Annotated in this window: 50 protein-coding genes and 1 pseudogene (2 of these 51 only partly in view); 28 read left to right on the top strand and 23 right to left on the bottom strand. The window is 72.0% G+C overall.

Translation table 11 applies throughout. The annotated features are described in order from the left end of the window. Positions 1–672 carry the 5' portion of an SURF1 family protein gene (locus ACZ4MF_RS06220; protein ID WP_467490672.1) on the bottom strand. It extends 126 nt beyond the left edge of the window, so the window shows 672 of its 798 coding nt (coding positions 1–672); it begins with the start codon at positions 670–672; its stop codon lies off the left edge, out of view. A gap of 221 nt (positions 673–893) precedes the next feature. Between ACZ4MF_RS06220 and ACZ4MF_RS06225 the strand changes: the two genes are divergently transcribed. Further along, complete coding sequence (locus ACZ4MF_RS06225) at positions 894–2,711, top strand: S9 family peptidase (protein WP_467490270.1); 1,818 nt, start codon at positions 894–896, stop codon at positions 2,709–2,711. Positions 2,712–2,723: 12 nt separating this feature from the next. Here ACZ4MF_RS06225 and ACZ4MF_RS06230 read toward each other — a convergent pair whose 3' ends face one another. Beyond that, positions 2,724–4,592, bottom strand: a complete 1,869-nt coding sequence (locus ACZ4MF_RS06230) for an NAD-binding protein (protein WP_467490674.1) — start codon at positions 4,590–4,592, stop codon at positions 2,724–2,726. A gap of 180 nt (positions 4,593–4,772) precedes the next feature. Between ACZ4MF_RS06230 and ACZ4MF_RS06235 the strand changes: the two genes are divergently transcribed. After that, positions 4,773–5,792 carry a permease gene (locus ACZ4MF_RS06235; RefSeq protein ID WP_467490272.1) on the top strand — a complete coding sequence of 340 codons (1,020 nt, stop codon included), beginning with the start codon at positions 4,773–4,775 and terminating at the stop codon, positions 5,790–5,792. Beyond that, positions 5,789–6,529 (top strand): TIGR03943 family putative permease subunit, encoded by a 741-nt coding sequence (locus ACZ4MF_RS06240; protein ID WP_467490274.1) that lies wholly within the window; start codon positions 5,789–5,791, stop codon positions 6,527–6,529. Before ACZ4MF_RS06235 ends, ACZ4MF_RS06240 begins: the two co-directional genes overlap by 4 nt. A 25-nt stretch (positions 6,530–6,554) precedes the next feature. On the opposite strand, the gene ACZ4MF_RS06245 is transcribed toward ACZ4MF_RS06240, so the two are convergent. The 4 genes from ACZ4MF_RS06245 to ACZ4MF_RS06260 form a co-directional block, all read right to left on the bottom strand. Continuing rightward, positions 6,555–8,597, bottom strand: a complete 2,043-nt coding sequence (locus tag ACZ4MF_RS06245) for an NAD(+) synthase (protein WP_467490676.1) — start codon at positions 8,595–8,597, stop codon at positions 6,555–6,557. A 76-nt stretch (positions 8,598–8,673) separates the two neighbouring features. Further along, complete coding sequence (locus tag ACZ4MF_RS06250; protein WP_467490276.1) at positions 8,674–9,192, bottom strand: hypothetical protein; 519 nt, start codon at positions 9,190–9,192, stop codon at positions 8,674–8,676. A gap of 86 nt (positions 9,193–9,278) precedes the next feature. Next, a complete protein-coding gene (locus ACZ4MF_RS06255) occupies positions 9,279–10,070 on the bottom strand; it encodes a GNAT family N-acetyltransferase (RefSeq protein WP_467490278.1) in 792 nt (263 codons plus the stop codon). A gap of 51 nt (positions 10,071–10,121) precedes the next feature. After that, positions 10,122–10,931: an SDR family NAD(P)-dependent oxidoreductase gene (locus ACZ4MF_RS06260; RefSeq protein WP_467490280.1), complete on the bottom strand. Its 810-nt coding sequence runs from the start codon at positions 10,929–10,931 to the stop codon at positions 10,122–10,124. Positions 10,932–10,943: 12 nt separating this feature from the next. On the opposite strand from ACZ4MF_RS06260, the gene ACZ4MF_RS06265 reads away from it, so the two are divergent. Then, complete coding sequence (locus ACZ4MF_RS06265; RefSeq protein ID WP_467490282.1) at positions 10,944–11,303, top strand: hypothetical protein; 360 nt, start codon at positions 10,944–10,946, stop codon at positions 11,301–11,303. 59 nt (positions 11,304–11,362) lie between these two features. On the opposite strand, the gene kdpB (ACZ4MF_RS06270) is transcribed toward ACZ4MF_RS06265, so the two are convergent. Beyond that, positions 11,363–13,516, bottom strand: a complete 2,154-nt coding sequence (kdpB, locus tag ACZ4MF_RS06270) for a potassium-transporting ATPase subunit KdpB (protein WP_467490678.1) — start codon at positions 13,514–13,516, stop codon at positions 11,363–11,365. Between the two features lie 257 nt (positions 13,517–13,773). Between kdpB (ACZ4MF_RS06270) and ACZ4MF_RS06275 the strand changes: the two genes are divergently transcribed. Beyond that, complete coding sequence (locus tag ACZ4MF_RS06275; protein ID WP_467490284.1) at positions 13,774–15,360, top strand: hypothetical protein; 1,587 nt, start codon at positions 13,774–13,776, stop codon at positions 15,358–15,360. Here ACZ4MF_RS06275 and ACZ4MF_RS06280 read toward each other — a convergent pair. Further along, on the bottom strand, positions 15,357–16,934 hold the full coding sequence (locus tag ACZ4MF_RS06280) for a Na+/H+ antiporter (RefSeq protein WP_467490286.1): 1,578 nt from the start codon (positions 16,932–16,934) through the stop codon (positions 15,357–15,359). The genes ACZ4MF_RS06275 and ACZ4MF_RS06280 overlap by 4 nt on opposite strands. Before the next feature lie 248 nt (positions 16,935–17,182). Here ACZ4MF_RS06280 and ACZ4MF_RS06285 point away from each other — a divergent pair, with 248 nt between their 5' ends. Beyond that, on the top strand, positions 17,183–19,684 hold the full coding sequence (locus ACZ4MF_RS06285) for an ATP-binding protein (protein ID WP_467490288.1): 2,502 nt from the start codon (positions 17,183–17,185) through the stop codon (positions 19,682–19,684). Positions 19,685–19,714: 30 nt separating this feature from the next. Here ACZ4MF_RS06285 and ACZ4MF_RS06290 read toward each other — a convergent pair whose 3' ends face one another. Further along, on the bottom strand, positions 19,715–20,485 hold the full coding sequence (locus ACZ4MF_RS06290) for an XRE family transcriptional regulator (protein ID WP_467490290.1): 771 nt from the start codon (positions 20,483–20,485) through the stop codon (positions 19,715–19,717). Positions 20,486–20,745: 260 nt separating this feature from the next. Here ACZ4MF_RS06290 and ACZ4MF_RS06295 point away from each other — a divergent pair, with 260 nt between their 5' ends. From ACZ4MF_RS06295 to ACZ4MF_RS06305, 3 genes are read left to right on the top strand one after another with little or no spacing between them, the layout of a single operon-like run. Beyond that, the gene (locus ACZ4MF_RS06295; RefSeq protein ID WP_467490292.1) at positions 20,746–20,940 is read left to right on the top strand and encodes a hypothetical protein; all 195 of its coding nucleotides are present in this window, start codon (positions 20,746–20,748) and stop codon (positions 20,938–20,940) included. Next, the gene (locus ACZ4MF_RS06300; RefSeq protein WP_467490294.1) at positions 20,940–21,497 is read left to right on the top strand and encodes a hypothetical protein; all 558 of its coding nucleotides are present in this window, start codon (positions 20,940–20,942) and stop codon (positions 21,495–21,497) included. The genes ACZ4MF_RS06295 and ACZ4MF_RS06300 overlap by 1 nt, the downstream gene beginning before the upstream one ends. Next, positions 21,494–22,672, top strand: coding sequence for a methyltransferase domain-containing protein (locus ACZ4MF_RS06305; RefSeq protein WP_467490296.1), 1,179 nt, complete (start codon positions 21,494–21,496; stop codon positions 22,670–22,672). Before ACZ4MF_RS06300 ends, ACZ4MF_RS06305 begins: the two co-directional genes overlap by 4 nt. 111 nt (positions 22,673–22,783) lie before the next feature. Here the strand turns inward: ACZ4MF_RS06305 and ACZ4MF_RS06310 are convergent, their stop codons facing one another. From ACZ4MF_RS06310 to ACZ4MF_RS06320, 3 genes are all read right to left on the bottom strand, one after another. Next, entirely contained in the window at positions 22,784–23,263 is a 480-nt protein-coding gene (locus ACZ4MF_RS06310) for a hypothetical protein (protein ID WP_467490298.1), read from the bottom strand. Positions 23,264–23,367: 104 nt separating this feature from the next. Then, positions 23,368–23,568 (bottom strand): hypothetical protein, encoded by a 201-nt coding sequence (locus ACZ4MF_RS06315; protein WP_467490300.1) that lies wholly within the window; start codon positions 23,566–23,568, stop codon positions 23,368–23,370. A gap of 32 nt (positions 23,569–23,600) precedes the next feature. Next, complete coding sequence (locus ACZ4MF_RS06320) at positions 23,601–24,113, bottom strand: hypothetical protein (RefSeq protein WP_467490302.1); 513 nt, start codon at positions 24,111–24,113, stop codon at positions 23,601–23,603. Between the two features lie 197 nt (positions 24,114–24,310). Between ACZ4MF_RS06320 and ACZ4MF_RS06325 the strand changes: the two genes are divergently transcribed. The 7 genes from ACZ4MF_RS06325 to ACZ4MF_RS06355 all read left to right on the top strand — a co-directional run bounded on the left by ACZ4MF_RS06325 (position 24,311) and on the right by ACZ4MF_RS06355 (position 34,339). Beyond that, the gene (locus ACZ4MF_RS06325) at positions 24,311–26,152 is read left to right on the top strand and encodes an APC family permease (RefSeq protein ID WP_467490304.1); all 1,842 of its coding nucleotides are present in this window, start codon (positions 24,311–24,313) and stop codon (positions 26,150–26,152) included. Positions 26,153–26,392: 240 nt separating this feature from the next. Further along, positions 26,393–26,482 carry a K(+)-transporting ATPase subunit F gene (kdpF, locus tag ACZ4MF_RS06330; protein ID WP_016434100.1) on the top strand — a complete coding sequence of 30 codons (90 nt, stop codon included), beginning with the start codon at positions 26,393–26,395 and terminating at the stop codon, positions 26,480–26,482. Between the two features lie 8 nt (positions 26,483–26,490). Further along, positions 26,491–28,155 carry a potassium-transporting ATPase subunit KdpA gene (gene kdpA / locus ACZ4MF_RS06335; protein WP_467490306.1) on the top strand — a complete coding sequence of 555 codons (1,665 nt, stop codon included), beginning with the start codon at positions 26,491–26,493 and terminating at the stop codon, positions 28,153–28,155. Between the two features lie 29 nt (positions 28,156–28,184). Continuing rightward, complete coding sequence (gene kdpB / locus ACZ4MF_RS06340) at positions 28,185–30,290, top strand: potassium-transporting ATPase subunit KdpB (protein WP_467490680.1); 2,106 nt, start codon at positions 28,185–28,187, stop codon at positions 30,288–30,290. Positions 30,291–30,295: 5 nt separating this feature from the next. Next, complete coding sequence (locus ACZ4MF_RS06345; RefSeq protein ID WP_467490307.1) at positions 30,296–31,003, top strand: potassium-transporting ATPase subunit C; 708 nt, start codon at positions 30,296–30,298, stop codon at positions 31,001–31,003. Positions 31,004–31,091: 88 nt separating this feature from the next. After that, on the top strand, positions 31,092–31,775 hold the full coding sequence (locus tag ACZ4MF_RS06350) for a response regulator transcription factor (RefSeq protein ID WP_356029734.1): 684 nt from the start codon (positions 31,092–31,094) through the stop codon (positions 31,773–31,775). A gap of 14 nt (positions 31,776–31,789) precedes the next feature. Further along, the gene (locus tag ACZ4MF_RS06355; protein WP_467490309.1) at positions 31,790–34,339 is read left to right on the top strand and encodes a DUF4118 domain-containing protein; all 2,550 of its coding nucleotides are present in this window, start codon (positions 31,790–31,792) and stop codon (positions 34,337–34,339) included. Between the two features lie 18 nt (positions 34,340–34,357). Here the strand turns inward: ACZ4MF_RS06355 and ACZ4MF_RS06360 are convergent, their stop codons facing one another. Next, positions 34,358–34,897 (bottom strand): universal stress protein, encoded by a 540-nt coding sequence (locus ACZ4MF_RS06360; protein ID WP_467490311.1) that lies wholly within the window; start codon positions 34,895–34,897, stop codon positions 34,358–34,360. Between the two features lie 283 nt (positions 34,898–35,180). Between ACZ4MF_RS06360 and ACZ4MF_RS06365 the strand changes: the two genes are divergently transcribed. From ACZ4MF_RS06365 to ACZ4MF_RS06385, 5 genes are all read left to right on the top strand, one after another. Further along, positions 35,181–35,507, top strand: a complete 327-nt coding sequence (locus tag ACZ4MF_RS06365) for an SAV_915 family protein (RefSeq protein ID WP_467490313.1) — start codon at positions 35,181–35,183, stop codon at positions 35,505–35,507. Between the two features lie 14 nt (positions 35,508–35,521). Next, positions 35,522–36,850: a diaminopimelate decarboxylase gene (gene lysA / locus ACZ4MF_RS06370; protein ID WP_467490315.1), complete on the top strand. Its 1,329-nt coding sequence runs from the start codon at positions 35,522–35,524 to the stop codon at positions 36,848–36,850. Positions 36,851–36,959: 109 nt separating this feature from the next. Then, a complete protein-coding gene (locus tag ACZ4MF_RS06375; RefSeq protein ID WP_467490317.1) occupies positions 36,960–37,322 on the top strand; it encodes an ArsR/SmtB family transcription factor in 363 nt (120 codons plus the stop codon). Continuing rightward, positions 37,315–39,999 carry a magnesium-translocating P-type ATPase gene (gene mgtA / locus ACZ4MF_RS06380; RefSeq protein WP_467490319.1) on the top strand — a complete coding sequence of 895 codons (2,685 nt, stop codon included), beginning with the start codon at positions 37,315–37,317 and terminating at the stop codon, positions 39,997–39,999. The genes ACZ4MF_RS06375 and mgtA overlap by 8 nt, the downstream gene beginning before the upstream one ends. 162 nt (positions 40,000–40,161) lie before the next feature. After that, positions 40,162–41,082, top strand: coding sequence for an undecaprenyl-diphosphate phosphatase (locus tag ACZ4MF_RS06385; RefSeq protein WP_467490321.1), 921 nt, complete (start codon positions 40,162–40,164; stop codon positions 41,080–41,082). 12 nt (positions 41,083–41,094) lie between these two features. Here ACZ4MF_RS06385 and ACZ4MF_RS06390 read toward each other — a convergent pair whose 3' ends face one another. Together ACZ4MF_RS06390 and ACZ4MF_RS06395 are read right to left on the bottom strand one after the other, a co-directional pair. After that, positions 41,095–41,247, bottom strand: a complete 153-nt coding sequence (locus ACZ4MF_RS06390; RefSeq protein WP_467490323.1) for a hypothetical protein — start codon at positions 41,245–41,247, stop codon at positions 41,095–41,097. Positions 41,248–41,329: 82 nt separating this feature from the next. Beyond that, positions 41,330–42,760: an FtsW/RodA/SpoVE family cell cycle protein gene (locus ACZ4MF_RS06395; RefSeq protein WP_467490325.1), complete on the bottom strand. Its 1,431-nt coding sequence runs from the start codon at positions 42,758–42,760 to the stop codon at positions 41,330–41,332. A gap of 122 nt (positions 42,761–42,882) precedes the next feature. On the opposite strand from ACZ4MF_RS06395, the gene ACZ4MF_RS06400 reads away from it, so the two are divergent. Then, a complete protein-coding gene (locus tag ACZ4MF_RS06400; RefSeq protein ID WP_467490327.1) occupies positions 42,883–43,857 on the top strand; it encodes a heavy metal transporter in 975 nt (324 codons plus the stop codon). A 172-nt stretch (positions 43,858–44,029) separates the two neighbouring features. On the opposite strand, the gene rodA is transcribed toward ACZ4MF_RS06400, so the two are convergent. Both rodA and ACZ4MF_RS06410 read right to left on the bottom strand, forming a co-directional pair. Then, on the bottom strand, positions 44,030–45,229 hold the full coding sequence (gene rodA / locus ACZ4MF_RS06405) for a rod shape-determining protein RodA (protein ID WP_467490329.1): 1,200 nt from the start codon (positions 45,227–45,229) through the stop codon (positions 44,030–44,032). Positions 45,230–45,340: 111 nt separating this feature from the next. Then, complete coding sequence (locus ACZ4MF_RS06410; protein WP_467490331.1) at positions 45,341–47,074, bottom strand: TIGR03767 family metallophosphoesterase; 1,734 nt, start codon at positions 47,072–47,074, stop codon at positions 45,341–45,343. An 833-nt stretch (positions 47,075–47,907) separates the two neighbouring features. On the opposite strand from ACZ4MF_RS06410, the pseudogene ACZ4MF_RS06415 reads away from it, so the two are divergent. Then, positions 47,908–48,384, top strand: a pseudogene (locus ACZ4MF_RS06415) (tyrosine-type recombinase/integrase); the annotation flags it as partial. Between the two features lie 184 nt (positions 48,385–48,568). Here ACZ4MF_RS06415 and ACZ4MF_RS06420 read toward each other — a convergent pair. Further along, complete coding sequence (locus ACZ4MF_RS06420) at positions 48,569–48,814, bottom strand: hypothetical protein (protein ID WP_467490333.1); 246 nt, start codon at positions 48,812–48,814, stop codon at positions 48,569–48,571. A 733-nt stretch (positions 48,815–49,547) separates the two neighbouring features. Between ACZ4MF_RS06420 and ACZ4MF_RS06425 the strand changes: the two genes are divergently transcribed. The 4 genes from ACZ4MF_RS06425 (at position 49,548) to ACZ4MF_RS06440 (ending at position 52,302) form a co-directional block, all read left to right on the top strand. Beyond that, positions 49,548–50,732: a hypothetical protein gene (locus ACZ4MF_RS06425; RefSeq protein WP_467490335.1), complete on the top strand. Its 1,185-nt coding sequence runs from the start codon at positions 49,548–49,550 to the stop codon at positions 50,730–50,732. Next, positions 50,732–51,127 carry a hypothetical protein gene (locus ACZ4MF_RS06430; RefSeq protein ID WP_467490337.1) on the top strand — a complete coding sequence of 132 codons (396 nt, stop codon included), beginning with the start codon at positions 50,732–50,734 and terminating at the stop codon, positions 51,125–51,127. Before ACZ4MF_RS06425 ends, ACZ4MF_RS06430 begins: the two co-directional genes overlap by 1 nt. Before the next feature lie 109 nt (positions 51,128–51,236). After that, positions 51,237–51,653, top strand: a complete 417-nt coding sequence (locus ACZ4MF_RS06435; RefSeq protein WP_467490339.1) for a hypothetical protein — start codon at positions 51,237–51,239, stop codon at positions 51,651–51,653. Then, entirely contained in the window at positions 51,637–52,302 is a 666-nt protein-coding gene (locus ACZ4MF_RS06440) for a hypothetical protein (RefSeq protein ID WP_467490341.1), read from the top strand. Before ACZ4MF_RS06435 ends, ACZ4MF_RS06440 begins: the two co-directional genes overlap by 17 nt. Before the next feature lie 305 nt (positions 52,303–52,607). On the opposite strand, the gene ACZ4MF_RS06445 is transcribed toward ACZ4MF_RS06440, so the two are convergent. Next, a complete protein-coding gene (locus ACZ4MF_RS06445) occupies positions 52,608–52,928 on the bottom strand; it encodes a hypothetical protein (protein ID WP_467490343.1) in 321 nt (106 codons plus the stop codon). A 174-nt stretch (positions 52,929–53,102) separates the two neighbouring features. On the opposite strand from ACZ4MF_RS06445, the gene ACZ4MF_RS06450 reads away from it, so the two are divergent. Beyond that, entirely contained in the window at positions 53,103–54,146 is a 1,044-nt protein-coding gene (locus ACZ4MF_RS06450; RefSeq protein WP_467490345.1) for a phosphotransferase, read from the top strand. On the opposite strand, the gene ACZ4MF_RS06455 is transcribed toward ACZ4MF_RS06450, so the two are convergent. The 4 genes in view from ACZ4MF_RS06455 to ACZ4MF_RS06470 are tightly spaced (at most 14 nt apart) and all read right to left on the bottom strand, a layout consistent with a single transcriptional unit that may run on beyond the window. After that, a complete protein-coding gene (locus ACZ4MF_RS06455) occupies positions 54,116–55,177 on the bottom strand; it encodes a glycosyltransferase (RefSeq protein ID WP_467490347.1) in 1,062 nt (353 codons plus the stop codon). The genes ACZ4MF_RS06450 and ACZ4MF_RS06455 overlap by 31 nt on opposite strands. Before the next feature lie 7 nt (positions 55,178–55,184). Continuing rightward, complete coding sequence (locus ACZ4MF_RS06460) at positions 55,185–55,799, bottom strand: hypothetical protein (protein WP_467490349.1); 615 nt, start codon at positions 55,797–55,799, stop codon at positions 55,185–55,187. Next, positions 55,796–56,674 (bottom strand): PIG-L family deacetylase, encoded by an 879-nt coding sequence (locus ACZ4MF_RS06465; protein WP_467490351.1) that lies wholly within the window; start codon positions 56,672–56,674, stop codon positions 55,796–55,798. The genes ACZ4MF_RS06460 and ACZ4MF_RS06465 overlap by 4 nt, the downstream gene beginning before the upstream one ends. A gap of 14 nt (positions 56,675–56,688) precedes the next feature. Next, positions 56,689–56,728 carry the end of a glycosyltransferase gene (locus ACZ4MF_RS06470; protein ID WP_467490353.1) on the bottom strand. 692 nt of this gene lie beyond the right edge of the window, so the window shows 40 of its 732 coding nt (coding positions 693–732); its start codon lies beyond the right edge, outside the window — the gene reads right to left on this strand; it ends in the stop codon at positions 56,689–56,691.

The following is a 56,728-nucleotide window of genomic DNA, read 5'->3' on the forward strand; positions in this document are numbered from 1 at the left end:
GAAGACGAACCACTCGCCGGTGTAGCCGAGGTTCTGGAAGGCCTTCAGGTCCAGGCCGCTGCCCGACGGGGCGGTCGCGGGGACGGGCTTCATGCCGGAGCCGGCCGTGTCGAGGGTGATCCAGGCGTCGTACAGCTTGTACGGCACCAGGTTGACCAGCGACGCCGAGCTGATCGCCGCCGTCTGGCCCGCCGGGAGTCCGCCCGCCGCGCTGACCCCGTTGTCGCCGGGCGTCTCGGAGGCCTGGAGCGCGCCGGTGACGGTGACCTCACCGGTCGGCGGGGCCGGTGCCTTCGCGGCGTCCGCCGTGCCCGGCAGCCAGCCCCGTACGACCGGCAGGGCCTTGCCGGAGTCGGTGCGCAGCAGCGTGAGGACGTAGAAGCCGTTCCTGTCGTCGAGTTGCCGGCCGGGCACCAGCAGCTGGGTGCCGTACCGGCCGTGCGCGCTGACCCGGCGGCCGGAGGTCGCCTGGTCCACGGGCAGCATCGTGTCCAGCGGCTTCGCGGTCTCCCGCTGGTCGGAGGCGGCCTGCTTGGTCGCGGCGCGGCTGTCGTGCACCCGCCCCTCGAACCGGCTCAGCTGCCACGACCCCATGAAGACGCAGAACGGGATGGCGAGCAGCACGAAGACGTTGATGCCCCACCAGCGGGGTGTCAGCAGAAAGCGGTACACGCCCTCCACGGTACGGCGCCGCCGCCGGACCCCCGCCCGCGGGGCGCCCGTCAGCGACCTGCCCGACCGGTCCGACATGGCGCGATTGTCCTCTCGTCGGTTCGACGGGACGGACACCGGCGGGCGCCGTGCGGTCGGGAGCCGAAAGTTATCCACAGGCTGCGGACACTCGCCACACAATCATCGGCGCGGCCAGGCAGTATGGGCGCATGACTGGGGCGATGAGCGAGAGCGACATGCACGACATGCACGACATGCACGATCTGCCGGACTGGGAGAAGCGCTTCCGGGCGCCGCGGGTGTCACTGCCCGACTGGGCGGAGGACGCACCGGACCGCTCCCTGTTCGTGTCGAACGCGACGGGGACGTACGAGCTGTACGCCTGGGACCGCGCGACGGGCGAGCAGCGCCAGGCGACGGACCGGCCGAACGGCACGACGGACGGCGTGCTCTCCCCGGACGGCGCCTGGATCTGGTGGTTCGACGACAAGGACGGCGACGAGTTCGGCGTCTGGCGCCGCCAGCCCTTCGCGGGCGGCGCGGCCGAGCCGGCGGTCCCCGGCCTCGCCCCCTCCTACCCGGCCGGGCTGGCCCTCGCCCGCGACGGCCGCACGGCGGTGGTCGGCCGCTCCACCGACGAGGACGGTACGACGATCCACCTCGCCCGCGCGGGCGAGGCCCCGGCCGAGATCTACCGCCACCGCGAGTCGGCGGGCGTCGGCGACCTCTCGCGCGACGGCTCCCTGATCGCCGTCGAGCACACCGAGCACGGCGACGCCATGCACGCGGCGCTGCGCGTGCTGAGCCCGGACGGCACGACGGTCGCCGAGCTGGACGACACCAAGGGCGGCACCGTGGAGCTGGGCCTCGAAGTGCTCGGCTTCGCCCCCGTCGACGGCGACACCCGGCTGCTCATCGGCCATCAGCGCCGCGGCCGCTGGGAGCCCATGGTGTGGGACGTGGCGACGGGCGAGGAGACCGACCTCGCCCTGGAGCTGCCGGGCGACGTCAGCGCCGAGTGGTACCCGGACGGCTCGGCCCTGCTCGTCGCGCACGGCTTCGAGGCCCGCAGCGAGCTGTTCCGCCTCGACCTCGCGAGCCGCGAGCTGACCCGCATCCCCACCCCGCCCGGCACGGTGTCGGGCGCCACGGCCCGCCCCGACGGCAGCGTGGAGTACCTGTGGTCGTCGGCCGAGGAGCCGCCGGCCGTGCGCTCCACGTCCGGCGGGGTCGTCCTGGACCCCCCGGGCCTGCTGTGCCCGCCGTCGGTGGCGGTGGAGGACGCCTGGGTGGAGGGCCCCGGCGGCCGCATCCACGCCCTGATCCAGAAGCCCGCGGGCGCGACCGGCCCCCTGCCCACGGTCTTCGACCTGCACGGCGGCCCGACCTGGCACGACAGCGACGCCTTCGCCGCGGGCCCGGCCGCCTGGGTCGACCAGGGGTACGCGGTGATCCGCGTCAACTACCGCGGCTCCACGGGATACGGCCGCGCCTGGACCGACGCCCTCAAGCACCGGGTCGGCCTGATCGAGCTGGAGGACGTGGCGGCGGTCCGCGACTGGGCGGTCTCCTCCGGCCTCGCCGACCCCGAGCGCCTGGTCCTCACCGGCGGCTCCTGGGGCGGCTATCTCACCCTGCTCGGCATCGGCACCCAGCCGGACGCCTGGACGGTGGGCATCGCGGTCGTGCCCGTCGCGGACTACGTCACCGCGTACCACGACGAGATGGAGGCCCTGAAGGCCATGGACCGCACCCTGCTGGGCGGCACCCCGGAGGAGGTCCCGGAGCGCTTCGAGGCGTCCTCCCCCCTGACGTACGTCGACGCGGTCAAGGCCCCGGTCTACATCTCGGCCGGAGTCAACGACCCCCGCTGCCCGATCCGCCAGATCGACAACTACGTCAAGCGCCTGGACGCCCGCGGCGCCACCCACGAGGTCTACCGCTACGACGCGGGCCACGGCTCCCTGGTCGTGGACGAGCGCATCAAGCAGGTCCGGCTGGAGATGGACTTCGCGGCGCGGCACCTGCCCAAGGCGTAACCCCCGTACGGGTCAGCGCAGTTCCGCGAGGCCCCTGCGGGTGGCGGCGACGACGACACGGTCCCCCTTCTCCAGCACATGGTCCGGGGCCGTGTCGGTGCGGCCCTCCAGGGCCAGGGCCCGCCAGGAGCCCGCCTGGAAGGCCTCGCGTACGGTGCGGCCCTCCAGCTGGGGATGGCCGGCCACGTCCACGGAGGCGAAGAGCAGGACCCTGCGGCCCACGGGGATCGCGCCCACCACCTGCCGGCCGAGCATCGCCCCGGCGAACGCGGGCGCGGCCAGGTGCGTGACGCTCCGGCTCCGGGTCAGCGCGTGCGGGTACGCGGCCCGCAGGGTGCGGTAGACGGCGGTGGCGAAGTCGTCGTCGTAGAGCCGGAGCACCACCCGCAGGTCGGGCCGTACGGTGCGCGCGTACAGCACCGCCTCCAGGTTGGTGGTGTCGGCGCTGGTCACGGCGAGGAGGGCGTACGCGCGGTGGATCTTGGCGGCCTCCAGGACGCCTTCCTGGGTGACGTCGCCGAGGACCACCGGCACCCGCAGGCGGCGCGCGGTCGCGAGGCCGCGGGCCTCCGGGTCGGACTCCACGCACACGACGGGGACGTTCAGTTCGCGCAGCCGGGTCATGACCCGGGTGCCGATCTTCCCCAGCCCGAGCAGCACCACGTGCCCGCCGAGGCCGCGCGGCGGCTTGCGCAGGGCGGAGGCGGTGCGGAAGGTGCCCAGCGCCTCCAGCACGGCCGCCAGCAGCACCGGCAGCAGCAGCAACCCGACCAGTGCGGACAGGAGTTGGAGGAGCTGCCGGCCGAGGGGCGCCTCCTTGGCGGGGTCGTCGATCGCGAGCAGATCGAGGAGGGTGTAGTAGAAGGCGCGCAGCGGCTGGATCCCGCTGACCAGCCACAGTGCGACGGCGAGTGCGACGACGCAGGCCACCATGCCCGCCAGCGACCAGCGCAGCCGGCGTGAGAACAGCGAGGCGAGCGGCGGCACGCCGCCCACCCCGCGGCCGGCCATCCCGCGTCCGCCCGCCCGGCGGCCGGCCGCGTCCGCGTCCGGGCCGCCCGCCGCCGACGCCTGCTCCAGCACCAGCGCCGTGCGCCCGCCGGCCCGGGCGACCTCCTCGTCGTCGGGCAGCAGCCGCGTCTCCTGCTCCCCGTTGCCGTCCGGGCCCTCCCCGCCGGCCCGGTCGCCCGCCGACAGCAGGGCCAGCGTGTACAGCCCGGAGCCCGCGGCCCGCCCGTCCGCGGACAGCGGGCGTTCCACGGCCCGCAGCAGCAGGCCCTCGGTCTGGACGACCTTGCTGGTGCCCGTGACCGCGGTCGCGGCGAGCGCGGGCGCGGCGGTGTCGGCGTCCGACAGGACGGTCGTGGAGGCGTCCGCGGCGCCCTCGCCGTCACCGGTCGCCAACGCGGCGGCCTGGTCGAGGAGTTCCTCGATGTGCTGGCCCAGCCGGCGGTTGTAGAGCCGCAGGACGAGGCGCAGCCGCGGGTTGAGACGACGGGCGGTCAGGGCGGCGCGGATGTTGGTCTCGTCGTCGTCGAAGACGAGGGCGAGCGCGGCGGCCCGCTCCACCCCGGCCTCGGCGAGCACGGCCTCACCGAGGCCGACGGCCTCCAGCACCCGGGGTCCGTCCTGCCCGTCCGTACCGCCGGAGCCGCTCGCGGCGGGCGGCGTCGCGGCCCCGGCGACGGCACCCGCCCGGCCCACCGTCGCGCTGACCACGCGGTCGAACAGCGCCGCCGACGCCGCCCGGGCCCGGCCGACCACCGGCGGGCGGGCGGTGCGCTCGTCCGGCGGTACGACCAGGGTGACCTGCTCGCCGTAGACCCCGCGCAACTCGGCGGCCAGCCGGTGCGCGAGCCCGTCGTCACCGCACACCATCATGTGCGCACGCGGGGCCCTCGGCCCGCCGCGCGCGGCACCCTGGCCTGCCTGATTCGGAACGCTCACCACGAGGGAAAAGAGTGCCCCAAGAAGAAGAGTGGTTCCAGCAACGGTGTGAACACCTGCGCAAGCATGCGCGTACCGAGGGGGAGGGAGCACACCAGCCGGAGGTAACCGCCCGTGGCCATCACCGAAGACGCCCCACCCGGTGCGCAGGCACGCCCCGCTGACGCGTCGTCGGATCAGGAGGGCCGCCGGCTCAGCTCTCCGCTGGTACTGGTCCTGACCCTGCTCCTCGCCGTGCTCGCCCAGTCTCCGATCCGCGGACTCCTCGGCACCCCGCTGATGCAGAGCTGGATGACGGTGTTCGTCGCGGTGACCATGCAGGCGCTGCCCTTCCTGGTGCTCGGCGTGCTGCTCTCGGCGGCGCTCGCGGCGTTCGTCCCGCCGTCCTTCTTCGCGCGCGCCCTCCCGAGCCGCCCCGCCCTCGCCGTCCCGGTGGCCGGGGTCGCGGGCGCGATCCTGCCGGGCTGCGAGTGCGCGTCGGTGCCGGTGGCGGGCGCGCTGGTGCGCCGGGGCGTCACCCCGGCCGCCGCCCTCGCCTTCCTCCTCTCCGCCCCGGCCATCAACCCGATCGTGCTGACCGCCACCGCCGTGGCCTTTCCCCGCGACCCGGAGATGGTCCTCGGCCGGTTCGCCGCGAGCCTGCTGGTGGCGTGTGTGATGGGCTGGCTGTGGCAGCGGCTGGGCCGCACCGACTGGCTGCGCCCGCCGGCCCACGGCGCGCACGAGGGCGCGACCAGGGGGGAGGCGTTCTGGAACTCGGTCCGGCACGACACCGTGCACGCCGGCGGGTTCCTGGTGCTCGGCGCGATGGCCGCCGCGACCCTGAAGGCGGTGGCTCCCGCACAGTGGCTGCGCACGGCCGCCGCCAATCCGCTGGTCGCGATCCTCGCCCTCGCCGTCCTCGCCGTGCTCCTCTCCATCTGCTCGGAGGCGGACGCGTTCGTCGCGGCCTCCCTGACCCAGTTCTCGCTGACGGCCAAGCTGGTGTTCCTGGTGGTGGGCCCGATGATCGACCTCAAGCTGTTCGCGATGCAGGCCGGCACCTTCGGCCGCGGCTTCGCCCTGCGCTTCGCCCCCGCCACCTTCGCGATGGCCGTCGCGGGTGCCGTGGTGGTCGGGACGGTGCTGCTGTGAACCGCCAGTCCCAGGCCGCCGTCATGTTCCTGCTCGGCGCCGCGCTGCTGCACGCGGGCAGCACCGGTCTGTATCTGCGCTACGTCAAGGCGGGCCTGCAGCCGCTGCTGCTGGCGTCGGGCGCGGTACTGATCGTGGGGGCGCTGGCGACCGTCTGGTACGAGCGCGTGCGGCATCGCCTGCGGCAGCAGACGAACGAGGGCCAGGCCCACGAGGGGCATGCTCACCCCGAACCCCGGGTCTCCTGGCTCCTGTTGCTGCCTCTCCTCGCGCTCATCCTCGTCGCGCCGCCCGCCCTCGGCTCGTACAGCGCGCTGCGCTCGGGGACGGCGCTGCAGAAGCCGTACGGCGTCGGGCCGTTGCCCGGCGGCAGCGGGCCCGCGCGGTTGTCCGTGGTCGACTACGCCTCCCGCGCGGCCTACGGCAACGGCCGTTCCCTGGACGGACGGACGGTCCAGGTCACCGGGTTCCTCGCCCTGGACGGTTCGGGGCAGCCGTATCTGGTGCGGATGGCCCTCAACTGCTGTGCCGCGGACGCCCAGCCGGTCAAGATCGGGCTGACCGGTCAACTGCCGCCCGTGCTGCGGCCGGACGCGTGGCTGGAGGTGACCGGTACGTACAGCCCCCGGCTGAGCCGCGACCCCGTCAACAACGGGCCGATCCCGTTCCTGAAGGTCGGCTCGGCACAGCCGGTTCCGGTACCGCACGATCCGTACGACGAGACGTGGAACAACTGAACGCCCGCCGACGCGCGCGACGCGCCTACGCCCCCGTCAGATCGAAGCGCTCCAGGTCCCGCAGCCACGCCTGGGCGTTGCCGTCCGAGGGGGCGCGCCAGTCGCCGCGTGGGGAGAGGGAGCCGCCGGCCGAGACCTTCGGGCCGTTCGGCATGGCGGAGCGTTTGAACTGGGAGAAGCCGAAGAAGCGGCGGACGAAGACCTCCAGCCAGCGGCGGATCTCGGGGAGGTCGTAGGCGCGGCGCTCGGCCTCGGGGAAGCCGGGGGGCCAGGCGCCGGCCTCCTGGTCGTGCCAGGCGTGCCAGGCCAGGAAGGCGATCTTCGAGGGGCGGAAGCCGTAGCGCAGCACGTGCCAGAGGGTGAAGTCGTGCAGCGCGTACGGGCCGATCTTCGACTCGGTGGACTGCATCTCCTCGCCGGGGACGAGTTCGGGGCTGATCTCCGTGTCGAGGATCGCGGTGAGGATCTTGCCGGTCTCGTCGTCGAACTGGCCGCTGCTGACGACCCACCGGATCAGGTGCTGGATCAGCGTCTTCGGCACGCCGGAGTTGACGTTGTAGTGGCTCATCTGGTCGCCGACGCCGTACGTGCACCAGCCGAGAGCCAGCTCGGAGAGGTCGCCGGTGCCGAGGACGATGCCGTCGCGCTGGTTGGCCAGCCGGAACAGGTAGTCCGTGCGCAGGCCCGCCTGGACGTTCTCGAAGGTGACGTCGTAGACCGGCTCGCCGGCGGCGAAGGGGTGGCCCATCTCCTTCAGCATCAGCCGCGCCGTCGGCGTGATGTCCAGCTCGGACGCCGTGACGCCGAGGGCGCGCATCAGCTTGTGGGCGTTGTCCTTGGTGTGGTCGCTGGTGGCGAATCCGGGCAGGGTGAAGGCCAGGATGTCGCTGCGCGGGCGGCCGGCGCGGTCCATCGCGCGCGCGGCGACGATCAGCGCGTGCGTGGAGTCCAGGCCGCCGGAGACGCCGATGACGACCTTGGGGCCGCCGATCGAGGCGAGGCGCTGCTGGAGCCCGGCGACCTGGATGTTGTAGGCCTCGTAGCAGTCCAGGGCGAGCCGCTCGGCGTCGGCGGGCACGAACGGGAAGCGCTCCAGGCGGCGGCGCAGGCCCAGGTCGGTGGTGGTGGGCGGGGCGAGCTCGAAGGACACCGTGCGGAAGTCGGCGGTGCGGGCGGCGTGGGTGCGGCGGTTGTCGTCGAAGGTGCCCGTCCGCTGGCGCTCCTGGCGCAGCAGGTCGAGGTCGACGTCGGCGACGGCGTACTGCTCTCCGGCCGGGAAGCGCTCGGTCTCGGCCAGCAGCACCCCGTTCTCGTAGATCAGGGTCTGGCCGTCCCAGGACAGGTCGGTGGTGGACTCGCCGAGACCGGCGGCCGCGTAGACGTAGGCGGCGTGGCAGCGCTCGGAGGCCGAGCGGCACAGCAGCTTGCGGTCCTCGGCGCGGCCGACGGTGATCGGGCTGCCGGAGAGGTTGAGCAGGACGGTCGCGCCGGCCAGTGCCGCCTCCGCGCTCGGCGGCACCGGGACCCACATGTCCTCGCAGATCTCGGTGTGCAGGACCAGTCCGGGCACGTCGTCCGCCGCGAAGAGCAGGTCCACGCCGAAGGGGAGGTCGGCACCGGACAGGCGGATCGTTCCGCCGCGCTCGTCGTCGCCCGCGGCGATCTGGCGGCGCTCGTAGAACTCGCGGTAGTTCGGCGGGTACGACTTCGGTACGACGCCGAGGATCCGGCCCCGGTGGACGAGCACCGCGCAGTTGTAGACCCGGCCTCGGTGGCGCAGCGGGGCGCCGACCACCAGCACCGGCAGCAGCTCGGCGGACCCGGCGACGACGGTGGCGAGCGCCGACTCGACCTCGTCCAGCAGGGCGTCCTGGAGCAGCAGGTCCTCGATCGCATACCCGGACAGGCACATCTCGGGGAACACGGCGACCGCGACGCCCTCCTCGTCACACCGGCGCGCGTGGCGCAGGACGGAGGCGGCGTTGGCGGGCGGGTCGGCGATGACGGTGTGGCCGGTGCAGGCGGCGACACGTGCGAAGCCGTGCTGATAGATCGACCAGAAGCTCAACGGGACCTCTCTCACGGCTCCACGACGTTCCTGCGGGGTGCTACGAGGAAAGCCTACGGGGGCCGCGCCGGGAGGGTCAGGACAGGCCCGACGCGCGCAGTACGCCCTCGGCCGCCTCGCCGTCGATGCGGTGGCCGAGCCGGTCCAGCACGTCGGCTCCCTGGCGCAGCGTGCCGCGCTCCAGGGAGCGGCGCACCCCGGTGTCGAGTTCGTGCCAGAGCAGCGGGTTGGCCGCGAGGATCCGGGGGTCCAGTTCCAGCCGGTGGCCGTGGACGTCCCGCAGGACCAGGTGGGAGGAGACGCCGTCGTACTGCCGTACGGCCGTGAGCGCGTCGGTGCGGACGACGCGCCGGCGCCAGGGGGTGCGCACCGCGAGCCAGCCGGGGCCCGCGCTCACCCGCTGCGGCAGCAGCACCACGCCCACCGCTGTCGCGAGGGCGGCCCAGAGCAGGGCGCGCGGCCCGGTCAGGGTGCCGGCGTCCCAGTCGACCAGGAAGGCGAGCGTGCCGAAGAGGAGGGCACAGCTCACCGCGAGCCGGGCACTGCCACGCCAGTGGCGGTCGCGGGCGGACCCGGCCGCTGTGCTGCGTCGCATACTGCCGACGCTAGGCACGGCCGCGCGGTCCGGCGACCGCTGCTGACGCTCCCCTGACGGGGTACGGCCCGATCCTGACGGAATCCTTACGCGCCGCCTGCCAGGGCGCTCGGCCGGGCGGGCCGTACCGGGCTGCCCACGGCGTGGTGGACGTACTCGCGGACCAACCGGAACCCGGCGTGCCACGCCAGCAGGCGGCTGGCGCGGTTGTGCAGGGAGCAGTTCCAGGCGGGGGTGTGGCCCCGGGCGACGACGTCCGCGCACAGGGCGGTGACGCAGGCCAGACCGAGGCGCAGGCGGCGGCGGTCGGGGACGGTGTACACGGCCACGTCCTCGTGGCCGGTGCCGCGGAAGTAGGTGCAGGCCACGGCGAGGATCCGGCCGGCGCGGGTCACCGCGGCCCAGGCGTGCCCCGAGGCGGCGAGGCCGAGCGGCCCGCCCCAGCTGGCCGAGAGCCAGGAGGCGTCCGGGCCGAGGGTGTCCAGGGCGCCGGTGTCGGCCGGCTCCAGGCGCCGTACGGTCACGGCGTGCGGGACGGTCGCGGGCTGCGGCCGTGCCTGGAGCGTCCAGACCATGCGCTCCCACGGGGTCAGCCGGTCGAAGGCGGCACCGAGGACGGGCAGGAACCGGTCCGGGGCCTCGATCCGGCTGCCGGCCAGCGGGGCGAGCAGTTCCGGCGTCAGCCGCCGCGGGCTGCCGCGCAGGACGACGTGCCCGGCGCAGGAGACGGCGACCGCGCGCGGCTGCACGGGCCGGTCGGCCCACCACCGGCCGACGCCGGTGGCCAGCGCGTGCTCGCCGATCGTGGCGGGACCGGGGGCACCGGAGGGGAACCAGCGCGCGAGCGCCCGTGCGTCCGGCGGCGGGATCTCGATCATCGGGGTCTCCTGAGCGCCGACGCCTCGCGGGAGTTCTCTGCGGTGCGCATTTCAGACGGTCCGGCCGACCAGCAGGTCCGCCAGCTTGTTCAGGCGCCGTACCGTGCGGTCCTCGGCGGCCGCCGGGGCCGGGTCGACGCGTTCGGCGCGGTCGTAGTAGGCGCCGTTGACGATCTCGACGGCCGGGTCGCAGAGCCGGACCACGTGCGCGGCGCCCTCGGCGGGGGTGGTGCCCTCGTGGGCGTAGAGCGGGAGCAGCGCGGTGTCGCAGACGCCCGGGTGGACGGAGACGGCGGTGACGCGCGGGTCGGCGGCGAAGACCGTGAGGGCGAGCTGCGACTGGGCGTAGGCGGCGAGGCGCGAGTAGCGGCGGGCGCGGTTCGGGTCCGCCCAGCTGATGGAGGCCGTGCGGTGCAGCGAGGAGGACACGTTCACCACCCGGCCGCCGGGGTCGCTGGTCAGCGCCGGCTCCAGCAGGCACGTGAGCAGGTAGTGGGCGAGGAAGTTGACCTGGAAGGCGATCTCGTTGCCGTCGGCGGTGACGGTGTGCCGCTCGGGAGCCGCCATGCCCGCGTTGTTGACGAGGACGTCCAGGTGCGGGTGCTCGGCGACGACCGCGCGGGCGAAAGCCTCGACCTCTTCCAGGTGGGCGAAGTCGGCGCCGTACGAACACAGTCGGGCCGGCTCGACGCCTGCCGTGGCGGCCAGCCGGTCCGCCGCCGCCCGCGCCTCGGCCGCCGTACGGCCGTGCAGCAGCACGGTGGCGCCGCGCTCGGCGAGCTGTCGTGCCGTCTCGTGGCCGATGCCGGAAGTGGCGCCCGTGATCAGGACGGTTCGGGATGAAAGGGATGCCTGGGTCATGATCCTGTCCGGATGGAGGAGAAGGAGAAGGAGAAGGAGAAGGAGAAGGAGAGGGAGAGGGAGAGGGAGAGGGAGGAGAAGGAGCGAGGGGCGCCGGAGCCGGTCACGGCGCCCCTCGGGTCACGGAAAGCGGCGTCGGCGGACGCGGCGTCGGCACGGCGGGCGTCGGCGGGACGCGCTGCCAGCGCGGCGCGGGCGCTTCCGTTCAGCGCGGCGTACGACGCGGCGGCCGAGCGAAGCGAGATGGGGGCACCCCCGGTCGAAGGCTGGGGGAGGGACTCGGCGGCCGGTCGGAAAGGGGCCAGGCGCTGTTCACGCCCTCCATGGAAGCCGCGCCGCTCGGGCCGGGCAAGCCGGAAACGCCTTCTCTGACGGGGCCCTGACGTGCGCATACGTGTCCTTGACGGGGTCAGCCGGGCGGGCGACGCGGGTCAGCCGAGGCCGGGCACCTGGGAGACGGCCAGGTCGATGACCTTGATGCCGACGAAGGGCAGGACGAGCCCGCCGAGGCCGTAGACGAGCAGGTTGCGGCGCAGCAGGTCGTGGGCGGAGGCGGGGGTGTAGCGCACGCCGCGCAGGGCCAGTGGGATCAGGGCGACGATGATCAGCGCGTTGAAGATGATCGCGGAGGTGATCGCGGAGGTCGGGCTGTGCAGGCCCATCACGTTCAGGGACCTCAGGCCCGGGTACGTGCCCGCGAACATCGCCGGGATGATGGCGAAGTACTTCGCGACGTCGTTCGTGATGGAGAAGGTCGTCAACGCGCCGCGGGTGATGAGGAGTTGCTTGCCGATCTCGACGATCTCGATGAGCTTGGTCGGGTTGGAGTCGAGGTCGACCATGTTGCCGGCCTCCTTGGCGGCCGACGTGCCGGTGTTCATGGCCACGCCGACGTCCGCCTGGGCGAGCGCGGGCGCGTCGTTGGTGCCGTCGCCGGTCATCGCGACGAGCTTGCCGCCCTCCTGCTCACGCCTGATCAGCGCGAGTTTGTCCTCGGGGGTGGCCTCGGCCAGGTAGTCGTCCACGCCCGCCTCCTGGGCGATGGCGCGGGCGGTCAGCGGGTTGTCGCCGGTGATCATCACCGTGCGGATGCCCATGCGGCGCAGCTCGGCGAAGCGTTCGCGGATGCCGTCCTTGACGACGTCCTTGAGGTGGATCAGGCCGAGCACGCGCGGTCCGTCCCAGTCGTGCACGGCCACCAGCAGGGGCGTGCCGCCGCCGGCGGCCACCGCGTCGGAGTACCGCTGGGCCTCGGGCGGCACCTGGCCGCCGTACCGGCGCACCCACTCGATGACCTGCCCGGCGGCGCCCTTGCGGACGGCGCACACCGCGCCGTTCGGCCAGCGCAGGTCGACCCCGCTCATCCGGGTCTGCGCGCTGAAGGCGACCCAGTGGGCGTTCGCCAGCGCACCCTGGTCCGGCGTGCGCAGGCCGTACCGGTTCTTGGCGAGGACGACGACGGAGCGGCCCTCCGGGGTCTCGTCGGCGAGCGACGACAGCTGGGCCGCCTCCGCGAGGTGCGCTTCCCGGACGCCGGGCATCGGGACGAAGGCGGCGGCCTCGCGGTTGCCGAGGGTGATGGTGCCGGTCTTGTCGAGCAGCAGGGTGTTCACGTCACCGGCGGCCTCGACCGCGCGGCCCGACATGGCGAGCACGTTGCGCTGCACCAGCCGGTCCATGCCCGCGATGCCGATCGCGGAGAGCAGGGCGCCGATGGTGGTCGGGATGAGGGTGACGAGGAGGGCGACCAGCACGGTCGTGGACTGGGCGGCGCCCGCGTAGGCGCCCATCGGCTGGAGCGCGACGACGACCAGCAGGAAGATGACCGTGAGCGAGGCAAGCAGGATGTTGAGGGCTATCTCGTTCGGGGTCTTCTGCCGGGCGGCGCCCTCCACCAGGGCGATCATCCGGTCCAGGAAGCTGTGCCCGGGCCGGGCGCCGACCCGGACGACGATACGGTCGGACAGCACCGTCGTACCGCCGGTGACCCCGCTGCGGTCGCCGCCGGCCTCCCGGATCACCGGCGCGGACTCCCCGGTCACCGCCGATTCGTCCACGGCCGCGACCCCGTCGATGACGTCTCCGTCGGCCGGGATCAGCTCGCCCGCCTCCACGAGTACGACGTCCAGGGGCTTGAGGTCGGTGGCGGCGACGGCCTCCGTGCGGGCGGTGGCGAGGTTCGTGCCGTAGCTCCAGTGCTCCAGCCGCAGCGCCACCGTGTCCGTGCGGGCCCGGCGCAGCGCCTGGGCCTGCGCCTTGCCGCGGCCCTCGGCGACGGCCTCGGCGAGGTTGGCGAAGACGACCGTCAGCCACAGCCAGAGGCTGATGACCCAGGTGAAGACGTCCGGGTGCAGCAGCGCAGACAGCGTGGTCAGGGCCGCGCCGACGGAGACGACGAAGAGCACCGGGTTCTTCACCAGGACCCGGGGATGCAGCTTGTGCAGGGCCTCGGGCAAGGAGCGGACGAGCTGGGCGGGTTCGAACAGCCCGCTCGGCGCCCGGCGTCGCGCCCCGCGCACCGGTCTCGCCCGGCCTGCGCGCTCGGGGTGTGCCGACGGGGTCTGCTCGGGGGCGGCGGGAAGCATGGACACCTTCGTGCCTTCTGGAGGGGGGTGACAGAGGCAGCGAATCTAACCGCGCCCGCCGCCCGATCCGCCCTGCTCAGCGGGGAATTTGCGGCACTCATACGGCTTCGCCGCCGACGCCGTCAAAGGGCCGTCAAACAGACCTGAGGATGCATCAGGGAACCGTCAACGCCGGCCAAGGGTGGCCGGATCCGGTCGCAGACTGATCGTCAACGGGGGACGGGCGACACCGTCCGTGGCGTGACGTTGGAGGGACCGTGACTCTCACGGCCGGATCAGCGCAGAGTCCTGGCACCGAAGAGGAGGCCGGGGAGAGCACTCCGCCACGGAGAGCGGCGGTCGCCCCGCGCGGGGGCAGCCCCGGACCGGGCCCGCGAGGGGGTTCGCGGACGGCCGGACCGGGTCCGGGGCTGCGCCCGCGGCGACAGACCGAGGCCGCGCGCGCCGCTCTGCGCCGCCGCTACTGGGCCTCCGTGCCGGCACGGCTGCGCCTTCTGCGCGCGGCCACGGTCCTGCTCGCGGCCGCCCTCGCCGGGCTTCTGCTGGTGGCGGGCCTGGCCCTGACGGGGACATGGGGCGCCGTGGCCGACCGCGACGCGCCCCGCACCACCAGCGCCGCCGACCTCGACCTGGCCCTGAACGACATGGACGCCCAGGCCGCCAACATCCTGCTGTCCAACGGCGACGCGGGACAGGGGCGGCTGACGACGCCGTACACGAAGGCCGTCGGCCACTACGCCGACGCCCGGCGCGAGATCGGGCACGACCTGCGCACCCTCGCCGTCGCGGCGCAGGGCAGCCGGGCCGACGAGAAGACGGTCGAGTCGCTGACGGACGGCTTCGCCGAGTACCAGGAGCTGATCGGCCGGGCTCTGGAGAACGACGGCCACCACGGCGGCAGACCGGCCGCCCTCGCCGACCACCGTCGCGCCACCGACCTGCTGCGCGGCCAACTCCTGCCCGCGGCAAGCGCTTTGGTGTCGTCGAACGACACGGCCTTCGAAGCCGAGTACACGACCGCCCGCTCTGCCCTCTTTGCGCAGTTCGCCGCCGTCCTCGCGCTCGGCGCGGCGCTGCTCGCCGTGCTCGGCGTCCTCCAGTGGTACGTGGCCCGCACCTTCCGCCGTGTCCTCAATCCCGGGCTGCTGGCGGCGACCTGCTGCACTCTGCTCACGGTGATCCTCGGCGCCCACCTGCTGTCGGCCTCCTCGTCCCACCTGCGGGTGGCCCGGCACGACGCCTTCGACTCCGTCGTCGCCCTCTCCCGCGCCCGCGCCCTCGCCTACGACGCCAACGCCGACGAGAGCCGCTACCTGCTCGACCCGCGGCGCCGCGACCGGTACGCGGACGCCTTCCTCGCCAAGTCCCAGCAGCTGTACGGCCTCACGGGCGCGACCCTGTCGACGTACGACGCACAACTGGCCACCACCTGGCAGGCGTACCGGACCGACCACCACGACCTGCGTTTCACCGGCGAGTTCCGGCGCGAGCTGGACAACATCACCTTCCCCGGCGAGCGGGCCGCGGCCGAGAGGACCGTGGAGACCTACGCCGTCTACCAGCGCGACGACCGCAGGATCCGCGCACTGCTCGCGGCCGGCGAGGAACGCGAGGCGGCCGAGTTCTGCACGGGCTGGGAACCGGGCACGTCCAACGCCCACTTCGAGGCCTGGATGGTCGCGCTGGACAAGGTCACGGGCATCAACCGCGCCCACTTCGACGCGTCGGTGGACAAGGGGCGGGCGGCGGTGAGCGGTCTGCTGCCGTGGATGGGCGTCGGTCTGTCGGCCGTGCTTGCCCTGACGGTCCTGGGCCTGCGCCCGAGGCTGGCGGAGTTCCGTTAGACGTCCGTCAGCCGAGCCTCCTCCAGGTCCAGCGCCCGCTGCAGCCGGCGCCGGGTGGTGTCACTGATGGCGTGGCCGTCGTACAGCCGCTGCAGTTCCGCCGTCTCCACGGCTATCAGGTCCCGGCGCAGCTGCCGGTAGACGAGGTCGGCCGACTCGGTCGCCGTACCCTCCGCCCCGTTGCTCTCGGCCAGCCGGTCCCGGGCGTCCTCCAGGCGGGCGGTGAGGCCGCGGCGCAGGCGGTCCAGGACGACGTCCGAGACGACCTCCAGCTCGGCCAGCTCCTCCAGGCGGGCCAGGCCGGCGTGGGCCAGGTGGGAGCGGGCGCGGGCCTCCTCACGGGCGGTGTGGGCGGGCTCCAGGGCGATGCCGGAGGCGCGCACGACCGGGGCCAGGGTGAAGCCCTGGACGACCAGGGTCACGACCACGACCGACGTGGTCAGGACCAGCACCAGCGGGCGGCCGTCGAGCGGTGTGCCGTCCTTCATGGCCACCGGGATGGACAGCGCGGCGGCCAGCGGCATCACGCCACGGGTGCCGGCCCACGTCAGCACCACCGGGATCCGCCAGTTCATGCGGCTGATCCCGCCCTTGCGCTGCACGACCGCCGACAGCGGCGCGAGCCACAGCAGCCGTACGGCGATCAGGGTGGCGGCGACCGCGAGGGCGTACAGCGGCCAGGCCCGGTCGCCGTGGGCCAGGGCCCGCACCTGGGCGGGCAGGGCCAGCCCTATCAGGCTGAACACCACGCTCTCCAGCAGGAACACGACCGTGCCGTAGACGGCGTGCAGCTGGAGCCTTATCCGGGCGTTGGTGAGGCGGTCGCCCCGGCCGCCGAGGACCACCCCGGCGACCACGCACGACGTCACGCCGGAGGTGTGCGCGACCTCGGCCAGGAGGTAGGCGGCGTACGGGGTGACCAGCGCGATCACCGTCTCCAGGACCGGGTCCTCGGTGCGCCGCCGGATCAGGGTGATCACGCCGGCGACCGCCGCGCCGATCACCGTGCCGCCGCCCGCGAGCAGGAAGAACTCGCCGCCCGCCGAGTCCCAGTGGGCGGCGGCCGAGGCGACGGCGATGCCCGCCGCCACCCGGACCAGCACCAGCGAGGTCGCGTCGTTGAAAAGGCTCTCCGCCTGTACGAGGACCTGCACCCGCGGCGGCAGCGCGAGCCGGCGGCCCAGCGCGGTGACGGCCACCGGGTCGGTGCTGGCCAGCACCGCGCCCAGCACGAACGCCATCTGCCAGGACAGGGGCGTCACGTACACGGCGACCGCGGCGACGGCCGCCGCCGAGGCGAGGACCAGCCCTATGGCGAGGATCCCGACCGGCTTCCACACCGCGCGCAGTTCCCGCCAGGGCATGTCCTCGGCGCTCGCGTACAGCAGCGGGGGCAGCACGACGAGGCCGATGATCTGGGGGCTGATCGCGATCTGCGGGGTGCCCGGCAGCAGGGCCACGGCGAGACCGGCGACCACCAGCAGCGAGGGCGCGGGGATCCGCCAGCGGCGCGCGAACGTGGCGACCAGCGTGGCGAGGACCACGAGGGCGAGAACCGTACCGACGCTGCGCATGCCGTCCCCCGGGGATGCGAGAGGGGATTGCGGAAGCCGCTCCGGCCCCCGGCCGACCAGACTTCCCGGCACACCTGGCCTCACCCTATCGGGCCAGGCCCCGTCAAGACAGTGTCAAGGTCCCAGGGGCCCTCGCCAAGGAAGCGCTAACAAGCGCGCGGGCGGGTCGGGGGAAGCGGCTTCCTTGGAGGAAGCACCTGCGAATCAGTCGAATCAGTCGGATCAGCGAGCGGAGCGCGTCGGCGGCGATGAGTGACGTACGGCCCGGACGACTGAAGGTCTACCTCGGGGCGGCCCCGGGAGTCGGCAAGACCTACCGCATGCTCGACGAGGGACGGCGCCGCGCCGCGCGCGGGGCGGACGTGGTGATCGGGTTCGCGGAGTGCCACGGGCGGCCGCAGACCGAGGCCATGCTCGACGGTCTGGAGGCCGTGCCCCGGGCGTCCTGTTCGTACCGGGGCGGGCAGTTCGAGGAGATGGACCTGGCCGCTGTGCTGGCCCGGCGGCCGCACGTGGCGATCGTGGACGAGTTCGCGCACAGCAACATCCCGGGCGCCGGCCGCAACCCCAAGCGCTGGCAGGACATCGAGACCCTGCTGGACGCGGGTGTCGATGTGGTCACCGCGCTGAACATCCAGCACCTGGAGTCCCTCAACGACGTGGTCGAGAAGATCACCGGGGTGCCGCAGCACGAGACCGTGCCGGACGAGGTGGTGCGGCGGGCCTGGCAGATCGAGCTGGTGGACATGCCGCCGGAGGGACTGCGCCGGCGGATGGCGCACGGGAACATCTACGCCCCCGAGAAGATCGACGCCGCGCTCGCCAACTACTTCCGGCCCGGCAATCTGACGGCCCTGCGGCAGCTGGCGCTGCTGTGGACGGCCGACCGGGTGGACGAGGCGTTGCAGGAGTACCGGTCGCAGCACGGCATCGGCCGGGTGTGGGAGACCCGGGAGCGGGTCGTCGTGGCCCTGACCGGCGGGCCGGAGGGCGACACGCTCGTCCGGCGGGCCGCCCGGATCGCCGACCGGTCGGCCGGCGGGGATCTGCTCGCCGTCCACGTGGCCCGCAGCGACGGGCTCGCGGCGGGCGGGGTCTCGCACGCCTCCCTGGCCCGGCAGCGCCGGCTCGTGGAGGACCTGGGCGGCAGCTACCACTCGGTCGTCGGTGACGACGTGGCCACCGCCCTGGTGGAGTTCGCGCGCGCCGAGAACGCCACCCAGCTCGTGCTCGGCACCAGCAGACGCGGCCGGCTGGCCCGTTTCCTGACCGGACCCGGCACCGGCGAGACGGTCACCGAGCTGTCCGGGGACATCGACGTCCACCGTGTCACCCACGAACGGGCCGGCCTCGGCACCCTGCTGCCGTCCCGCCGCCGTACGCTCTCGACGGCCCGGCTGATCGCGGGCCCGGTGGCCGGACTGGTGCTGCCGGTCCTGATCACGGCCCTGCTCGCCCAGCTGCGCGGCACGCTCAACCTGACCAGCGAGGCCCTGCTGTTCCTGCTCGCGGTGGTCGGGGTGGCCTGCATAGGCGGCGTGGCTTCGGCGGTGATCGCGTCGATCACGGCGTCCCTGCTGCTCAACTACTGGTTCATCCCGCCCATCGGCGCCTTCACCCTGGACGATCCCAACGCCCTGGTGGCGCTGACGGTGTTCGCGGTCGTGGCGGCCACTGTCGCCGCGGTCGTGGACCGCTCCCTGCGGCTGTCGCGCCGCTCCGCCCGGGCCACGGCCGAGGCGGAGACCATGTCGTCCCTGGCCGGCGGCATCGTGCGCGGCGAGGCGACCATCCCGGCCCTGCTGGAGCGCACCCGCGAGACCTTCGGCATGGAGTCGGCGGACCTGGTCGACGAACCCCCGGACGCGGCGCCCGGGTTGACGGCGGTGCCCGCCGGAGCCGGCGCCTGGCTCGCCCTGCACGGCCGTACCCTCTCCTCCTCCGAGCGCCGGGTGCTGGCCGCGTTCGCCGCGCACGTGGGCTCGGCGGTGGAGCGGGCCCGGCTGGCACAGGCGGCCGCCGAGGTGGAGCCGGTGAAGGCGGCCGACCGGCTGCGTACGGCGCTGCTGCGGGCCGTCGGCCACGACCTGCGCACCCCGCTCGCCGCCGGCTGGGCCGCCGTCACCTCGCTGCGCAGCCGCGACGTCACCTTCACGGCGGAGGACCGCGAGGAACTCCTGTCCACCGCCGACGAGTCGATGGCCAAGCTCAACCGCCTGGTGGAGAACCTCCTCGACCTCAGCCGCCTGGAGGCGGGCGCCCTCACCCTGAACCTGCGGGCCACCTCCCTGGAGGAGGTGCTGCCGCCGGCGCTGGCGGACGTGCCGGACGTCGAGGTGGCCGACGTCGAGGCGATCCCCGCGGTCCTGGCCGACCCGCCGCTGCTGGAGCGGGTGATCGCCAACCTGGTCGGCAACGCCGCCCGTCACACCCCGCCCGGCCGGAAGGTACTGGTCACGGCCAGCGCGCTGGCGGGGCGGGTGGAGCTGCGGGTGGTGGACCGCGGGCCGGGCCTGCCCGCCGACGGCCGCGACCGCCTCTTCGAGCCCTTCCAGCGGCTCGGCGACACCGACAACACCAGCGGCCTCGGCCTGGGCCTCGCTCTCGCCCGCGGCCTGACCGAGGCGATGAGCGGCACCCTCAGCCCCGAGGACACCCCGGGCGGCGGTCTGACGATGGTGGTGTCGCTGCCGGTCGCGACCATGGGGAGCTGGTCGACCTCGCCGGCCCGGACCGGCGGACACCGGTGACCGGGAAGCGCCCACATGCCGTAGTCGCACCTACCCGTCGGCCACCTCTTCCCCTATCGGAGTGCCCCGGCTCCACAGCTCTTCAGCGTGTTCCGCGAACCGCGCGAACATGCCCGCGTCACCCTGTCGCCGCAGATGCAGAAGCGGGGAGTCGTGTCCTACCAGGCGGGCCAGGTGAGGAGTCACGAGTGCGTCGTCGTCGAAGCGGAACACGGACAGGGACACGTGGTTCACGGCGTCCTCGGCGCTGCTGCAGCGCGTCTCCAGACCCGGTGGAGTCCCGAGCCGGTCAAGGTGCTCCAGCGTGATCCGAATGCGCGTGGACACACTCAGCGCGACATCTTCGATGGCTTCGCGCTGTCGTGTCACCTCCCCTTCCGGATCGCCGAGAAGGAACCGCACTCTCACGCCCGCTTCGGCCTTCCGGCGCAAAGTCTCGGGGAACTGCGGGATCTGAGTCCAGAAGAAGTAGTTGGTGTAGCCCGCGAGGAAGATCTCCGATTCGGCGCTGTCGATGAGTCCGGACCACACGGCCCCGGGGCAGGCCGAACGGTACGGGTAGCTGTGAATGATCTCGCGGTCGGTACCGGTCTTGATGCGATCCTTCACGGTCTGTGGCCACAGCATCTCTTCATCCACTCCCAACGCCCGCGCGGCGTCCTCACGGTTCCTTGCGTGCGGGGTCAACGCCGCGTCCCCGAGCCATCGTTCCACTTGCTTCAGCGATACCCCCACCCGGTACGCCAGCTGTCGCGGCGTCAAGCCCGCTTCGGTCAAAGCCGTCCGCAGAGCGGTGTTCAAAGTCAACCCCCATGACGCAGACGTTTGGGCCTTCTTTGACCCTAGTCACGGAAAGCCCAACTGTCCCCGGGTATGCGGAGATACGTCCACCAGGGAAGTGCACGATCCCTGTCATGACTGAGCCGAAGCGATATGCAGAGCATTCCATCAGGCCGTTCCACAGCACCGCTCGCCTTGTCGGGCTGCTACTGCGGTTACTGCTCCCCGGACCTGGGCGCCGCCGAGTACCCACCTCGCACTCCGTGGCACCGCCACGGGACATGCCCACCCGTTCTCTCCCGCACATCCCCAAGCTGCGGGGTGAGGACAACAGTCTTGTCCGCCCTTACCTCGTCGCGCACGAGCGGCGCGAGGAGGAACGGCGACCGCGAGCGCGGCGGCGGACGCTGATGCTCGCAACGTACGGAATCGACATCGGCCCGCGCCGGATTCACGGCGTGGAGATGCCGACCTGATGAGCTACGACCGGAACAGCCTCCCCGCGCCGTCTCCCCGTTTGCGACTGCTGCCGTGGGCGACCGACACCGGAAAGTCGTGCTTCCTGTCCACCAACGGCACACCCGGTGCCCTGGCTCGGATCGCGGACAGGATCGAGGCGGACCAGTTGCGCGACGGTGCCGTCGTCCTCACGGGCGCCCAAGCCGTCTTGGACGACTGCAAGGCGGGCGAGTACGCGGTACGTCTGGCTCTGCGGGCAGTTACACAGTGCCTCGGCGATGTGTTGCGAATCGCCGACAGCAGAGGCGCCCGCCTGTCACGACCGGGCAACGCCGACGACTGTGAGGGCGATGGGCAGGGCGACGACCACGGGCCGCGCGCGACATGGGCCGAGGTCAGCGAAGTCAGGCAGGACCCAACTGAAGTGAAGGAGAGGGCGATGAACGCACGCATCGAACTGCACGACCAGCCGGGCGAGGACGACGGTCACCCCGGCCAGCCCTGGCAGCCTCCGCAGGATCCACCGAGCCCTGACGGTTCCAGCCCCGAGGGCGACGGGAAGCACCGTAAGTGACAGCGGACGTTCTTCGTACGGACCGCCCCGGCCGCAAGGAGCTGGGGCGGGTCCTCATGGAGGCCGGCGCGCTGTCCTCGGACTGGGCGCCGACCTTCGCGGCCGTCGACCGAGCCATGTTCCTCCCAGATCTGATGTGGCCGTACGACCTGGAGACCCGCGCGAGTACGACCGTCGACAGGCGGGAGGACCCGGACGCCTGGTACGCGGCGGCGGACCGCAACGTCCCCATCGTGACCCAGTGGGACGACGGCGCCCACCACGGTTCCGGCCCGGGGAAGCTGTCCACCAGTTCGTCGTCCATGCCCGCCACGGTCTACCTCCTGCTCCAGGACCTGGCGGTGGAGGACGGCATGCGCGTGCTGGACGTGGGCACGGGCACCGGTGAGACGGCCGGTGCACTGACCCACCGGCTCGGGCCCGGCAGAGTGACGACCGTCGAGGTGGACGGGGCCGTGTCCGGGACGGCCCGTGAGCGCCTGTGCCTGCATGGGCTGTACCCGGAGGTGGTCGTCGGCGACGGGTTCGAGGGACACCCCGAGGCAGCGCCGTATGACCGGATCCTGGCCACGGTGGGTGTCCGGGAGATCCCTGTCGCCTGGGTCCGGCAGACCCGGCCCGGGGGCATCATCGTTGCGCCATGGGGCACGCACTACGGCAACGCGGATGCCATGGTCCGTCTGGAGGCCAAGGGGGAGGTGGCGACGGGACGTTTCACCCGACGTGTGGAGTTCATGAAGCTCCGTACGCAGAGAGGCCCCAAGGTCGCTCCCGACGACTACCTGTCCGTGGGCCCCCTGGGGGATGCCGACAAGTCCAGGACGTCCCTGACCGAAGCGGAGTTCCTGACCGGGCAATGGTCTGACCTGCCGTTCGTGCTCGGCCTCCGGGTGCCTGCCTGTCGCCAAGCCGTAGCGGAGAAACGCGACGGCGCACGGCCCGTGTGGTTCTACGGCCTGTCGGATCTCTCCTGGGCGTGCGTGATGTTCAGGGACGGGGAGCCGGAGGCGGAGGTCTGGCAGTCAGGCCCGCGCCGCCTGTGGGACGAGGTGTCCTCCGTCCACCGATGGTGGCGGGGCCAGGGGTCTCCTGACGTGACCCGGTTCGGCCTCACCGTCACCTGGCAGGGGGAGCATGCCTGGCTGGACGACCCGAGGGAATCCTGGTCGGTCTGACTCCCGAGCGACCCGCCCTTGTGTTCCCCCGAGGCGCATGGGTGGGCCTCTCCCTTTGTGTGGCGTCGCGGAACTCACATGAACAGCCGTTCACCACCGGGGTGGTGACGATCACTCGATGTCCAGGGGCCCGATGCCCAGATCCTCGCGCATGCGGTGACGCATCTGAGCCATGGCCGCGCGCCTTCGCGCTATCAGGGGCGCTGCCTCGGCGGAATCGACAGCCACCCCTCGGGCGTAGGCGTCGCGTATCGCGCGCAGGCTGTGGAACGCCTCGTTCCCCGCTGCCACGACCTGCGGCGGACCCACGAGCCACAGACGCTCACTTGCTGTATAGATGCCGGTGCTGCGGACGGCTTCCCGCACAGCCGCATCGCGCGCCGACTGGGACATGTGATCGCCCAGGGCGACCGCCCGTATCTCTTCACCTGCGGCTTTGAGGGCAGAAACGAACTCCGTGTACACCTCGCGCCGTACTTCCAGCGCGTGTCTGGCCTCCTCCCGTTGCCACCGGCTGCGATCGGCGATCAGCGTGGCCGCGATGCCGATGACAGCACCGGCCAACGTCGAGAGCAGGGGCATCCAGTCCATGTGCGGAGCTTGTCCGACCCAGCGCGTCGGCACCAGAGGCTCATGACCGGCAGTCACAGGACACTTCTTGGCCAGGGGCACAGGGGGGCGCCGGCTGAGCCGGGTCAGGGTCGCCGCCGCGGCGGAAACAGCGCGCTCAGCGCCCCGCACACCGCCGCGCCGAAGAGCGGCCCGCCCCACGGCAGCCCGCCCGTCCGGTGCGTGACCGCCGCGTACGCGAGGATGCCGAGGCCACCGGCCAGCAGGAAGCACACGGCGTTGCGCAGGCCCAGCCACCAGCGGGGGCGAACCGTTCGTGAGTTCATGCCGGACATGGTGCACTCCGCCGGATCAGGTCTCACTCCAGCCCCGACACCCTGAACACCCCCAGCGCCGTCTCCCTCTCCACCCGGGACGACAGGCGGTGCAGCGCGGTCTCGCCGCACAGCAGCAGTCCGTCGGCCGTGGCCTGCCGTGCGCCCTCGGCGAGGTGGTGCCACAGCCGCGGGTCGCGGAGCAGGACCTCGGGGTCGATCTCGACCCGGCCGTCCCACGCGTCCCGCAGCAGCAGCCGTTGGGAGACACCGTCCAGGACGCGGACCGAGATCAGCAGGTCGGTGCGGACGCGGTGTTCGCGGCCCAGCCGGCGCGAGGACAGCCAGTTCGGGCCGGCGGTGACACGGGCGGGACACAGCACGGCGAACAGCAGGACGGAGAGCGCCAGCCACAGCGCCGTACGCCACAGGGCGGCACGGCCGGTGGCCCAGTCGAGCAGGAGCAGCAGGACGAGGGGCAGGGCGGCGCAGCGGACGGCGCTCCACCGCTCCCGTGTCCAGTCCTGGTCGTCCGCGGTCGCGCCGGGGCCCGTCATGCCGCTCACGGTACAGACCTGCGGAAGCCGCCTCGCGCACCTTGACACGGTTCTGACGCGGACCCCCGTCAAGGTCACGTCAAGGCGGGCCGGTTGGGCGCGAAGATCCCGCAAGGACCGGTCGGATGCGGCCGGAATCGGACAGAACCTGGGTGCGCCCGCGCACGCAAGGCCGCGCACGAACAAGGAGCACGCCCATGTCCGTCCTGACCACCGAGCAGCCGGATGCCGTCCCCGCCGGCGAGGAGCCGCCTGATACCGGCGAACGCCACCGGCTGACGGCCGTCACGGGGCTCGCCGCCCTCTCGCTGGACGCGATGGCGTCGGTGGCCTACGGCCCCGAGGCGATCGTGCTGGTCCTCGCGGCCGCCGGTGCGCACGGACTGGGCTTCACGATGCCCGTCACACTGGCCATCGCCGCCCTGCTCGCCGTGCTCGTGGCGTCCTACCGGCAGGTCATCGCGGCCTTCCCGGACGGCGGCGGCTCCTACGCCGTGGCGAAGACGCATCTGGGCGCGCGGACGAGCCTGGTGGCGGCCGCCTCGCTGGTCCTGGACTACGTGCTCAACGTCGCCGTCGCCGTCACCGCCGGCGTGGCGGCCCTGACCTCCGCCTTCCCCTCCCTCTACGCCGACCGGCTGTGGCTGTGCCTGGCCGTGCTCGTCCTGATCACGGGCGTCAATCTGCGCGGCATCGTGGAGTCCGCGAAGGCGTTCATCGTGCCGACCGTCGTCTTCGTCGGCTCGATCTTCGTCCTCATCGCCGTGGGGCTGTTCCGCTCCCACCCGGTGAGCACGGCGACGGCGGCCGGGCACGCCTCGGTCCTCGCCGACAACGCCTCCTCCGTGGGCACGCTGCTCCTGCTGAAAGCATTCGCCTCCGGCTGTGCCGCACTGACCGGCGTGGAGGCCATCGCCAACGCCGTGCCCTCCTTCCGGGTGCCGCGCGTCCGGCGGGCGCAGCGGGCCGAGGTCGCGCTCGGCGCCGTACTCGGGCTCATGCTGATCGGCCTGTCGGTGCTGATCGGCCGCTTCCACCTCCAGCCGGTCGAGGGCGTCACCGTCCTCGCCCAGCTCGCGGACGCCTCCTTCGGCCACCACTGGGCCTTCTACGTCGTCCAGTTCGCGACGATGCTCCTGCTGGCCCTGTCCGCGAACACCTCCTTCGGCGGGCTGCCCGTGCTGCTGAAGCTGCTGGCCCGGGACAACTACGCCCCGCACGTGTTCGCCCTGAAGGCCGACCGCCAGGTGCACCGGCACGGTGTCCTCGCGCTCGCCGTCGTCTCGGCCGCGCTGCTGGTCTTCTCCGGCGGCGACACCAACACCCTGGTGCCGATGTTCGCGATCGGCGTCTTCGTCGGCTTCACCATCGCGCAGGTGGGCATGGTCCGGCACTGGTGGCTCCAGCAGGGCCCGGGCTGGCGCGGAAAGGCTCTGCTCAACGGCTTCGGCGCCGTCCTCACCGGCGTCGCGACCGTCGTCGTCACGGCGAGCAAGTTCACCGAGGGCGCCTGGCTGATCGTCATCGCGCTGCCGCTGCTGGTCGTCGCCTTCGAGACCGTGCACCGCGCCTACGGCCGGATCGGCGAGCGCCTCGGGCTCGGCCGGATCCCGCAGGCCCCGCACCGCGACCGCTCGCTGGTGGTCGTGCCGGTGTCCACGCTGTCCCGGCTGACCTCCGAGGCGCTGACCGCGGCCGCCTCCCTCGGCGACGAGGTCCGCGCCGTGACCGTCTGCTACCCCGACCCCGAGGACCGGGCCCACCTGCACGCGCTGGAGCGCGCCTGGGCCGACTGGGACCCCGGCGTGGAGCTGGTACGGCTGTCCTGCGCCCGGCGCACCCTCGGCAGGCCCATCGCCGCGTACGTCCGCGAGGTGGCCGCCGCCGAACCGGGCACCCGGGTCACCGTGCTGATCCCGGAGGCGGAGCCGGAGCGGCTGTGGCAGCGGCTGCTGCAGAACCAGCGGGGCGCGGTCGTCGCCCACGCCGTACGCCGGGAGACGGACGCGGTGATCTGCCGGCTGCGCTTCCGGCTGTGATCACAGGGCTACCCACCGGTATGGGCCAGGGGTCGTAAGAGAGCCGTCAAAGGCGTCAGCAGGGCCGTATGAGAGCCGTCAACGGGCGACCGGATCCGGCCAGACAGACGCTTTCCTCGTACACGTCCGTTTCAACCGAACCTCACTCCAGGAGTTCGCGATGGCCGATCTGGCCTTCGTCGTCACCGTGCTCGCGGGTTTCGCGCTGGTGGCCCTCGTCGCCAAGGGGGTGACGAAGCTGTGACCGCCGAGAACATCGTCGGCCTCGTCGTGGCCGTCGCCCTGCTGGGCTATCTCGTCCTCGCCCTGATCTTCCCGGAGAGGTTCTGAGAACAGACATGGGTCCCGTACTCGCAGCCGTGCTCCAGCTGCTCGCCCTCATAGGCGCGCTGGCGCTCGTCTACGTCCCCGTCGGCAACTACATGGCCAGGGTCTACGAATCGCGCACACACCTGCGCGTCGAGAAGTGGATCTACAAGGCCATCGGCGCCAACCCCGACGCCGAGATGACCTGGCCCGCGTATCTGCGCGGCGTCCTCGCCTTCTCGGCCGTCAGCGTCCTCTTCCTCTACCTCCTCCAGCGGCTCCAGGGCGTCCTGCCGGGCTCGCTGCACTTCTCCTCGGTCAACCCGGCGCAGTCGTTCAACACGGCCGTCTCGTTCGTGACCAACACGAACTGGCAGTCGTACTACGGCGAGCAGACCATGGGGCACGTGGTGCAGACCGCCGGTCTGGCCGTGCAGAACTTCCTCTCGGCCGCCGTCGGCATCGCCGTCGCCGTCGCCCTCGTGCGCGGCTTCGCCCGCTCGCGCACCGGTGAGCTGGGCAACTTCTGGGCCGACCTGGTGCGCGGCACGCTGCGCATCCTGGTGCCGGGTGCCGCTCTCGCCGCGATCGTGCTGGTGGCGTGCGGCGCCATCCAGAACTTCTCCGGCATCCACGAGGTCGGCCAGTTCATGGGCGGCTCGCAGCAGTGGAACGGCGGCGCGGTCGCCTCCCAGGAGGCCATCAAGGAGCTGGGCACCAACGGCGGCGGTTACTTCAACGCCAACAGTGCCCACCCCTTCGAGAACCCGACGCCCTTCACCAACCTCTTCGAGATCTTCCTGATCCTCGTCATCCCGTTCGCGCTGACCCGCACCTTCGGCGTGATGGTCGGCAACGTGAAGCAGGGCTACGCGATCCTCGCCACGATGGTCACCATCTGGCTGAGCTTCACCGTCCTCATGATGTGGACCGAGTTCGCCCACCACGGTCCGGCGCTCCAGGCCGCGGGCGGCGCGATGGAGGGCAAGGAGACCCGGTTCGGCGTCGGCGGCTCCTCGATCTTCGCGGTGGCGACGACGCTCACCTCGACCGGTGCGGTGGACTCCTTCCACTCCTCCTTCACCGGTCTGGGCGGCGGCATCGCGATGCTGGGCATGATGCTGGGCGAGATCGCACCCGGTGGTACCGGCTCGGGCCTGTACGGCATGCTGATCATGGCGGTCATCGCGGTGTTCATCGCCGGTCTGATGGTCGGCCGTACGCCCGAGTACCTGGGCAAGAAGATCGGCGGCCGCGAGATGAAGCTCGCCGCCTGCTACATCCTCATCACCCCCGCCCTGGTGCTGGTCTTCACGGCGGCCTCCATGGCCCTGCCGACCCCGCCGCACTCGATGCTGAACTCCGGCGCGCACGGGTTCTCCGAGGTGCTGTACGCGTTCACCTCGGCGTCGAACAACAACGGCTCGGCCTTCGCCGGTCTGAACGCGAACACCGACTGGTACAACACCATGACCGGACTCGCGATGCTCCTCGGCCGCTTCCTGCCCATGATCTTCGTCCTGGCGCTGGCCGGCTCGCTCGCCGAGCAGAAGCCGGTCCCGGAGACGGCGGGCACCCTGCGCACCGAGAAGCCGCTGTTCACCGGCCTGCTGGTCGGCGCGATCCTGATCATCACCGGTCTGACCTACTTCCCGGCCCTGGCCCTGGGTCCGCTCGCGGAGGGACTGGCGTCATGACCACTGGCATAGACAAGCAAGAGGACTCGATGTCCACAGCCACTCCCACCCGGGCGCCGCACAGCGACGTCCCCACCGGGCACAAGCCCGCCGAGGGCCGTGTCGGCGCGGGCCTCTTCGACCCCAAGGCACTGGTCAAGTCCCTGCCGGACGCCTTCCGCAAGCTCGACCCGCGGGTGATGGTCAAGTCGCCCGTGATGTTCGTGGTGTGGATCGGCTCGATCCTGACCACCGTCTTCTCCTTCCAGCACCCGGGCGACTGGTTCGGCTGGACCATCAGCGCCTGGCTGTGGCTGACGGTGATCTTCGCCAACCTCGCGGAGGCGGTCGCCGAGGGCCGCGGCAAGGCGCAGGCCGACACCCTGCGCAAGGCCAAGACCGACACCGTCGCGCGCCGGCTGCTCGCGGACGGCACGTCCGAGGAGGAGGTGCCCGGCACCGCGCTGACCATCGGTGACCTGGTCGTCTGCGAGGCCGGGGACGTCATCCCCGGTGACGGCGACGTCGTCGAGGGCGTCGCGTCCGTGGACGAGTCGGCGATCACCGGCGAGTCCGCGCCCGTCATCCGTGAGTCCGGCGGTGACCGGTGCGCCGTCACGGGCGGTACGAAGGTGCTGTCCGACCGGATCGTCATCAAGATCACGACGAAGCCCGGCGAGACCTTCATCGACCGGATGATCAACCTGGTCGAGGGTGCGGCCCGGCAGAAGACGCCGAACGAGATCGCGCTGAACATCCTGCTGGCGTCGCTGACCATCGTCTTCCTGCTGGCCTGTGCCACGCTGCCGCCGTTCGCCACGTACGCGGGCACGCACCTGACCATGGTCGTGCTGGTCGCCCTGCTGGTCTGTCTGATCCCGACCACCATCGGCGCGCTGCTCTCCGCGATCGGCATCGCGGGCATGGACCGGCTGGTGCAGCGCAACGTGCTCGCCATGTCGGGCCGCGCGGTCGAGGCCGCCGGTGACGTCTCCACGCTGCTGCTCGACAAGACCGGCACCATCACCCTGGGCAACCGCCAGGCCGCCGAGTTCGCGCCGGTCCGCGGCACGACGGAGGCCGAGGTCGCGGACGCGGCCCAGCTGTCCTCGCTGGCCGACGAGACCCCCGAGGGCCGCTCCGTCGTCGTCCTCGCCAAGGAGAAGTACGGGCTGCGCGAGCGGCACCAGGGCGAGCTGGCCGGCGCCGAGTGGATCGAGTTCACCGCCCAGACCCGTATGTCGGGTGTGGACGTCGACGGCCGCAAGATCCGCAAGGGCGCCACCGCCTCGGTGATCGCCTGGGTGAAGGACGAGGGCGGCACCGTCGCCGAGGACGCCGACGCCATCGCCAACCGGATCTCCGAGGCGGGCGGCACCCCGCTGCTCGTCGCGGTCAAGGACGAGCGGGGCGCCCGCGTCCTGGGCGTCATCCACCTCAAGGACGTCGTCAAGGAGGGCATGCGGGAGCGGTTCGAGGAACTGCGCCGCATGGGCATCAAGACGGTCATGATCACGGGTGACAACCCGCTGACCGCCAAGGCGATCGCGGAGGAGGCGGGCGTGGACGACTTCCTCGCCGAGGCCACCCCCGAGGACAAGATGGCCCTCATCAAGCGGGAGCAGGCCGGCGGCAAGCTCGTCGCGATGACCGGTGACGGCACCAACGACGCGCCCGCGCTCGCCCAGGCGGACGTCGGCGTGGCCATGAACACCGGCACGTCGGCCGCCAAGGAGGCCGGCAACATGGTCGACCTCGACTCCAACCCGACCAAGCTGATCGAGATCGTGGAGATCGGCAAGCAGCTGCTGATCACCCGTGGTGCGCTAACGACGTTCTCCATCGCCAACGACGTCGCGAAGTACTTCGCGATCATCCCGGCGCTGTTCGCGGCGGTCTACCCGGGCCTGGACAAGCTGAACATCATGCACCTGTCCTCGCCCGACTCCGCGATCCTGTCGGCCGTCATCTTCAACGCGCTGATCATCATCGCGCTGGTGCCGCTGTCCCTGAAGGGCGTGCGCTACCGGCCGATGAGCGCGGACAAGATGCTCCGCCGCAACCTCGGGATCTACGGCATCGGCGGCCTGATCGCGCCCTTCATCGGCATCAAGATCATCGACCTGCTCATCTCCCTCATCCCCGGAATCGGCTGATCGCCATGAACAACTCGGTTACCAACACCGTCCGGTTGCTCGGGGCGGGCCTGCGCGCCCTGCTCGTGCTGACCCTGGTGACGGGCGTCATCTACCCGCTGGTCGTCACCGGTGTCGCCCAGGCCCTGTTCACCGGCAAGGCGAACGGCTCGGAGATCAAGGCGGACGGCAGGGTCGTCGGCTCGTCCCTGATCGGGCAGTCGTACAACCTGCCGCTCAAGAAGGGGCAGACCAGCGCGGACCCGGACCTGAAGTGGTTCCAGGGCCGCCCGCAGAACGGCCTCGGCACCAACAGCGTCAACACGCAGTACAAGCTGATCCTTTCGGGCGCCACCAACCTGTCCGCGGACAGCGGCGCGGTGAAGGGCGTCTGCCCGGCCCAGCCCGCGGACAAGACGCTCTGCGCCCAGGTGCTCGCCGCCCAGGACGCCGTGGTCAAGGACAACTCCGTGCCCGGCTACACCGTCAGGCCGTCCGACGTCCCCGCCGACGCGGTCACCTCCTCCGGCTCCGGACTGGACCCGGCCATCTCCCCGGAGTACGCCGAGCTCCAGGTCCACCGGGTCGCCGCGAAGAACGGACTGACGGTCGCCCAGGTCGAGAAGCTGGTCAAGGACCAGACCCGGGGCCGCACCCTCGGCTTCATCGGCGAGCCGCAGGTGAACGTCCTGGAACTCAACATCGCGCTCAAGGACCTCGTGGCCAAGAAGTGACGGTCTTACGCGATTCGCGTCGGGAGTCGGCATCTCGGGACACCCCGGGTGCCGACTCCCGCAGGCATGACAGGGGAGGCACACACCCATGACCCGGGTGCTCGTGGTGGAGGACGACCCGCAGCTCGTACGGGCCCTCGTCATCAACTTGCAGGCACGTCACTACGGGGTGGACGCGGCCCCGGACGGGGCCACCGCGCTCCGGCTCGCCGCCGCGCGCCAGCCCGACGTGGTGCTGCTGGACCTCGGCCTGCCCGACATGGACGGCGTCGACGTCATCAAGGCGCTGCGCGGCTGGACCCGGGTGCCGATCATGGTGCTCTCCGCCCGGCAGGCCTCCGACGAGAAGGTGGGCGCGCTCGACGCCGGCGCCGACGACTACGTCACCAAGCCGTTCAGCATGGACGAGCTGCTGGCCCGGCTGCGGGCCGCCGTCCGCCGCACCGAGGACACCCCGCTCGTCCCCGAGCTGACCCTGGTGGAGACGGCGGACTTCAGCATCGACCTGCTCGCCAAGAAGGCCGTACGGGCCGGGCGGGACGTCCGGCTGACCCCGACCGAGTGGCATCTGCTGGAGATCCTGGTGACCAACCCCGGCCGGCTGATCACCCAGAAGCACCTCCTCCAGGAGGTCTGGGGGGTCTCGCAGAGCAACAAGACCAACTACCTGCGGGTCTACATGGCCCAGTTGCGCAGGAAGCTGGAGACCGACCCGTCCCACCCCCGCTATCTCATCACCGAGCCCGGCATGGGCTACCGCTTCGAGGAATGACCCCGAGGAACCACATGGCACGCGGCAAGCTCCGGATCTACCTCGGTTCGGCACCCGGCGTCGGCAAGACGTACGCGATGCTGTCGGAGGCCCACCGCCGTATCGAGCGGGGCACCGACTGCGTGGTCGCCTTCGTGGAACACCACCACCGGCCGCGCACCGAGGTGATGCTGCACGGCCTGGAAGAGATCCCGCGCAAGGAGATCGAGTACCGGGGGAGCGTCTTCACCGAGATGGACGTGGACGCCGTCCTCGCCCGCCGCCCCCGCGTGGCGCTCGTGGACGAACTCCCGCACACCAACATCCCCGGCTCGCGCAACGCCAAGCGCTGGCAGGACGTCGAGGAGCTGCTCGCCGCCGGGATCGACGTGATCTCGACGGTCAACATCCAGCACCTGGAGTCGCTGGGCGACGTCGTCGAGTCGATCACCGGCGTCCGGCAGCAGGAGACCGTGCCGGACGAGGTCGTCCGGCGGGCGGGCCAGATCGAGCTGGTCGACATGTCCCCGGAGGCGCTGCGCCGCCGCATGGCGCACGGCAACATCTACCGGCCGGACAAGGTCGACGCGGCCCTCGCCAACTACTTCCGGCCCGGAAACCTCACCGCCCTGCGGGAGTTGGCGCTGCTGTGGGTGGCCGACCGGGTCGACGAGTACCTGACCGAGTACCGCAGCGAGCACCAGGTCTCCAGGATCTGGGGTTCGCGCGAGCGCATCGTGGTCGGGCTGACCGGCGGCCCCGAGGGGCGCACGCTGATACGGCGTGCGGCCCGGCTCGCCGAGAAGGGCGCGGGCGGCGAGGTGCTGGCGGTCTACATCTCCCGCAGCGACGGCCTCAGCGCCGCCTCGCCGAAGGAACTCGCCGACCAGCGCACCCTGGTCGAGGACCTCGGCGGCACCTTCCACCACGTCGTGGGCGACGACATACCGGCCGCGCTGCTCGACTTCGCGCGCGGCGTGAACGCCACCCAGATCGTCCTCGGCGTCTCACGCCGCCGCAGCTGGCAGTACGTCTTCGGGCCGGGCGTCGGCGCCACGGTCGCCGTCGAGTCCGGTCCCGACCTCGACGTGCACCTCATCACGCACGACGAGGCGGGCAAGGGCCGCGGCCCGGGGCTGCCCGCCGCCCGGGGCGCCCGGCTCGGCCGCTCCCGGGTCATCCGGGGCTGGCTGGTCGGCGTGCTCGGACCGGCGCTGCTGACCTGGCTGCTCACCAGCACCACACCGGACGTCGGCCTCGCCAACGACATGCTGCTGTACCTGACGCTGACGGTCGCGGCGGCGCTGCTCGGCGGCCTCTACCCGGCGCTGGCCTCGGCGGTCGTGGGCTCCCTCCTGCTCAACTGGTACTTCACGCCGCCCGTCCACACCCTCACGATCGCCGACCCGAAGAACATCGTCGCCATAGCGATCTTCGTCGGGGTCGCGGTGTCCGTCGCCTCGGTCGTGGACCTCGCGGCCCGGCGCACCCAGCAGGCGGCCCGGCTGCGCGCCGAGTCGGAGATCCTGTCCTTCCTCGCCGGGAACGTGCTGCGCGGCGAGACCGGCCTGGAGGAACTGCTGGAGCGGGTGCGCGAGACCTTCGGCATGGAGTCGGCCGCGCTGCTGGAGCGCTCGGCCGAGACGGCACCCTGGACCTGTGCGGGCAGCGTGGGCCCGCGCCCGGCCGCGACCCCGGAGGACGCCGATGTGGACGTCCCCGTCGGCGACCACATGGCGCTGTCGCTCAGCGGCCGGGTGCTGCCCGCCGCCGACCGCCGGGTGCTGGCCGCGTTCGCCGCCCAGGCCGCCGTCGTCCTGGACCGCCAAAGGCTCCAGCACGAGGCCGACCGGGCCAAGGAGCTCGCCGAGGGCAACCGCATAAGGACCGCCCTGCTGGCCGCCGTCAGCCACGATCTGCGCACCCCGCTCGCGGGCATCAAGGCGTCGGTCACCTCGCTGCGTTCGGACGACGTCGAGTGGTCCCCGCGGGACCGGGCGGATCTGCTCGCGGCCATCGAGGAGGGCGCCGACCGCCTCGACCATCTGGTCGGCAACCTGCTGGACATGTCCCGCCTGCAGACCGGCACGGTGACCCCGATCATCCGCGAGACGGACCTGGACGAGGTCGTGCCGATGGCGCTCGGCGGGGTGCCGGAGGACAGCGTGGAGCTGGACATCCCGGAGACCCTGCCGATGGTCGCGGTCGACCGGGGCCTGCTGGAGCGGGCCGTGGCCAACGTGGTCGAGAACGCCGTCAAGTACAGCCCGGCGCACGAGCCGGTCCTGGTCTTCGCGAGCGCCCTCGCCGACCGGGTGGAACTGCGGGTCGTGGACCGGGGGCCGGGCGTACCGGACGAGGCCAAGGACCGCATCTTCGAACCCTTCCAGCGCTACGGGGACGCTCCGCGGGGTGTCGGGGTGGGGCTGGGCCTGGCGGTCGCGCGGGGCTTCGCCGAGGCGATCGGCGGCACGTTGCACGCGGAGGACACCCCGGGCGGGGGACTGACGATGGTGCTGGCGGTACCGACGGCACCGTCGCGCGAGCGGGGCGCGGGGCTGGTGGCGTCGGGCGAGTGCGGGTGAGCGGGGGCTGATCCCGCCTCAGGGGGTCGCGGTCGGCGGCAGCAACGGCAGTCCCCAGGTGTTCCGGCGCCGCACCGCCGCCAGTTCCGCCTCCAGCGGTGACGGTGGCACCGCCAGCACGGGGCAGGTGGCATGGGCCAGGCAGTAGCGGCTGACCGACGGCCACAGGCAGCGGCGCAGCAGGCCGCGGCCGCCGGTGCCGACGACGAGGACGTCGTCCTCCCGGTCGGCCGTCCGCACCAACGCCCGGCCGGGGGTGCCACGGACGACGACCGCCTGCCCGGGCAGCCCGGTGTCCGCGGCGCCGAACACGTCGCACAGCGCCGCGGCCAACTGCTCGCGCGCCAGCTGCTCCCACCGTGGGACCAGGGCTTTCGTGGCCGGGAACCGGCGGGAGGCCAGATCGCCCTCCGGCGGCTCCCACGCCAGCACGGGCCAGAGTTCGGCCCCCCGGCGCCTGGCCTCGACGGCGGCCCGGGCCAGCGCGGCCGCGCCGCCCGGCGTGCCGTTCACTCCCACCACGACCCGGGCGGCCGAAGGCGGGCGGTACTCGGACATCGGATCCTCCTCGTCAGCGGAAACCACGTCCATCACACCGCCGTTCCCGCCCTTCGAACAGCCCGTACGTCAGTTCTTGGCGGGCTTCTGACGGCCTGTTCCCACCCCTTCGGCCGGGCCCGTCAGCGGCGCGTCAAGGTCACCGGGATCGTCGTCAGCGTCCCGTCAGGGCCCGCCGGAACCCCCCGGACAGCGGGCATAACGTCGACGGCGAGCCCCGGTCCGCCTCCCCGCGTCCGGGGCCCTTCGGACCACTCGCTCCCTGCCCTTCGGGAGGCACCCCATGGCAGCACTTCTCTTCGGCGACGACCCCGAGCCCTCCGATCCGTCCCCGGCCGGACCCCTGTACGTGCCGGTCCGGCCGGGACCCTCGGGATGCGCGGCCCGGCTCTTTCGCACCCCCCTCGGCGAGCGCACCGCCGTCGGCTTCACCTCCCCGCTCCGGCTGACCGCCACGCTCGGCCCCGGCCAGCCCTGGATCCGTCTCGCCGAGCCCGCGTTGCGCGCGCTGACCGCCCCGCTCGGCGTCACCGCCCTCACGGTGGACCCGCAGTTCACCGCCCCGGCCACCAGGCCGGCGCCCGCACCGGCACCCGCGATCGCCGCCTGAGAGGGGCAGTCTCGATGACCACGGTTCACGAACCCACCACCCGGGCCGCCGAGTTGTCGGTGTGGCCCGCCTCCACCACCGAGTTCCCGCACGGCGACCTCGCCGTGGGCGGCGTACCGCTCGCGGAGATCGCCGACCGCTTCGGCACCCCCGTCTACGTCCTCGACGAGGCCGAGGTCCGCGACCGCTGCCGCACCTACCGCGACGCCTTCCCCGACGCCGAAGTCCTCTACGCCGCCAAGGCGTTCCTGTGCCGGGCCATGGCCCGCTGGATGGACGAGGAGGGCCTCGGCCTCGACGTCTGCTCGGCCGGCGAACTCGAACTCGCCGTCACCACCGGCTTCCCGGCGGAGCGGATCGTGCTGCACGGCAACGCCAAGTCCCCGCGCGACCTGGAGACCGCGCTGCGCCTCGGCGTCGGACGCGTCGTCATCGACAGCCCGTCCGAGATCGCCCGGCTCGCCGCCGCCGTCGGACCGGAGGGGCACCAGAAGGTGATGGTCCGGGTCGTGCCCGGCATCAGCGCGGGCGGCCACGACAAGATCCGCACCGGCACCGAGGACCAGAAGTTCGGACTCAGCATCTCCGACGGGTACGCGCAGCACGCCATCACCCGCATCCTCGACCAGCCGCAGCTCGAACTCACCGGCCTGCACTGCCACCTGGGCTCCCAGATCACCGGCGTCAAGCCGTACCTGGTCGCCGCGCGCCGCATGGTCGGGCTCATGTCCCGGCTGTACGAGCAGCACGGGCTGGTGCTGCCCGAACTCGACCTCGGCGGCGGCCACGGCATCGCCTACCGCCCCGGCGAGGCGGCCCTGGACCTGACGGCGCTGGCCCGCAAGGTCCGCGCCGAACTGGCCGACGCCTGCGGAACCGCCGGGCTGCCGGTGCCCCGCCTGATCATCGAGCCGGGCCGGGCCATCGCGGGCCCGGCGGGCGTCGCGCTGTACCGCGTGCTGTCCGTCAAGCACACCGGCGGCCGGGTCTTCGTGGCCGTCGACGGCGGCATGAGCGACAACCCGCGCCCGGCGCTGTACGGCGTCCGGTACGCGCCCCGGCTGGTGGGCCGGCCCAGCACGGCCGCGACGGCCCCGGTGACCGTGGTGGGCCGGCACTGCGAGGCCGGTGACGTCCTGGCCGCCGGGGTCGAGCTGCCCGGGGACGTGCACCCCGGCGACCTGCTCGCCGTACCGGTGGCCGGCGCCTACCACCTGTCGATGGCCTCCGGCTACAACCTGGTCGGCCGCCCGCCGGTGGCCGCCGTACGCGCCGGCCAGGCCCGCCTGCTGGTCCGCCGCGAGTCCCTGGACGACATCCGCAGCCGGGACGTGGGCCTCTAGGCCCTGCCCTCCCACGACGCCGGGATGTTCCGCAGGTGCCGCCTAGACTGGTGAGCACATGTGCGAGGTCCGCATCGACCGGTGGACGGGTGGCGAAAGGGAGGGGACCGTGGCGCAGATCACCCACGGCTTCGAGGATCCGTCCGCCGAGGTGCTCTCGGCGGCGGCCGCCGCCTTCGGGCTGCTGGCCGCGGCGCCGCGGCTGCACATCATGTGGGCGCTGGCCCAGGGCGAGAGCGACGTGAGCGCGCTCGCGGACCGGGTCGGCGGGGCGCTGCCCGCCGTCAGCCAGCACCTGTCCAAGCTGAGGCTCGCGGGACTCGTCCGCTCCCGCCGGGAGGGCCGGCGGCAGATCTACTACGTCGGCGACCCCGATGTCGTCTCGGTCGTCCGCGTGCTCGTCGGCCGGCTGGCCCAGCGCGCCGGGGAGCCGCTCGCGCCGGTGGCCGGGCTGCAGGGGACCGGTGCCTAGGAGCGCCCCGGCCTGGGGAGAGGGCGCCGAGGCGCCGGACGCCGGGGTCGTACCGGGCACGCTCGCGGCCGGCGGCACCGGGCCGGAGTCGGCCGCCGGCGCGCCGGACGCGGGCACCGCGCTGCAGGTGCTGCGGCGGCTGGACACCGGGCCGCGCGGACTGACCGAGGACGAGGCCGCGCTGCGCCTCGCCCGCTGCGGCGCCAACACGCTGCCCGCCCGCGAGGACGCCTCCTGGCCGCGCCTGCTGGTGCGCGGCCTGCGCGACCCCTTCACCGCGGTGCTGCTCTGTCTCGCCCTGGTCTCCGCCGCCGTGTTCGCCTGGTCCACCGCCTGCGTGATCCTCGCCCTGGTCGTGACCAGCAGCGTGCTGCGGGCCTCCGGCGAGTACCGCGCCGACCGGTCCATGGCCCAGTTGCGCGAGCTGGTCGCCACCACCTCCACCGTGCTGCGCCGGGCGGACGAGGAAGCGGCGCCCGAGGCCCGCGAGGTCCCGGTGGAGGACCTGGTCCCCGGCGACATCGTCCAGCTCGGCGCGGGCGACCTGGTCCCGGCGGACGTCCGGCTGCTGCGCGCGCGGGGCCTGACCGTGCACCAGTCGGCGCTGACCGGGGAGTCGGCCCCGGTCCCGAAACACGCGGCGGACGTCGCAGCGGCCGCCGGTCCGGCCGGCACCGCCCTCTTCGAGCGGCCGCAGCTGTGCTTCCAGGGCAGCAGCGTCGCCACCGGCAGCGGCACCGCCGTCGTGCTGGAGACGGGCGGGCGCACCCGGTTCGCGGCCGCCCACGACCGCACGGTCGGCCGGCGTGAGGCGAGCGCCTTCGACCGCTCGGTGTACGGCATCTCGTGGATCCTGATCCGGTTCATGCTGCTCACCCCGCCGCTGGTGCTGATGGCCAACGCGGCGCTGCGCGACCGGGGGCTGGAGACCCTGCCGTTCGCGGTGGCCGTGGCCGTGGGGCTGACACCGGAGATGCTGCCGGTCGTCGTCACCACCTGTCTGGCGCGCGGCGCGTCGCTGCTGGCCCGCACGCACGGGGTCATCGTCAAACGGCTCCCGGCCCTGCACGACCTGGGCGCGGTCGACGTGCTGTGCCTGGACAAGACGGGCACGCTCACCCAGGACCGGCCGGTGGTCGAGCGGGGCCTGGACGCGGCGGGCGCCGACGATCCCGAGGTGGTCCGCTGGGCCGCCGTCAACGCCTGGTGGACCCTCCAGCTCGCCGAACTGCCCGAGCCCGACGCCCTGGACGAGGCGGTCCTGGACGCGGCCGACGAGGACGACCTCATGGCGTACGACGGGGTCGCGGCGCTCCCGTTCGACCCCGTGCGCAGGCTGGCCACGGCCGTGGTGCGCACCCCCGGCCGGCTCGGCTCGCACACGCTCGTCGTCAAGGGCGCCGTGGAGGCCGTCCTGGAGCGCTGCGCCCTGGAGCCGGTGGAGGCGGACCGGCTCGCGGACCTCGCGGACCGGGCCGCGCGGGGCGGCCTGCGGGTGCTGGCGGTCGCCACCGCCGAACGCCCGGCCCGGCTGCGCGACTACACCCCGGCCGACGAGCGCGGGCTGGACTTCCGCGGCTTCGTCACCCTGCGCGACGCGCTCGCGCCCACCGCCGCGCCCGCCCTCGCCGCGCTCGCCGCACGCGGGGTCACCATCAAGATCCTCACCGGCGACCACCCCGGCACCGCGGCCCGCGCCTGCCGCGACCTGGGCATCGAGCTGGGCCCGGACCAGGTGGTCATCGCCGATCGCACCGATGCCCTGACCGACGCGGAACTGGCCGAGCTGGCCCGCCGTACGACGGTCTTCGCCCGCTGCACCCCGGAGCACAAGGCGCGGATCAGCGCCGCGCTGCGCACCGGCGGACACACGGTGGGCTTCCTCGGCGACGGGGTCAACGACGTCTCGGCCCTGTGGGCGGCCGACGTCGGCATCGCCCCGCGCGACGCCACCGACGTGGCCCGGGAGGGCGCCGACGTGGTGCTCGCCGAGAAGGACCTCACCGCCGTCGACCACGCCATCTCCGCGGGCCGGCACAGCGGCGGCAACATTGCCACGTATCTGCGCATCACCCTGTCGTCCAACGTCGGCAACGTCATCGCGATGCTCGCCGCCGGTCTGCTGCTGCCCTTCCTGCCGATGCTGCCGGCGCAGGTGCTGGTGCAGAACCTGTGCTTCGACACGGTGCAGCTCGCCTTCGCCTACGACCGCCCCCACCCCGCCCTGCTGCGCCGCCCCGCCACCCTCGACCCGCGCGCCCTGCTGCGTTTCATCACCGGGTTCGGCGTCCTCAACGCGGCCGCCGACCTCGCCACCTTCGTCGTCCTGGCCCTCGCCCTGCACGGCTCCGGCCCGGCCGAGGACGAGGCGGTCTTCCACTCCGGCTGGTTCACCGAGAACCTGATCACCCAGAGCCTGGTGATGCTGCTGCTGCGCACCGGCCGCCGGCTCTTCGAGGACCGCCCGCCCGGCCCGGTGGGCTGGACCGCGGCCGCCCTCGCGGTCATCGGCCTGGTGCTGCCGCCGTCCCCGCTCGGCCCGCTGCTCGGTCTCACCACGCTCCCGCTGGAGTATTACCTGCTTCTCACCATCGTCCTCGCGCTGTACGCCGTCGGGCTCGTCCTGGCCCGCAAGCGCCACGAACGGAACCTGCTCGGCGAGGGCGATCCGGGGTGAATCAGGTGATTCCCGCTCGCCGGTCCGGGCAGCGGGCCGGGTGCTTCGCGCGACCTGTCCTGATTCTTGCTCGCGTGTAGTACCTTGCGCCGCCGGAGCCGTCCGCCGCGCGCGGGTCCTCGGCTCCGCTCCCCTCGCGCACCTGGAGACGAAGGCCGGCCGATGTCCGTTCTGACCTATCCCGAAGCCGTGGGCGTCGGCCTGCTGCAAGGGGTCACCGAGCTGTTCCCCGTCTCCAGCCTGGGGCACAGCATCCTGATACCCGCGCTGCTCGGCGGGCACTGGAAGCATGACCTGGACGTCTCCGCCGACGGGTCCCTCTACCTCAACGAGCTGGTCGGCCTCCACCTGGCCACCGCGCTCGCGCTCGTCGTCTACTTCTGGCGGGACTGGGTGCGGATCGTCCGCGGTCTGTTCACGTCGGTCACCCAGCGCCGTATCGAGACCGTGGAGCAGAAGCTCGCCTGGCTGATCATCACGGCCTGCGTCCCGGTCGCGGTCGCCGGTGTCGCGCTCGACAAGGTGTTCCGCTCGACGCTCGGCAAGCCCGTCCCCACCGCGCTCTTCCTGGCGCTCAACGGCATCGTCCTCTTCGTCACCGAGCAGTTGCGGCGCGGCGGGACCGGCCGCCGGCGGGCCGGGGCCACCGTGGCTCCGGGCGAGGAGCACCTGTCGGCGGACGAGCAGTCGGACCTGCGGATCACGCGGCTGACGATCCGGCAGGCCGTGACGATCGGCGCCGCTCAGATCCTCGCCCTGCTGCCCGGCATCAGCCGCTCCGGCTCCACCATCAGCGCGGGCATCTTCAAGGGCATGGACCACGAGGACTCCGCCCGCTTCGCGTTCCTCCTCGCCACCCCCGTCATCGGCGGCGCCGCGCTGCTCAAGCTGCCGCCGCTGCTCGGGGCGCAGGGCGACGGCCTGCGCGGTCCGCTGCTGGCGGGCAGCGTGGCCGCCTTCGTCGCGGCCTACCTCGCCACCCGTTTCCTGGTCCGCTACTTCGAGAACCGCACCCTCATCCCGTTCGCCGTCTACTGCACACTGGCCGGCCTGGGCAGCCTCGCGTACTTCACGCTGGCGTGAGGCGGGGCTGCCTCAGGTGGCATCGGGGTCGCCGTTCACCGCGGCGGCGACCTCCGACAGCTCCGCCCTCGGGTCCAGGGCGGAGCGGATCTCCGCCAACTCCTTGAGTTCGGGGCCGAGTTCCGCGCGGACCTCGTTCCTGGCGCCGTCGGCGGACGCGCGCACCGTCCGCGGGGCGAGCAGGTCCAGGGGACTCAGGTCGAGGAACGTCGGCGGCTCCGCTCCGTCACCGAGGGGGATGAGGGTCTCAGACCGGCCGTACGAACTGGGTCTCGGCGGCGCTGACGTCGGCGGCCGGCTGCGGCGGGGGACGGCGGGCCGTGTCGCTGACCTTGAGCAGGACGGCGACCAGCAGCCAGTTGGCGACCATTGACGAGCCGCCCTGGGCGAGGAACGGCAGGGCCTTGCCGGTGAGCGGGATGAGCCCGGTGACGCCGCCCACGACGACGAAGACCTGGAGGACGAGCGCCGAGGCCAGGCCGCCGGCGAGCAGCTTGCCGAACGGGTCGGTGACGGTCAGGGCCGTGCGCAGGCCGCGCTCGGCGAGCAGGGCGTAGAGCAGGACGACGAGCGTCACCCCGGCGAGGCCGAGTTCCTCGCCGACGGTGGTCAGGATGAAGTCGCTGCGCCCGGCGAAGCCGATGAGCTCCGGGTGGCCCTCGCCGAGGCCGGTGCCGAGCATGCCGCCCGAGCCGAAGCTGAACAGGGCCTGGGCGGCCTGGTCCGAGACGAGTCCGGCCGGGCGCTGGTCGGGCGGCAGGAAGATGTCCATGGGGTGCAGCCAGGCGACGACCCGGCCGTGCACATGCGGTTCGAAGGAGCCGACGACGAAGGCGCCGACGGCGAACATGACGACGCCGAACACCACCCAGCTGGTCCGCTCGGTGGCGACGTACAGCATGATCACGAACAGGCCGAAGAAGATCAGCGAGGTGCCGAGGTCCCGTTCGAAGACCAGGACGAGCAGGCTGAGCATCCACACGGCCGCGACCGGGCCGAGCTGCCGCCCGCGCGGCAGGTACATGCCCATCAGCCGCCGTCCGGCGAGCGCGAGGGCGTCCCTGCGCATCGTCAGGTACCCGGCGAAGAACACCACGATGACGATCTTCACGAACTCGCCGGGCTGGAAGGACAGCGGCCCGATGAAGATCCACCGCTTGGCGCCGTAGACGTCGCCGGGATAGAACGCGGGCGCCATCAGCAGGACCATGCCCACGGCGATCGTGACGTACGGATAGCGCTGGAGCCTGCGGTGGTCCTTGAGCAGCGCCACGACCCCGGCGAACACCGCCACCGCGATGCCGCACCACATCAGCTGCCCGGACGCCGCGGGCGGCGCGTGGTGGTAGTGGGTCGAGTAGGCGATGTCGAGACGGTGGATCAGGACGAGCCCCAGGCCGGTGAGCAGGGTGGCCAGCGGCAGGATCAGCGGATCGGCGTGCGGCGCGAACCGGCGTACGGCGACGTGGCACACCAGGGGCAGTACCGCCGCGGCCACGCACGTCAGCGCCATGCCGGGCGGCAGCTTCCCGGTGAGCGCGAGGGCCGTCTCGGCGTAGCCGAACACGCATATGAGGACGGCGCCGAGCAGGAGGGCCAGCTCCAGCCCCCGGTCGCTCAGCCGCCCGGACCGGCTCGGCCGCACGGCCAGTTTCGCCGGCCCACGCCGACCAGTCATGCCTTCCCCCTTGATCGGGTCCGCCGCCCCGCATCCCGCTCCGGGGCCCGGCGATCAGAGTTATATGGTTGCGCAATAACGCAACTGAACTGTAGCCGAGGGCAGGTAAGAGGAGGGTCGGCGTGGCGGCACGCGGGAGGGGGCGCCGCAAGGCGTGGGCGGTGGTGACCGGGCTGGGCGTGGCCCTGGCGCTCGTGAGCTATCTCGCCGTCCGTTTCATCCACTCGACGGCCTCCGACGAGTGTACGGCGCACGGCCCGGACGGTACGGCCGTCTCGCTCGACCTGGACCAGGCGTCCCACGCCGCGACCATCGCGGCCGTGGCCCACGCGCGCGCCCTGCCGGAACGGGCCGTCACCATCGCCCTGGCGACCGCGATCCAGGAGTCCAAACTCCGCGACCTCGCCTACGGGGACCGGGACTCCCTCGGCCTGTTCCAGCAGCGCCCGTCCCAGGGCTGGGGCACCCCCGCCCAGATCCGCGATCCCGTCTACGCCTCGGGCAGGTTCTTCGACGCGCTGGTCAAGGTGCCGGACTACCTCGGCCTGCCGGTCACCGTCGCCGCGCAGCAGGTCCAGCACAGCGGCTACCCGCAGGCGTACGCCCAGCACGAGGACATGGCGGCGACACTCGCCGACGTGCTGACGGGCCGGGAGGGGCCGGCACTGAGCTGCACGGTGAGCGGGGCGACGGCGGCCTCCGGCGAGGCGGGCGCCTTTGGCGGGGGAAGCGGGACGGTGGCCGTCGGCGGCGGTGCCGGTGGCGGTGCGGCGGGCTCGGTACCGGACGGTGAGGCCGGTGTCGAGGCCGCGGTCCGGCGGGAGTTCGGCGGAGCGCCGGCCGCCGTGTCCGTGGCCGGCAGCGGCAGCGTCAGCTACCCGATCGCGCCCGGCCGGGCGGCCACGGGCTGGTCCCTCGCCCTGTGGCTGGTCTGCCACGCCACCGCCCTGCACGCCACGTCCGTGACCTTCGACGGCCGGCGCTGGACCAGTACCGCGTCGGACCGGGGCTGGACCCACGCGGCACCCCCGCCCGGGACCGGCCGGGCCGGAACGGTGGCGGTGACCCTGGCCGAGAACACCCGGGGCTCCGCGTGAGGGCTCGGAGCGCGGACTCGCCAAGCGGGTCCGGCGAAGTCCGCTGCGGTTCGGCGGCGCCCCGAAGGAGCGCGGGGCTCCATCACCGTGCGGCTCCGCCGCGTGGGCGCGACCAGCTACGTCGGCGCCGCGGACGACCGACGTGCACCGTCCGGCACTTCCAGCGGAGCGCTCAGGCCTGGACGGGGCGCTGGACCTTGATCGACTGGAGGAGTCCCACGGCCACCCACACGGCGAACATGGACGAGCCGCCGTAGGAGACGAACGGCAGCGGGATGCCGGCCACCGGCATGATGCCGAGGGCCATGCCGATGTTCTCGAAGGACTGGAACGAGAACCAGGCGACGATCCCGGCGGCGACGATCGTGCTGTACAGCTCGGTCGCCTCGCGCGCGATCCGGCAGGCCCGCCACAGGATGACCCCGATCAGGCCGATGATCAGGATGCCGCCGGCGAAGCCCAGCTCCTCGCCGGCGACCGTGAAGACGAAGTCGGTCTGCTGCTCGGGCACGAACTGCCCGGTGGTCTGCGCCCCGTGGAAGAGGCCCTGCCCGGTCAGCCCGCCGGACCCGATGGCGATCCGGGCCTGGTTGGTGTTGTAGCCGACGCCGGAGGGGTCCAGATTCGGGTCGGCGAAGGCCGCGAACCGGTTGATCTGGTACGCGTCCAGCAGATGGAGCTGCCACACCGCGACGGCGCCCGCGACCCCGATGGCGAGCAGACCGAAGATCCACCGGTTGGACGCGCCCGAAGCGAGCAGCACGCCGAGGATCGTGACGGTCATGACCATCGTCGAACCGAGGTCCGGCATCATCATCACGACCATGATCGGTACGGCGGCCAGCCCCAGCGCCTGGACCACGGCCCGGCCGTCGGGGTACGTCCGGTCGCCCGCGTCGACCTGGGCCGACAGCAGCATCGCCATGCCCAGGACGATCGCGACCTTCACGAACTCCGAGGGCTGGAGCGAGAATCCGCCGCCCAGCACGATCCAGTTGCGGTTGCCGTTGATGGTCGCGCCGAGCGGTGTGAGCACCAGCAGCACGCCGAGGACGGAGACGCCGTAGAGGATCGGCACGGCGTTGCGCAGGACGCGGTGGCCCAGCCAGAGGGTGCCGGTCATCAGGGCGAACCCGATGCCGAGGTTCATCAGGTGCCGGACCAGGAAGTAGGTCGGGTCGCCCTGGTTGATCGTGGTGCGGTTGCGGGTCGCCGAGTAGACGAGCAGCGAGCCGATGAAGGACAGCGCGAGGGCCGACAGTAGTATCGGCCAGTCCAGCCGGCGCAGCGGCGAGTCCCGGGCGAAGAGCCGCGTCAGCCGGGACCGTTCGGGCCCGTACCCCGAGACGGAGAAGCTCTTCACGCTGGTCATGTCAGCTGCCTCCGGCGGTCTGGCTGGCTGTCCGTGCCGGAATAATAGCTGCGCAGTTGCGTAAATCTGCAAATGAACCCGCGTGTGCAGGGCCCGAACGTGTCGTGCTCCTTACCTGGCCGGCGCGGTGAGGATCAGCTCGGTGTTGTGGTCGGCGGCGGCGCCGATGCGGGTGGCAGGGGTGGCGTAGGGGTCGTTGTAGGCGAGTTCGCGGTACAGGGCGGCGAGGCCGGGGTCGGAGGTGTCGGCGAAGTCGGTCCGGTAGGGGGCGGCGGACTCGATGAGGGTGGTGAACAGGGAGAGGGTGCCGTCCTGGTTGTCGGCGATCTCGATGATCCGGGCGTGGTGCGGATAGTCCACGTGGGAGGCGGTGTTGATCTCCCAGAAGGCGCGCTCGGGGACGCTGTGCCCGTGCGGGACGATCCGGTTGGTGTGGGTGTGCCCGTTCACCCAGGCCACGACGTTCGGGAAGCGCTGGAGCAGGGTGACGAGTTCCGCCCCGCCGTGCCGCCCCTCGAAGGGCCGGTAGGGGTCCGGCAGCAGATTGCCCATGGTGGCGCTGGTGTGATGGCTGAACACGACGACGAGCCGGCCGTCGGCCCCGCCGCGCACCACATGCCCGTCGGCGTCGTACCAGTGCCCGCTGTTGCCCTTGAGGACCGACTCCAGCCAGTTCAGCTGCGCGGTGCCGAGCGAACCGTCCGCGAATCCGGCGCGGTTGGTGGTGTCGAGGCTGATGCCGAGAACGCCGTCGGCGAGGCCGAAGGTGTAGTAGAGCCGCCCGCTGTCGACGGAGTCCTGGCCGAACCCGTGCCCGACGGGCCCGGCTCCGGTGTACCTCGCGTCGAGATGGGCCCGGGCGAACTCGGCCGGCGTGAACGGATGCCGCCGCTCGTCGGGCGTGACGGTACGCACGGCACCGCCGCCGGCCAGCAGTTCGCCGAGCAGCAGGACGGCCCGCCCGGGATCACGCACCAGCGCGTCCGCGAGCCGGGCGGCCGTGGCGTCGTCACACCCCTCCAGCTTCCGCGACCCGGTGTAGAGGTCGTTCAGCAGCCCGAGGTCGGGCAGGCTGCCCTCGATGCTGTCGTCGTGGTTGCCGACGGTGGTGTACCAGGGGACGCTCAGCCCGGGCGCGTCGAAGGGCCGCACGGCACCGCCGAGCAGCCCCGGTATCTCGGGCAGCCCCTTGGCCTTGTAGGCGTCCGGCGCCGGGGATCCGGGATTCCAGTACAGCCCGCTCCCGGAGTTCTGGACGCCTTCGTAGCGCCCGGGATCCCCGCTGTTCGGCACGATCCGCCCGCCGCTCATGACGCTCAGATACCAGTCGAGCTCGATCCGCTCGTGGTTGTCGGTGTTGTCCCCGGTGGCCATGACACACCGGAACGGCAGCCCCGTGTACGGCCCTTGCCGCACCGCGTTGACCCGCTCGACGAGCGACGACGCGCCGCGCACGGTCAGCGTCTCCTGCGGCCGGTGCGCACTGTCGTTGAGCCGCGCCAGGTACTCGAACCGCACCGGCGACTCGGTGTCGGTCAGATGCAGGTCGGTGAACTGCACGAAGGACGCGAGCCCGGTCCGCCGCCCGTCGCGCCCGCCCCCGGCGCCGCGCAGCTCCTCCCGCACCACCAACGGCCAACCGGGCCCGGCCGTGAGCCGCTTGTACGCCCCGTCCCCGACCGCCGTCGCGGCCTGCTGGAGCGTGGTCCCCTCGACCCGCACGGCCCGCGCGGCACTCTCGGCGAGCGCCCGCTCCCGCGCCACGGCCCGCCCGGACATGACCACGGACCCGAGCCCCGCGGCCCCGAGCCCCGCCATGAACCGCCGCCGGTTCATCCCGTCCATGAATCCCCCTGTCGATTCCGGTACTTGAGACTCCCGCCCGAGGCGCGAGCGGGAGCGGCGGATACGCCGGGGCGAGCCTTACCGACGAGTAAGGGAGTGTCCAGGGGGCGGAGGGAAACTTGGGGGAAACAGGGGAGGACGGGAAACAGGGGTGCACCCTTCGCGGCAGCCTTCTTGCGCACCGGCGGCCACCTCACCGTGGAGCGGGCCGACACCGTCGTACGGACCGCTCCGCTCCGGCACACCGTCGGCCGAAGGAGGAACACGTCCCATGAGTACAGAGCACCGAGGCCGCCGCCCCTACCGGCGCGCGGCCGTCAGCGGCGGGGCGGCGGTCGTCCTCGTGGGCGCGCCGGCCGGCCTGACCCACGCCTCCACCGACACGCCGGCGACCGACACCGCGGCGACGGAGCCGTCCTACAACTTCGGCTCCGGCTATTCGGCGATCAACCGGACCTGCACCTCGGTCTCGGCGAACTGGACCCACCCGGCCGCCACCTGCCGCGGGGGCGACCAGCAGCCCGGCTTCCCGTCCCGATGGCCGTGCCGACCGATCCCGGCGACCACATGCGGGCCTCGGGCACCTACCACGGGAGCAACGCCTTCGCCCTCACCCTCAAGGACGTCACCCGGGGCTGGACGAGGACGGAGAGCGAGACCCAGGCCGCCACTGGAGGGACCCCGGCCTCCGCGAACGTCATCGTCGAGGCCGGCTCCGGCACCGGCGGCCCGTCCGGCAACGTCATCGAGTCGGGCTTCGCCGATGGCCAGGAGACGACCTGCCAGCGCCGACCGCGCACCACCTCTTGCAGTGGCCGAGCGCTGGTGCACGCGTGCTCAAGAGCGCCGAGGGAACCTCGTGTACGCGTACATCGTCGTCGCGCTTCCGACCGGGGCCCGCACGGAAGAACTGCGGGCCCCCACCTGGGATCATGTCTTCCTGAAAGGCCGCCCGGACATCAACCCGCCGCAACCTCCGGACATCGCCGTCTGGCGCTCGGTGCGGCGTCCGTCTTCTCCTCGGCCGTGGGCAAGCCGCTCGATGCTGCCAACGTCCGGCGTGCCTCCGCCAGGCACTCAAGGGCCTCGACGGGGTCAAGGCCGGTGAGTGGACGCCGAGGGAGCTGCGGCACAGCTTCGTGTCCCTGCTGTCCGGCCGGGGAGTCCCGCTGGAGGAGGTCTCCCGGCTCGTCGGGCACTCCGGGACGGCCGTGACCGAGGGGGTCCGCCGGAAGCGGATCCGGCCCGTGATCCAGACCGGCGCGGTGGTCATGGACGGGATCTTCGGCGCCGACCCGCGACGCCCGTAGGGGCTCGGAAATCGATAGTCACGCAGATGGACACACAGCAAAGCCAAAGGGCCCTCACCGAATCGGTAAGGACCCTCTGACCTGCTACTTGGCTGTCGGGGTGGCGGGATTTGAACCCACGACCTCTTCGTCCCGAATGAGGTTCGGTTGGTGATCTCGCCAGCGTGGATAGCGTTTTGCCTGTTCAGAGCGTCGGGCTGTCGTGGTCTCGGGCGGCCTCGAAGGGGGTCAGGGAGCGGGTTGGCTCCCAGATGGCTCCCAGCGAGCCGCGCCTCAGTCTCGTGCTGCCAGGGCCATCGGCGCGGTTGGTGTCAGTTGCCAGCTTGGCCACAGCATAGGAAATGCCGGAGATACCGATTTCGGCGAGCAGGACGGCCGCGCGGTCGGGCCAGGTCTGCGTCGCGAGCGTCGTTTCGTGAGCCAAGCTCATCCGTAGCCCCTTCTGGGAGAGCGGGATTCGGTCAATCCTCGTTTCGCGCAGGAGAGTTGAGTGCATTGTCGCGTTTGCGATCTGGTGGTTTCCGAAGTTCACCGTGAGGATGCCCGCCGTATCGACGAACGGGGGCGGAATGGCGTTGGGGTGGGGGCTGCGTGCTCGGGACCGGGCCGAGGGAGGGGTGGTCGAGGGGCCGGCGGTGCCGATTCAGGTAGGTCCCGCGACCTCCGATGCGGGCGACGCTGGGGATGCCGACCCAACCTCTTCGGAGGTGACGAGGCTGCTGTGCCAAGCCGTGTATGCGCGCCCAGACCGGGTCAAAGCCGTCAAAGCGTGGTGGCGCAAGTTCAGAGGCAGGAACAAGAAGCCGAACAAACCCCGCCGCAGTACCCGCAGACGCATCTACCTGGAAGGCAGTGACGACTGCCCGCCCCTGGGCGAGCCCATGGCGCAGTGGATTGTTGATCACGTCCTGCACGGCCCGCCGCTGCCTGTGCCGTCGTACGCATTCGACCTCGTACCAGTGGTGGCGCACAGTCTGCGTGCCCGGCGACGTCGGTGGGCTCGACGTGTGGCGGTGCTGCTTCTGGCTGCCCTCGTGGTGTACGCGGTACCCAGGGCGGCCGTTGTCTGGGGAGCGGTTGTGATGCTGGCTCTCTTGATGCGATGGGCTGCCTACCGGGCGTTGCGCAAGGGCAGGACGTCGAGGCTGGTGAGGTCGCCTCGTGTGGCGTATCTCGTGCTGTGCGTGCCGTGGCTGCTCGCGGTCGTGCCGTACCGGCCCGTCGGTGGCGAGGCCGTCGCGCTGCGGATCGGGCTGCTGCTGTTGCCGTTCGCGCTGCTGGTCGGGGCAGCGCTGGTGTGTGTCGGCGACCGGCTCGCGGCGCGGGCGGCGTTGGCCCGGCTCGTCCGGGAGGGCGTGTCGTCCGATCGGTTGCCTTGGGCTGCCCCGAAAGGCTGGCACCGGATGGTGCGCATGGGCAAGGAACAGTCCTGGCAGGAGTTGCCGTACGACGAGCCCGAGCGTTTCGTGGGAGCCGGGCGCGATGTATGGGGCGCCGCAGACATCGCCATCCCTTTGAAGCCGAAGGATCCGGAGGAGTCGGTCAAGTCGTTCGGGGAGGCGGAGCTGCTGCGTCGGGTGGGCGGGGCGGTGCGGGGGCTGGGGCGTGGGGCTCGGGAGATCACCGATCCGCTGCCCGGTCTGACCGTGACCGAAGTGCAAGGGTTGCCGGCGGCACTGTGGCTGCAACGCACCCGCGCGGTGAAGCTGGAGCTGCCGGACCTGCGCGGCCGGGGGCGCCGGTCACCGTCCGGCGTGCCGGACCGGCTGTATCTGCGGGCGCAGTGTGTCAGCTGGGACGGGCAGGTCGTGGTCAGCGTGTTTGTGCACGCCGCGCTGGAGGCGGGCGAACTGCGGCTGACCGTACGCCCGCAGGTGATGACGCCCCTGTACAACGAACTGCGGGTGACCGATGCGCCGGTCGCCAAGCATGGGACCCGGCTGCTCGGCTGGATCGTGACGCAATCGTTCCTGGACGCTGCCATGGGCCCCCTCGCCCTGTGGCGCTTCGTGGCACGGCTCGGGCTCGGTGAGCAGGCGCAGGAAGAGCGCGCCGAGGAGAAGGATCCGGTCAGTCTGCGCGATCGGTACTCCACCGAAGAGGTCACCGACATGCACCAGAGCGATGACGCCAAACGGCACGTCGTGCTGATGCAGACCTGCATCTTCCGGACCGTCGCCGAGTACCTCGACGAACTGGGTGTGGACACCGCTCAGTACGAGCGGCAGGTGGCCGCGGTCATCACCAACATTCAGGTGTACGGCGACAACAACGCGCCCATCCAGAACGTCGCGGGCAGCGACATCCGCAATGTGGGCCAGGGCAGTGGCAACCAGGGAGGCAAGTGATGGTGTTTGGACGGCGTCGCCCCGAGTCGGAGCACGGGCACGGCTCGGGCATCAGCATCGGCGGCAACAACAACGCCCCGAACCAGAACGTCGTGGGGCAGAACATCTCCCACGTGTACCAATCTGCCTCGGTCCAGGGCGCGGTCGACATCGACACCGTACGAGACCTGCTCGCCTCCTTCCGCGCCGACGTAGATCGCAATGAGGCGGGCCTCGCCAACGCCATGGTGCTGCGTGCCATGGCGGACACTGTCGGCACCTCGCTGGAGGCGCCCGACGCGCGGGCCGGCGCACTTCGGCAGATCGCCCAGGCGCTTCCCGCCCTGGTGGCGGGGACCGTGGTGCAGCAGGGCGGTGAAGCGCTCGCCCACGCCATTGCCGGATGGCTGAGTTGATGCGTCGAACGCCGCCCAGGGGGCACGGTAGATACGGGATACGCCGTTCCGGCTGTCGTCCGCCGCGTGCGCGGATACAGTGCTGCAACCAGTGGGGGAGGCGACACACGTGGACGAAATGACCTTCGCCGTGACGACAGTGGCCGCGGCTCTGCTGGGTGAGGCATCACAGGACGCCTATGCGAGGGCCCGGGACATCATCCGGCGTCTGTTGCACCGGGGCGAGCGACCAGATGCCCAGGCCGTCCTGGATCGCCTCGACCAGGACCGGGCGAGAGTGGCGCAATGTTCCCCACCGGAGCGCGGTGAAGCGGCGCGCATCGCCGCAGCTGAGTGGGCCTCCGCCCTGGAACAGCTCGTACGGACAGACCCTGCCGCCTATGCGGAGTTGCGCGTCCTGACCGGACTGGATCGGCCGACCTCCGTGACCAACCAGCACAACCACGGCCCGGGCACCTTCATCAACGGCAACGTCGAGGGCGGGCTCACGATCAATCACGGCACGGCGCATGGCAGAGACACCTGAGCCCCGGAGAGAAGGAGACCAGCACAACCACGGTCCTGGGATCTTCATCGCCGGCGATGTCATCGGCGACGTCCATCATCATGCTCAGCCCTCACCTGACGGGCGTACCGGCGAGTCCCCTGTGGAAGCGGGCGCCCGCGATGGTGGAGAACCGACGGAGGACGAGGAAGATGGCCCACTCTGGTCACTGCTCGGCTATGCCTGGTGCACCCTCATGCTCTTCGGGATGGCCGGCTACGTGCTGAAGGCTGCGTTCACGTCGGGGGTACCGACGACAGAGCGTGTTGCGGCGGTACCCACGGCAGCCGGTCTGGCCCTGGGCGGCCTCGTGGTCCTGGCGTTCACCTTCGCATCCCTCGCCGAGATCTGCGCCGCTGGTGCGGTCAACGCGGCCGGCTCGGCTCGAAGACGAGGGCGGGAAGGCCGCCGCGCCGCCGCGCGGATGAACCTCCGACATGCCCGCATCGCGGCCCGCTGGGCTCACAACAGCGCTGTCCTCGCCGGTGTCGTCGCGGCACTCGTGGGTTTCCTGGCCGTAAGCAAAAAGGCGGCAGACCGTGCCCAGGAGGCTCGGCAGTGCGCCGATTCCGAGGTCACGAAGGCTCACACAGCACTGAGCGTTCAGAGTCCGGCCAGACACGGCAACTGAGGTTCCTGCCTCGCCAGGATCCGAATCGGGCTGAGCTGTTCTGCTCCTGGACTGATGCGAGCCAGCCGTGGCGGTGGATACGAGATTCGAGCTCGTGAGGGGTTGCCCCCAACACGCTTTCCAAATGTTCGTCTGGGGGTTCGGGAACGCCCAGGAGCGTCCTGACCTGCGGCGGAGTAGAGCTGTGGGCGAGTGGCGAACGGTGCTGGACGGGGGTGAATGCAACCAGAACTGCAACCATGCTTCCGGTCGTCCTGCCTGATCAGCGGCGCTCTGCGCAGCCCGCCGGAAGGCATCCGGCCTCATTATTCGGAGCGCTGCACCGGCCCAGGAGGAGCACCGGGCGGGCAGGTGTTCCCCTCGCCGTCCAGGTGCCGCATCGCGTACACGCGCTCCTCCGGATGTCGCGCCAGCCGTGCCATCACCCAGGCGGTGCGTGCGTCCATGCCCGGACCGAACTCGGCCGCCAGGCGGCGTGCCTGCCACGTCGTCCGAGGTGCCAGCACCCAGCGCACGAGTGGGAACCGTACGTGGCCGGTGCCGGCCGAAGTCCTGCCTGCGGGGACGGCTCTCTCGTCCGGAGAGGGGCCGGGGTCGCCCGCGGCGTGCGATGTCGTGTCCGCCACTCGGCGAGTGTTGCGACGCAGTCGGCCTCCACGGAGTCGATCAGCCCAGTGATCGCCGAAAGGAATGACCGGGGTCGGGGTGTTGACGATGGGCGTGGAAGCGCCCAGGAAGCGAGGCAGGCGTTCGAGTGATCGTCGTGCTCGGGTGGGGTGTGCTCGCGTATCGTCCGTGGGGTGATTGATGCCACCGTGGCGGCCCGAAGCGATATCGCCGACAGTGTGCTCTCAGAGTTGATCGATGCCTTCGGCCTTGGAGATGTGCGGGAGCGTCGCTACCTCGCTGAAGGGCTGATGAATGCGAACTGGAGGCTGGACACCCCGGCCGGGCAGTTCGCTTTGAAGCGGGTCACGGATGTTTCGCTGGAGCGGTTGCAGCGCAATCTCGGCGTGCTGGCGGCCCTCGGCGCCGACGGTGTCCCGGTGAGTTCCCCTATCCCCACGATCTCGGGCTCGCTGGTGGCGCAGGTCGACGGTGGCCCCTGGTGCCTGTTCCCCTGGGTGGCCGGCTCCCATGTCCGGGGTGTTGATCTCAGCCCGTCCCAGGCCAGCGTGCTGGGCGCGCACCTGGGGCGTCTGCATGTGAGCCTGGGCAGGGCTTGTGGTCGAGGGCTGCTGCCAGGTGTGCCCGAGACGATCACTTCGGACGTCACGTCGCCGGAGCGAGCGGTGGAGAAGGCCGAGCGGCTGTCCGCCGCCGTACGCGACAAAGGCACCGGCAGCGACTTCGACCAAGCAGCCGCTGCCTCCTTGGACCACCGGCAAGCCCTCATCTTCAAGTACACCGATCAACGTCCGCGATCTGTGACACCTGAGGGTGACCACGGGTGGACGCATGGCGACGTGCAGTACCGGAATCTGCTCTGGGAAGGCGGGGAACTCGCCGCCATCCTGGACTGGGACCGGATCGCGGTGCGCCCGTACGCGGAAGAGGTCGTGCGGACGGCGCAGGTGCAGTTCGGAGTGGGCGGGGTGTTCGACCTCGCGCGGGTGTCTGCCTTCGTCGGCGGGTATCGGTCGGTGGTGCCGCTGGAGCCGTCTGCGCTGGTGGACGGTGCTCGTCGGCTGTGGTGGAAGCGGATGACGGACTTCTGGCCGCTGGAGTTCCACTACGACCGCGGTGACTTCTCCTTCGACGACCTGTTCACCGCGGACGAGGCGCTGCTGCACTGGTGGACGGATCGGCTGGATCAGGTCGAGGACGCGTTCGCCGCAGGGTAGATCCCGAGGCGTTCGAGGTCCGGCAGGCGGGGGCGGGTGAAGATGGTCGCTCGTCGCCGCGCCTGCTCCCCCAGGGTGTGGTGGTCAGTGGCGCGGATGGCCTCCGCCCACTCCTCCGCGCCGGCCTCGGCGGGAAGCACGATGCCCGCGTTGCCTATGGCTTCGGGGATGCCGCCCCGGTCGCTGCCGATGCTCGGGGTCCCGTGCAGTGCGGCTTCGATGATCACACGGGGAAATGCGTCCTGCACCGTGGATGGCACGAGCAGGAGGCGGTGGCTGCGGTAGAGGGGACTCATGTCGTAGACCCTGGGCACGTAGGTCACGTTGGGGTAGCCGGCGAACTGCTCGGCCGTGTTCCACCAGCCTTCCACCAAGGTGAAGCGCTGCTCGGGCATGCGGCGGATGAGCTGGTGCATGAGGTCGGCGCCCTTCGCCGGGATCGGATTGACCATGAGCACGGCCCTGGTTCGCTCGCGGCGGTGCTGCCCTGGCCTGGGCGGCGTGAAGGGCGGATACAGGACGGACAGCTGTGTGCCGTCGGTTGGGGGCGCTTGCCGGAGAACGAATTCGGAGACGGCCAGTCCGTGGTGCGGGCGGCCGGCGAGGACGCCGAGTCCCGTCTTGGAGACCGAGTGCAAGATGCCTGCGACGAGGGCGGCGGGCCGGGCTCGGGCAACGATGTCGGCCGCGCCTTCCTGTGAGGTGAACACCACATCCGGTCGTGCCTGGGTCAGCACGCCCCGGAGAGCTGACGCGATCCGCTGCTGTGGTACGGCGAGGCAGTCCACTCCATTCCACCTGTAGCGCAGGCCCTCCTGGGTCGCCTCATACGCGGTGTTGCGCTCGTCGAGGGAGGCCCGCATCTGGGCGGTCTGCGGGGTCGGGTCCCAGGGTGCTTGGTGGGAGCCGATGTAGGCGATGCGCCACCCGGCTGCCGAGAGTTCCTCGGCGAGGAGTTGCTGGGTGACCTCCGCTCCGCCGATGAGGAACGGAGGCGGGGTACGCCGCCATGCGAAGAGGGCTGTGGGCATGTGCTGGTCACCTGGTCCAGTACGTGACGAGGGCTTCCACCGCGTGCGCGACTGCCTCCTGGCTGGTGTCGGCGGGGATGACGGTCACCTCCCGCGACACCGGCGGCTGCGCTGCGGAGATGAAGTAGTCCCGAGCGTGCGCGAGGAACGCCGGCTCGTGAAGGAAGTACTCGGACTCGGCCGCCGTGTGCCCGGCCGCCTTGCGTCGCAGGGCCAGCTCTTCGGCCGGTACGTCGAGGTAGAGGGTGTGGTGGGGGCGCAGGAACGGCAGCTCCTGGAGGCGGTTGCGCAGGCGATGGTGGACGTCGTAGCCGAACAGGGCGTCGAGCGCGTGAGCATGAGCCAGGAGGGTGTCCACTGAACGATCGAGGATGACGACGGGTTTGGCGCTGACGAGCACCCGGCGCACGCGAGCGCCTTCGATGCCCATGAACGTCTCGAACGCGGCGAGCTGTTCGGCTGCGGATGCGGTGCGGGCGGGCGGAATGTCGGTGCGACGGGCGATGTGCTGGACGTAGCAGTCCGAGACGAAGGCCCGCTCCTCGATGCCGCGCGTGCGCAGGTGGCGAATGGCGGTGGACTTCCCGGCGTACGAGGGCCCTTCGAGCGTGATGATCTTCATAGAGACTCCGTCCGGTAGAAGCGTTCGGCGAAGGTGCCCGTGCCGCTCAGGAGGTCGGCGGCCGTGGTCCATGCGTGCCGGATCGGCCGGTACATCTTGCGGGCGGGGTGCATCTGCGAGCCGTGCATGTGCAGGACCGTGGTCTTGTCGAGGACGACGTGGGCGATGTCGACGAGCTCGGGGACCAGGGCGGAGCCGATGCGTGCTCGGAAGAGGTGCTGGTCACAGTCGGCCAGGGCGTAGGTGGGCCAGAACGCGAGGTCTTCCCAGAACCAGCGACATCCGAGGCGTACCGCTGCCGCATGTACGAGGAGGTGGTCGGGGTGGCGGGTGACGGCAGCCGGAGCGAGGAGTTCGGCCTCGGGGTGGGCTTCGACGATCTCGCGGAGTTCGTCCGTGATCCGGTCCAGGCGGTCCTGGCCGAACGGGCGATACGGGGGTTCGGCGTCCTGGTGGCCGAGGAGGATCCGGTTGGCGGCGAAGGGTGCCAGGGCGGCGGCGCCTTCCCGGTTGCGCAGGTCGGATACGGCGGACTCGCTGCTGTACGTGTTCTCCAGAGCTGGGTGGACGCTGGTGGAGCGGGTGAACACCGTGGTCACGGTGAGCGGTCGGGGATGGGCGAGGAAGGTTCCGGAGGCGGACAGGGCGAAGTCGTCGTGGTGCGGCTCGATGGCCAGCACCGGGCGGCCGGCCGGGCGCCGCATCTCGATGAAGTAGCGGTGCCCGCTGTGCGGCGCCGTGAGCTCGATGATCTGGTGGTCGTGGGCGCGGTGGCGTTCGGACAGGCGCTCGGTCCACTGCTGGTGGGCGTGCATGAGGTCGTCGGGGAAGGTGTAGATCCCCTCCGCGTTCGGTACGGGCGGCGTCACGGTCATGGCGGGCTCCGGGGTCATCGGACAGTGGTCTGGTACCAGTGGCGCCACATACGC

Source organism: Streptomyces sp. NPDC025793, from assembly GCF_055558375.1.

Excerpts from the sequence above, each read along its gene's own strand:
- ACZ4MF_RS06225 (WP_467490270.1), top strand. The coding sequence starts at position 894 with ATGAGCGAGAGCGACATGCACGACATGCACGACATGCACGATCTGCCG.
- ACZ4MF_RS06230 (WP_467490674.1), bottom strand. The coding sequence starts at position 4,592 with ATGATGGTGTGCGGTGACGACGGGCTCGCGCACCGGCTGGCCGCCGAG.
- ACZ4MF_RS06250 (WP_467490276.1), bottom strand. The coding sequence starts at position 9,192 with ATGCGACGCAGCACAGCGGCCGGGTCCGCCCGCGACCGCCACTGGCGT.
- ACZ4MF_RS06255 (WP_467490278.1), bottom strand. The coding sequence starts at position 10,070 with ATGATCGAGATCCCGCCGCCGGACGCACGGGCGCTCGCGCGCTGGTTC.
- ACZ4MF_RS06260 (WP_467490280.1), bottom strand. The coding sequence starts at position 10,931 with ATGACCCAGGCATCCCTTTCATCCCGAACCGTCCTGATCACGGGCGCC.
- ACZ4MF_RS06265 (WP_467490282.1), top strand. The coding sequence starts at position 10,944 with ATGGAGGAGAAGGAGAAGGAGAAGGAGAAGGAGAAGGAGAGGGAGAGG.
- kdpB (WP_467490678.1), bottom strand. The coding sequence starts at position 13,516 with ATGCTTCCCGCCGCCCCCGAGCAGACCCCGTCGGCACACCCCGAGCGC.
- ACZ4MF_RS06280 (WP_467490286.1), bottom strand. The coding sequence starts at position 16,934 with ATGCGCAGCGTCGGTACGGTTCTCGCCCTCGTGGTCCTCGCCACGCTG.
- ACZ4MF_RS06285 (WP_467490288.1), top strand. The coding sequence starts at position 17,183 with ATGAGTGACGTACGGCCCGGACGACTGAAGGTCTACCTCGGGGCGGCC.
- ACZ4MF_RS06295 (WP_467490292.1), top strand. The coding sequence starts at position 20,746 with ATGCCCACCCGTTCTCTCCCGCACATCCCCAAGCTGCGGGGTGAGGAC.
- ACZ4MF_RS06300 (WP_467490294.1), top strand. The coding sequence starts at position 20,940 with ATGAGCTACGACCGGAACAGCCTCCCCGCGCCGTCTCCCCGTTTGCGA.
- ACZ4MF_RS06310 (WP_467490298.1), bottom strand. The coding sequence starts at position 23,263 with ATGGACTGGATGCCCCTGCTCTCGACGTTGGCCGGTGCTGTCATCGGC.
- ACZ4MF_RS06315 (WP_467490300.1), bottom strand. The coding sequence starts at position 23,568 with ATGAACTCACGAACGGTTCGCCCCCGCTGGTGGCTGGGCCTGCGCAAC.
- ACZ4MF_RS06320 (WP_467490302.1), bottom strand. The coding sequence starts at position 24,113 with ATGACGGGCCCCGGCGCGACCGCGGACGACCAGGACTGGACACGGGAG.
- ACZ4MF_RS06325 (WP_467490304.1), top strand. The coding sequence starts at position 24,311 with ATGTCCGTCCTGACCACCGAGCAGCCGGATGCCGTCCCCGCCGGCGAG.
- kdpA (WP_467490306.1), top strand. The coding sequence starts at position 26,491 with ATGGGTCCCGTACTCGCAGCCGTGCTCCAGCTGCTCGCCCTCATAGGC.
- kdpB (WP_467490680.1), top strand. The coding sequence starts at position 28,185 with ATGTCCACAGCCACTCCCACCCGGGCGCCGCACAGCGACGTCCCCACC.
- ACZ4MF_RS06345 (WP_467490307.1), top strand. The coding sequence starts at position 30,296 with ATGAACAACTCGGTTACCAACACCGTCCGGTTGCTCGGGGCGGGCCTG.
- ACZ4MF_RS06350 (WP_356029734.1), top strand. The coding sequence starts at position 31,092 with ATGACCCGGGTGCTCGTGGTGGAGGACGACCCGCAGCTCGTACGGGCC.
- ACZ4MF_RS06355 (WP_467490309.1), top strand. The coding sequence starts at position 31,790 with ATGGCACGCGGCAAGCTCCGGATCTACCTCGGTTCGGCACCCGGCGTC.
- ACZ4MF_RS06360 (WP_467490311.1), bottom strand. The coding sequence starts at position 34,897 with ATGTCCGAGTACCGCCCGCCTTCGGCCGCCCGGGTCGTGGTGGGAGTG.
- ACZ4MF_RS06365 (WP_467490313.1), top strand. The coding sequence starts at position 35,181 with ATGGCAGCACTTCTCTTCGGCGACGACCCCGAGCCCTCCGATCCGTCC.
- lysA (WP_467490315.1), top strand. The coding sequence starts at position 35,522 with ATGACCACGGTTCACGAACCCACCACCCGGGCCGCCGAGTTGTCGGTG.
- ACZ4MF_RS06385 (WP_467490321.1), top strand. The coding sequence starts at position 40,162 with ATGTCCGTTCTGACCTATCCCGAAGCCGTGGGCGTCGGCCTGCTGCAA.
- ACZ4MF_RS06395 (WP_467490325.1), bottom strand. The coding sequence starts at position 42,760 with ATGACTGGTCGGCGTGGGCCGGCGAAACTGGCCGTGCGGCCGAGCCGG.
- rodA (WP_467490329.1), bottom strand. The coding sequence starts at position 45,229 with ATGACCAGCGTGAAGAGCTTCTCCGTCTCGGGGTACGGGCCCGAACGG.
- ACZ4MF_RS06410 (WP_467490331.1), bottom strand. The coding sequence starts at position 47,074 with ATGGACGGGATGAACCGGCGGCGGTTCATGGCGGGGCTCGGGGCCGCG.
- ACZ4MF_RS06420 (WP_467490333.1), bottom strand. The coding sequence starts at position 48,814 with ATGAGCTTGGCTCACGAAACGACGCTCGCGACGCAGACCTGGCCCGAC.
- ACZ4MF_RS06430 (WP_467490337.1), top strand. The coding sequence starts at position 50,732 with ATGGTGTTTGGACGGCGTCGCCCCGAGTCGGAGCACGGGCACGGCTCG.
- ACZ4MF_RS06440 (WP_467490341.1), top strand. The coding sequence starts at position 51,637 with ATGGCAGAGACACCTGAGCCCCGGAGAGAAGGAGACCAGCACAACCAC.
- ACZ4MF_RS06455 (WP_467490347.1), bottom strand. The coding sequence starts at position 55,177 with ATGCCCACAGCCCTCTTCGCATGGCGGCGTACCCCGCCTCCGTTCCTC.
- ACZ4MF_RS06460 (WP_467490349.1), bottom strand. The coding sequence starts at position 55,799 with ATGAAGATCATCACGCTCGAAGGGCCCTCGTACGCCGGGAAGTCCACC.
- ACZ4MF_RS06465 (WP_467490351.1), bottom strand. The coding sequence starts at position 56,674 with ATGACCGTGACGCCGCCCGTACCGAACGCGGAGGGGATCTACACCTTC.